At 50.6% G+C, this 57,285-nt stretch carries 55 protein-coding genes, 1 tRNA gene and 1 pseudogene (2 of these 57 cut by a window edge); 30 read left to right on the forward strand and 27 right to left on the reverse strand.

Annotated elements, in window-relative coordinates:
- Positions 1–196: pseudogene (locus tag NA197_RS10920) on the reverse strand (AAA family ATPase); it reaches 990 nt to the left of the window's first position.
- Positions 197–330: 134 nt separating this feature from the next.
- Positions 331–498, reverse strand: a complete 168-nt coding sequence (locus NA197_RS10925) for a TA system toxin CbtA family protein (protein WP_223228506.1) — start codon at positions 496–498, stop codon at positions 331–333.
- A gap of 375 nt (positions 499–873) precedes the next feature.
- On the opposite strand from NA197_RS10925, the gene NA197_RS10930 reads away from it, so the two are divergent.
- Complete coding sequence (locus NA197_RS10930) at positions 874–1,218, forward strand: hypothetical protein (RefSeq protein WP_000120778.1); 345 nt, start codon at positions 874–876, stop codon at positions 1,216–1,218.
- A 317-nt stretch (positions 1,219–1,535) separates the two neighbouring features.
- Here NA197_RS10930 and NA197_RS10935 read toward each other — a convergent pair.
- Positions 1,536–1,630, reverse strand: a tRNA-Sec gene (locus tag NA197_RS10935).
- Positions 1,631–1,917: 287 nt separating this feature from the next.
- Here NA197_RS10935 and NA197_RS10940 point away from each other — a divergent pair.
- Complete coding sequence (locus tag NA197_RS10940) at positions 1,918–3,300, forward strand: glycoside-pentoside-hexuronide family transporter (protein WP_000834259.1); 1,383 nt, start codon at positions 1,918–1,920, stop codon at positions 3,298–3,300.
- 11 nt (positions 3,301–3,311) lie between these two features.
- The gene (yicI, locus tag NA197_RS10945) at positions 3,312–5,630 is read left to right on the forward strand and encodes an alpha-xylosidase (RefSeq protein WP_000703003.1); all 2,319 of its coding nucleotides are present in this window, start codon (positions 3,312–3,314) and stop codon (positions 5,628–5,630) included.
- A gap of 102 nt (positions 5,631–5,732) precedes the next feature.
- Here the strand turns inward: yicI and NA197_RS10950 are convergent, their stop codons facing one another.
- Both NA197_RS10950 and xanP read right to left on the reverse strand, forming a co-directional pair.
- Entirely contained in the window at positions 5,733–7,442 is a 1,710-nt protein-coding gene (locus tag NA197_RS10950) for an AsmA family protein (RefSeq protein WP_023234019.1), read from the reverse strand.
- A 120-nt stretch (positions 7,443–7,562) separates the two neighbouring features.
- Positions 7,563–8,954, reverse strand: coding sequence for a xanthine/proton symporter XanP (gene xanP / locus NA197_RS10955; protein ID WP_000115428.1), 1,392 nt, complete (start codon positions 8,952–8,954; stop codon positions 7,563–7,565).
- 227 nt (positions 8,955–9,181) lie between these two features.
- On the opposite strand from xanP, the gene gltS reads away from it, so the two are divergent.
- Positions 9,182–10,387 carry a sodium/glutamate symporter gene (gltS, locus tag NA197_RS10960; protein WP_000462250.1) on the forward strand — a complete coding sequence of 402 codons (1,206 nt, stop codon included), beginning with the start codon at positions 9,182–9,184 and terminating at the stop codon, positions 10,385–10,387.
- Positions 10,388–10,422: 35 nt separating this feature from the next.
- Here gltS and recG read toward each other — a convergent pair whose 3' ends face one another.
- Genes recG through gmk form a run of 5 tightly spaced genes read right to left on the reverse strand, consistent with a single transcriptional unit; the run spans position 10,423 to position 16,287 of the window.
- Complete coding sequence (recG, locus tag NA197_RS10965; RefSeq protein WP_064043164.1) at positions 10,423–12,504, reverse strand: ATP-dependent DNA helicase RecG; 2,082 nt, start codon at positions 12,502–12,504, stop codon at positions 10,423–10,425.
- 5 nt (positions 12,505–12,509) lie between these two features.
- The gene (gene trmH / locus NA197_RS10970) at positions 12,510–13,199 is read right to left on the reverse strand and encodes a tRNA (guanosine(18)-2'-O)-methyltransferase TrmH (protein ID WP_001068436.1); all 690 of its coding nucleotides are present in this window, start codon (positions 13,197–13,199) and stop codon (positions 12,510–12,512) included.
- 4 nt (positions 13,200–13,203) lie between these two features.
- Positions 13,204–15,315, reverse strand: a complete 2,112-nt coding sequence (gene spoT, locus NA197_RS10975; RefSeq protein WP_000280481.1) for a bifunctional GTP diphosphokinase/guanosine-3',5'-bis pyrophosphate 3'-pyrophosphohydrolase — start codon at positions 15,313–15,315, stop codon at positions 13,204–13,206.
- Positions 15,316–15,333: 18 nt separating this feature from the next.
- Positions 15,334–15,609 (reverse strand): DNA-directed RNA polymerase subunit omega, encoded by a 276-nt coding sequence (gene rpoZ / locus NA197_RS10980; protein WP_000135058.1) that lies wholly within the window; start codon positions 15,607–15,609, stop codon positions 15,334–15,336.
- 54 nt (positions 15,610–15,663) lie between these two features.
- Positions 15,664–16,287, reverse strand: a complete 624-nt coding sequence (gene gmk / locus NA197_RS10985) for a guanylate kinase (RefSeq protein ID WP_000046966.1) — start codon at positions 16,285–16,287, stop codon at positions 15,664–15,666.
- 256 nt (positions 16,288–16,543) lie between these two features.
- Here gmk and ligB point away from each other — a divergent pair, with 256 nt between their 5' ends.
- Complete coding sequence (gene ligB / locus NA197_RS10990; RefSeq protein ID WP_064043163.1) at positions 16,544–18,229, forward strand: NAD-dependent DNA ligase LigB; 1,686 nt, start codon at positions 16,544–16,546, stop codon at positions 18,227–18,229.
- Here the strand turns inward: ligB and NA197_RS10995 are convergent.
- Positions 18,226–18,843, reverse strand: coding sequence for a trimeric intracellular cation channel family protein (locus NA197_RS10995; RefSeq protein WP_000924334.1), 618 nt, complete (start codon positions 18,841–18,843; stop codon positions 18,226–18,228). The genes ligB and NA197_RS10995 overlap by 4 nt on opposite strands.
- A gap of 250 nt (positions 18,844–19,093) precedes the next feature.
- Entirely contained in the window at positions 19,094–19,975 is an 882-nt protein-coding gene (locus tag NA197_RS11000) for an HARLDQ motif MBL-fold protein (RefSeq protein ID WP_064043162.1), read from the reverse strand.
- Between the two features lie 73 nt (positions 19,976–20,048).
- Between NA197_RS11000 and NA197_RS11005 the strand changes: the two genes are divergently transcribed.
- Positions 20,049–20,951: a LysR family transcriptional regulator gene (locus tag NA197_RS11005; protein WP_064043161.1), complete on the forward strand. Its 903-nt coding sequence runs from the start codon at positions 20,049–20,051 to the stop codon at positions 20,949–20,951.
- 49 nt (positions 20,952–21,000) lie between these two features.
- Here the strand turns inward: NA197_RS11005 and NA197_RS11010 are convergent, their stop codons facing one another.
- Complete coding sequence (locus tag NA197_RS11010; protein WP_000621352.1) at positions 21,001–21,864, reverse strand: YicC/YloC family endoribonuclease; 864 nt, start codon at positions 21,862–21,864, stop codon at positions 21,001–21,003.
- Between the two features lie 125 nt (positions 21,865–21,989).
- On the opposite strand from NA197_RS11010, the gene rph reads away from it, so the two are divergent.
- Together rph and pyrE are read left to right on the forward strand one after the other, a co-directional pair.
- Positions 21,990–22,706, forward strand: coding sequence for a ribonuclease PH (gene rph, locus NA197_RS11015; RefSeq protein WP_001247078.1), 717 nt, complete (start codon positions 21,990–21,992; stop codon positions 22,704–22,706).
- A 78-nt stretch (positions 22,707–22,784) separates the two neighbouring features.
- Positions 22,785–23,426, forward strand: coding sequence for an orotate phosphoribosyltransferase (gene pyrE, locus NA197_RS11020; protein ID WP_000806167.1), 642 nt, complete (start codon positions 22,785–22,787; stop codon positions 23,424–23,426).
- Between the two features lie 77 nt (positions 23,427–23,503).
- Here pyrE and slmA read toward each other — a convergent pair whose 3' ends face one another.
- The 3 genes from slmA to coaBC all read right to left on the reverse strand — a co-directional run bounded on the left by slmA (position 23,504) and on the right by coaBC (position 25,864).
- Positions 23,504–24,100: a nucleoid occlusion factor SlmA gene (slmA, locus tag NA197_RS11025; RefSeq protein WP_000818607.1), complete on the reverse strand. Its 597-nt coding sequence runs from the start codon at positions 24,098–24,100 to the stop codon at positions 23,504–23,506.
- Between the two features lie 107 nt (positions 24,101–24,207).
- The gene (gene dut, locus NA197_RS11030; protein WP_000976078.1) at positions 24,208–24,666 is read right to left on the reverse strand and encodes a dUTP diphosphatase; all 459 of its coding nucleotides are present in this window, start codon (positions 24,664–24,666) and stop codon (positions 24,208–24,210) included.
- A complete protein-coding gene (gene coaBC, locus NA197_RS11035; protein WP_000050176.1) occupies positions 24,644–25,864 on the reverse strand; it encodes a bifunctional phosphopantothenoylcysteine decarboxylase/phosphopantothenate--cysteine ligase CoaBC in 1,221 nt (406 codons plus the stop codon). The genes dut and coaBC overlap by 23 nt, the downstream gene beginning before the upstream one ends.
- A 175-nt stretch (positions 25,865–26,039) precedes the next feature.
- Between coaBC and radC the strand changes: the two genes are divergently transcribed.
- The 4 genes from radC (at position 26,040) to mutM (ending at position 28,254) form a co-directional block, all read left to right on the forward strand.
- Complete coding sequence (radC, locus tag NA197_RS11040; RefSeq protein ID WP_000380129.1) at positions 26,040–26,705, forward strand: RadC family protein; 666 nt, start codon at positions 26,040–26,042, stop codon at positions 26,703–26,705.
- A 217-nt stretch (positions 26,706–26,922) separates the two neighbouring features.
- A complete protein-coding gene (gene rpmB, locus NA197_RS11045) occupies positions 26,923–27,159 on the forward strand; it encodes a 50S ribosomal protein L28 (RefSeq protein WP_001519051.1) in 237 nt (78 codons plus the stop codon).
- 20 nt (positions 27,160–27,179) lie between these two features.
- Positions 27,180–27,347: a 50S ribosomal protein L33 gene (gene rpmG / locus NA197_RS11050; protein ID WP_001051798.1), complete on the forward strand. Its 168-nt coding sequence runs from the start codon at positions 27,180–27,182 to the stop codon at positions 27,345–27,347.
- 97 nt (positions 27,348–27,444) lie between these two features.
- Complete coding sequence (gene mutM / locus NA197_RS11055) at positions 27,445–28,254, forward strand: bifunctional DNA-formamidopyrimidine glycosylase/DNA-(apurinic or apyrimidinic site) lyase (RefSeq protein WP_001114508.1); 810 nt, start codon at positions 27,445–27,447, stop codon at positions 28,252–28,254.
- 27 nt (positions 28,255–28,281) lie between these two features.
- Here mutM and coaD read toward each other — a convergent pair whose 3' ends face one another.
- Complete coding sequence (gene coaD, locus NA197_RS11060) at positions 28,282–28,761, reverse strand: pantetheine-phosphate adenylyltransferase (RefSeq protein WP_001171887.1); 480 nt, start codon at positions 28,759–28,761, stop codon at positions 28,282–28,284.
- An 8-nt stretch (positions 28,762–28,769) separates the two neighbouring features.
- Positions 28,770–30,047: a lipid IV(A) 3-deoxy-D-manno-octulosonic acid transferase gene (gene waaA, locus NA197_RS11065; RefSeq protein WP_000891583.1), complete on the reverse strand. Its 1,278-nt coding sequence runs from the start codon at positions 30,045–30,047 to the stop codon at positions 28,770–28,772.
- A gap of 408 nt (positions 30,048–30,455) precedes the next feature.
- On the opposite strand from waaA, the gene rfaQ reads away from it, so the two are divergent.
- The 10 genes from rfaQ (at position 30,456) to NA197_RS11115 (ending at position 40,555) form a co-directional block, all read left to right on the forward strand.
- Positions 30,456–31,526: a lipopolysaccharide core heptosyltransferase RfaQ gene (gene rfaQ, locus NA197_RS11070; protein ID WP_074181599.1), complete on the forward strand. Its 1,071-nt coding sequence runs from the start codon at positions 30,456–30,458 to the stop codon at positions 31,524–31,526.
- A complete protein-coding gene (locus NA197_RS11075; protein ID WP_001261583.1) occupies positions 31,523–32,647 on the forward strand; it encodes a glycosyltransferase family 4 protein in 1,125 nt (374 codons plus the stop codon). The genes rfaQ and NA197_RS11075 overlap by 4 nt, the downstream gene beginning before the upstream one ends.
- A complete protein-coding gene (rfaP, locus tag NA197_RS11080) occupies positions 32,640–33,437 on the forward strand; it encodes a lipopolysaccharide core heptose(I) kinase RfaP (RefSeq protein ID WP_023227678.1) in 798 nt (265 codons plus the stop codon). The genes NA197_RS11075 and rfaP overlap by 8 nt, the downstream gene beginning before the upstream one ends.
- Positions 33,438–33,473: 36 nt before the next feature.
- The gene (locus tag NA197_RS11085; RefSeq protein ID WP_052931558.1) at positions 33,474–34,415 is read left to right on the forward strand and encodes a glycosyltransferase family 52; all 942 of its coding nucleotides are present in this window, start codon (positions 33,474–33,476) and stop codon (positions 34,413–34,415) included.
- Positions 34,416–34,500: 85 nt separating this feature from the next.
- Positions 34,501–35,580 carry a lipopolysaccharide 1,6-galactosyltransferase gene (gene waaB / locus NA197_RS11090; RefSeq protein ID WP_023227676.1) on the forward strand — a complete coding sequence of 360 codons (1,080 nt, stop codon included), beginning with the start codon at positions 34,501–34,503 and terminating at the stop codon, positions 35,578–35,580.
- 5 nt (positions 35,581–35,585) lie between these two features.
- Positions 35,586–36,599 (forward strand): lipopolysaccharide 3-alpha-galactosyltransferase, encoded by a 1,014-nt coding sequence (gene waaO, locus NA197_RS11095; protein WP_000088491.1) that lies wholly within the window; start codon positions 35,586–35,588, stop codon positions 36,597–36,599.
- A gap of 17 nt (positions 36,600–36,616) precedes the next feature.
- The gene (rfaJ, locus tag NA197_RS11100; protein WP_023227675.1) at positions 36,617–37,630 is read left to right on the forward strand and encodes a lipopolysaccharide 1,2-glucosyltransferase RfaJ; all 1,014 of its coding nucleotides are present in this window, start codon (positions 36,617–36,619) and stop codon (positions 37,628–37,630) included.
- A gap of 22 nt (positions 37,631–37,652) precedes the next feature.
- Positions 37,653–38,351 carry a lipopolysaccharide core heptose(II) kinase RfaY gene (gene rfaY, locus NA197_RS11105; protein WP_000582820.1) on the forward strand — a complete coding sequence of 233 codons (699 nt, stop codon included), beginning with the start codon at positions 37,653–37,655 and terminating at the stop codon, positions 38,349–38,351.
- Between the two features lie 149 nt (positions 38,352–38,500).
- On the forward strand, positions 38,501–39,310 hold the full coding sequence (gene waaZ, locus NA197_RS11110) for a 3-deoxy-D-manno-oct-2-ulosonate III transferase WaaZ (protein ID WP_000536017.1): 810 nt from the start codon (positions 38,501–38,503) through the stop codon (positions 39,308–39,310).
- A gap of 99 nt (positions 39,311–39,409) precedes the next feature.
- A complete protein-coding gene (locus tag NA197_RS11115) occupies positions 39,410–40,555 on the forward strand; it encodes a lipopolysaccharide N-acetylglucosaminyltransferase (RefSeq protein ID WP_023227674.1) in 1,146 nt (381 codons plus the stop codon).
- A gap of 55 nt (positions 40,556–40,610) precedes the next feature.
- Here NA197_RS11115 and rfaL read toward each other — a convergent pair whose 3' ends face one another.
- The 4 genes from rfaL to rfaD are packed head-to-tail and all read right to left on the reverse strand — an operon-like array spanning position 40,611 to position 44,799.
- Positions 40,611–41,825 carry an O-antigen ligase RfaL gene (rfaL, locus tag NA197_RS11120; protein WP_023227673.1) on the reverse strand — a complete coding sequence of 405 codons (1,215 nt, stop codon included), beginning with the start codon at positions 41,823–41,825 and terminating at the stop codon, positions 40,611–40,613.
- A 39-nt stretch (positions 41,826–41,864) separates the two neighbouring features.
- Positions 41,865–42,818 (reverse strand): lipopolysaccharide heptosyltransferase RfaC, encoded by a 954-nt coding sequence (gene rfaC / locus NA197_RS11125; RefSeq protein ID WP_064043159.1) that lies wholly within the window; start codon positions 42,816–42,818, stop codon positions 41,865–41,867.
- The gene (rfaF, locus tag NA197_RS11130; RefSeq protein WP_000699208.1) at positions 42,818–43,864 is read right to left on the reverse strand and encodes an ADP-heptose--LPS heptosyltransferase RfaF; all 1,047 of its coding nucleotides are present in this window, start codon (positions 43,862–43,864) and stop codon (positions 42,818–42,820) included. The genes rfaC and rfaF overlap by 1 nt, the downstream gene beginning before the upstream one ends.
- A gap of 2 nt (positions 43,865–43,866) precedes the next feature.
- A complete protein-coding gene (gene rfaD / locus NA197_RS11135) occupies positions 43,867–44,799 on the reverse strand; it encodes an ADP-glyceromanno-heptose 6-epimerase (RefSeq protein ID WP_000587771.1) in 933 nt (310 codons plus the stop codon).
- A gap of 202 nt (positions 44,800–45,001) precedes the next feature.
- Here rfaD and kbl point away from each other — a divergent pair, with 202 nt between their 5' ends.
- From kbl to NA197_RS11150, 3 genes are all read left to right on the forward strand, one after another.
- Positions 45,002–46,198, forward strand: coding sequence for a glycine C-acetyltransferase (kbl, locus tag NA197_RS11140; protein ID WP_001213791.1), 1,197 nt, complete (start codon positions 45,002–45,004; stop codon positions 46,196–46,198).
- A 9-nt stretch (positions 46,199–46,207) separates the two neighbouring features.
- Positions 46,208–47,233, forward strand: coding sequence for an L-threonine 3-dehydrogenase (gene tdh, locus NA197_RS11145; RefSeq protein WP_000645990.1), 1,026 nt, complete (start codon positions 46,208–46,210; stop codon positions 47,231–47,233).
- Positions 47,234–47,525: 292 nt separating this feature from the next.
- Positions 47,526–48,560 (forward strand): glycosyltransferase, encoded by a 1,035-nt coding sequence (locus NA197_RS11150; RefSeq protein WP_023234009.1) that lies wholly within the window; start codon positions 47,526–47,528, stop codon positions 48,558–48,560.
- Here the strand turns inward: NA197_RS11150 and NA197_RS11155 are convergent.
- From NA197_RS11155 to gpmM, 3 genes are read right to left on the reverse strand one after another with little or no spacing between them, the layout of a single operon-like run.
- Positions 48,547–49,509 (reverse strand): divergent polysaccharide deacetylase family protein, encoded by a 963-nt coding sequence (locus NA197_RS11155; protein ID WP_001627139.1) that lies wholly within the window; start codon positions 49,507–49,509, stop codon positions 48,547–48,549. The two genes, NA197_RS11150 and NA197_RS11155, sit on opposite strands and share 14 nt — an antisense overlap.
- A gap of 3 nt (positions 49,510–49,512) precedes the next feature.
- The gene (envC, locus tag NA197_RS11160) at positions 49,513–50,772 is read right to left on the reverse strand and encodes a murein hydrolase activator EnvC (protein ID WP_058814511.1); all 1,260 of its coding nucleotides are present in this window, start codon (positions 50,770–50,772) and stop codon (positions 49,513–49,515) included.
- A gap of 33 nt (positions 50,773–50,805) precedes the next feature.
- Positions 50,806–52,350 carry a 2,3-bisphosphoglycerate-independent phosphoglycerate mutase gene (gene gpmM, locus NA197_RS11165; RefSeq protein ID WP_064043158.1) on the reverse strand — a complete coding sequence of 515 codons (1,545 nt, stop codon included), beginning with the start codon at positions 52,348–52,350 and terminating at the stop codon, positions 50,806–50,808.
- A 247-nt stretch (positions 52,351–52,597) separates the two neighbouring features.
- Between gpmM and NA197_RS11170 the strand changes: the two genes are divergently transcribed.
- From NA197_RS11170 to cysE, 5 genes are all read left to right on the forward strand, one after another.
- The gene (locus NA197_RS11170) at positions 52,598–53,029 is read left to right on the forward strand and encodes a rhodanese-like domain-containing protein (RefSeq protein WP_001156177.1); all 432 of its coding nucleotides are present in this window, start codon (positions 52,598–52,600) and stop codon (positions 53,027–53,029) included.
- Between the two features lie 86 nt (positions 53,030–53,115).
- Positions 53,116–53,367, forward strand: coding sequence for a glutaredoxin 3 (grxC, locus tag NA197_RS11175; protein WP_001273795.1), 252 nt, complete (start codon positions 53,116–53,118; stop codon positions 53,365–53,367).
- 43 nt (positions 53,368–53,410) lie between these two features.
- Positions 53,411–53,878 (forward strand): protein-export chaperone SecB, encoded by a 468-nt coding sequence (secB, locus tag NA197_RS11180; RefSeq protein ID WP_000003370.1) that lies wholly within the window; start codon positions 53,411–53,413, stop codon positions 53,876–53,878.
- Entirely contained in the window at positions 53,878–54,897 is a 1,020-nt protein-coding gene (gene gpsA / locus NA197_RS11185; protein ID WP_001076596.1) for an NAD(P)H-dependent glycerol-3-phosphate dehydrogenase, read from the forward strand. Before secB ends, gpsA begins: the two co-directional genes overlap by 1 nt.
- A gap of 77 nt (positions 54,898–54,974) precedes the next feature.
- The gene (cysE, locus tag NA197_RS11190; RefSeq protein ID WP_001112113.1) at positions 54,975–55,796 is read left to right on the forward strand and encodes a serine O-acetyltransferase; all 822 of its coding nucleotides are present in this window, start codon (positions 54,975–54,977) and stop codon (positions 55,794–55,796) included.
- Positions 55,797–55,878: 82 nt separating this feature from the next.
- Here cysE and NA197_RS11195 read toward each other — a convergent pair whose 3' ends face one another.
- Both NA197_RS11195 and NA197_RS11200 read right to left on the reverse strand, forming a co-directional pair.
- Complete coding sequence (locus tag NA197_RS11195; protein ID WP_001092104.1) at positions 55,879–57,189, reverse strand: MFS transporter; 1,311 nt, start codon at positions 57,187–57,189, stop codon at positions 55,879–55,881.
- 73 nt (positions 57,190–57,262) lie between these two features.
- A protein-coding gene (locus tag NA197_RS11200; RefSeq protein ID WP_001218249.1) for an L-talarate/galactarate dehydratase crosses the window boundary here: on the reverse strand, positions 57,263–57,285 show its end. Its footprint extends 1,174 nt past the window's final position; only the last 23 of its 1,197 coding nucleotides appear in the window; the start codon falls outside the window, past its right edge; the stop codon is at positions 57,263–57,265.

The following is a 57,285-nucleotide window of genomic DNA, read 5'->3' on the forward strand; positions in this document are numbered from 1 at the left end:
ATCACCAGCGATTTATCTTTTACATAGAGGCCGGCAAGCCACGAATAAAGGGGAACAGCGCCAGGCGTACCGCATCCAGTACTGTCGTCTTGCCCGCGCCGTTTGGTGCAACCAGAATCGTAATGTGTTCATCAAAAGTAATATCGAGCTGCCTGAAACAACGAAAGTGAAGCAGTGAAAGTTTGTCGATTCTCATTACACCAGCCTCACCTGTTTTTATGTTTTAGTATAATAACATCTCTTGCCTGCAATCTTGCCCGCTTTAAGCGGGTAAAGGTTACGCCTTTTATCACGTTTTAACTATTTATCCTGTTGATTAACATGGTTTTTCTAAGGAATTAATAAAATCCTTTCCTGTCGTGTCCGTAGAATATCGACAGCCTGGAGACAAGGTGACTGTTGCTGGTAACCATATTCTTTGCGATCGATACCAACTCGTTCATGTTTTTTCTTCAGAAAGTTACGGCATCGACAAACGTAGCGCCTGCGTTGATAAATGTAAGGCTATAGTGCCTTCAAGTAGATGAGTAAGCTGCGACGTTACTGCTCGTATGAACACCATCCACCCTTATGATGTGAGCCTGTATCCCCATGTGGATGTTGACCCTTTGGGCAGGCAAGCGCACTGGATGATGCCGTGACGGTAATAAAAGCGATAATCATCGCTGTAAATAATCTCTTCATATATAACTCACATTAATAAATTAGAACATATTACTACCTACTACAGAATACGCATACTTGATACGGACTTAGGGGATAATATAACTCGTACTTTAGTTTAAATTCTATCCTTCATGTGGCATAGGTTATCAGGATAGGTTTTCGTTATGAATTTTATCCGGGATATTGAAGCAACATATTGGGGGGGATATGAGTTATAAATATGTTGGTAAGCATGGCTGTGATGTTGCATTGCGGATGGGCTATAAAGAATGCCCCGATGAAAATGCTTATGGTGATGCCTATTATATTAAAGATGGATTAAAATGGATATTTAATATAACAGGCTTAAAAAAACGGCTTGGCGTATACAGCGACGACGATCTCCGTAAACAGAACTATGATGTAGATACCTATTATCGAGTTGAAAACCAACAGGAAGAAAGTGCAGATGATGAAATGCAATCGCTATATCATAATTTAGCGGTAGAAGAAGGAGAACCCGTGTATCTGGAGGGAGGCATGTATCTTTATCCGGATGGCTCTATACGTTGATCTCATAATTTTGGCCTGGTAAGCGTTATTTCTTTTGAGAAAGGTTGAATCTGTAAGTATGACCCACAAGTTCGTTTGGTGATTAGTTAAGTCCCGCCCGCATTAGTCCTGGCGTACTTTTATCCCTTCTTTGCGGACGATATCCCACAATAAATGGACGTTCGGTTTTAGCAATCGGTAAATGGTGATTAATAAAATAATACTCCACTTACTCTCTCCACCTTTCCTTTCGTATTATATGCAAGAACTAGTCTTAATAATAAGCAAATACTTTGTCCCGAAATAGAGGACGAATGGTGGGCATGAGAGAAGGATGTTGGCGGAAGATCACAGGAGTCGAACCTGCCCGGGACCGCTGGCGGCCCCAACTGGATTTGAAGTCCAGCCGCCTCACCGGAGACGACGATCTTCCGCGCCTCGATTGCTACATGGAGGCGCGCGCATTATAGCTACTTCCTGGCGTTTCCACATCCCCTCCCGTGCTTTTTTAACTTCCCTTTCCTTCTGCCATGATCGGTTTCATATAAATCCCCATAAAATCCATTAGTTACATTTCATCACACTTTTTGGCGCTACCCTGATCACAGAAAACAAGAATCGTAATTTGATAACCAAATAACGGAATATTCACGCTCGCAGGGAAGGTTTACAAAAACTGTAACCGGTATCAGTGAGCGTTGTGAGCGTTAAGGATGCGTAATGAAAAGTGAGATTCTCTCCGTTAAGGAGAAGATTGGCTATGGTATGGGCGATGCCGCGAGCCACATCATCTTTGATAACGTCATGTTATATATGATGTTCTTCTATACCGATATTTTCGGCATTCCCGCTGGTTTTGTTGGCACCATGTTTTTACTGGCGCGTGCGCTTGATGCCATCTCCGACCCTTGCATGGGCCTGCTGGCCGACCGCACCCGCTCTCGCTGGGGCAAATTCCGACCCTGGGTGCTGTTTGGCGCGTTGCCGTTTGGTATCGTTTGTGTGCTGGCTTATAGCACGCCGGATCTCAGTCTGAACGGTAAAATGATTTATGCCGCCATCACCTACACGTTGCTCACCCTTCTGTACACTGTGGTCAACATCCCTTACTGCGCGTTGGGTGGTGTAATAACCAATGACCCAACGCAGCGTATCTCCCTGCAATCCTGGCGCTTTGTGCTGGCAACGGCGGGCGGAATGCTCTCTACCGTACTGATGATGCCTCTGGTGAAACTGATTGGCGGCGAGAATAAGGCGCTGGGCTTCCAGGGGGGGATCGCGGCGCTCTCGGTGGTGGCGTTCCTGATGCTGGCGTTCTGCTTTTTTACCACCAAAGAACGCGTTGAAGCGCCTGCCACCCATACCTCCATGCGTGAAGACCTGCGTGATATCTGGCACAACGACCAGTGGCGCATAGTCGGCCTGCTCACCATCCTGAATATTCTGGCGGTATGCGTGCGCGGCGGGGCGATGATGTATTACGTCACCTGGATATTGGGCAAGCCGGGCGTGTTTGTCGCCTTCCTCACCACCTATTGCGTCGGCAATCTGATCGGCTCGGCGCTGGCAAAACCGTTGACCGACTGGAAATGCAAAGTGAGCGTTTTCTGGTGGACCAACGCTTTACTCGCAGTAATCAGCGTGGCGATGTTCTTCGTACCGATGCACGCCACGATCGCTATGTTCGTCTTTATCTTCGTGATTGGCGTATTGCACCAGTTAGTCACGCCTATCCAGTGGGTGATGATGTCTGACACCGTCGACTACGGCGAATGGTGTAACGGCAAACGCCTGACGGGGATCAGTTTTGCCGGCACGTTGTTCGTGCTGAAACTGGGTCTTGCCCTCGGCGGGGCGTTGATTGGCTGGATGCTGGCAGGCGGCGGTTACGACGCGGCGGCGAAAACGCAAAACAGCGCCACGATCAGCATCATCATCGCTCTGTTCACTATCGTCCCGGCCATCTGTTATCTGCTGAGCGCCGCGATCGCTAAACGCTACTACACCCTGAAAAGCCCGTTCCTGAAAACCATTCTGGAACAACTGGCGCAGGGCGCACACCGCAACGAACAAGAATTTACCCATAAAGAATTGCAAAACTAAAGGAACAGACTATGAAAATTAGCGACGGAAACTGGCTGATCCAGCCTGGCCTTAATTTGATTCACCCGGTTCAGGTGTTCGACGTTGAACAGCACGGGAATGAGATGGTGGTCTATGCCGCGCCGCGCGATGTCCGTGAACGAACCTGGCAACTGGATACCCCGTTGTTTACCCTGCGCTTTTTCTCGCCGCAGGAAGGAGTGATAGGTGTACGGATGGAACACTTCCAGGGCGCTTTGGATAACGGCCCACATTATCCGCTCAATGTCTTGCAAGATATCAACGTGGAGATGCAGAACAACGCCGAATTTGCCGAACTCAAGAGCGGCAGCCTGAGCGTGCGCGTCACCAAAGGCGAGCTCTGGTCACTGGATTTTCTGCGCAACGGTGTACGTATCACCGGTAGCCAGTTGAAGAATAACGGCTATGTGCAGGATACCAACAGCGGGCGCAACTACATGTTCGAGCGTCTGGATCTCGGCGTGGGCGAAACCGTCTACGGGCTTGGCGAGCGTTTTACCGCACTGGTGCGCAACGGTCAGACGGTGGAGACCTGGAACCGTGACGGCGGCACCAGTACCGAGCAGTCTTACAAGAACATCCCGTTCTATATCACCAACCGTGGCTACGGTGTGCTGGTGAATCATCCGCAGTGCGTGTCGTTTGAAATTGGCTCCGAGAAAGTCTCCAAAGTTCAGTTCAGCGTCGAGAGCGAGTATCTGGAATACTTCGTCATCGACGGCCCGACCCCGAAAGACGTGCTGAACCGCTATACCCAATTTACGGGTCGTCCGGCGCTGCCGCCCGCCTGGTCTTTCGGCCTGTGGCTGACCACCTCATTCACCACCAACTACGACGAAGCGACCGTTAACAGCTTTATCGACGGTATGGCCGAGCGCAATCTGCCGCTGCACGTCTTCCACTTCGACTGTTTCTGGATGAAAGCTTTTCAGTGGTGCGATTTTGAATGGGACCCGGTGACTTTCCCCGATCCGAAAGGGATGATTCGCCGCCTGAAAGCGAAAGGGCTGAAAGTCTGCGTGTGGATTAACCCCTACATCGGCCAGAAATCCCCGGTCTTCCAGGAGCTAAAAGAGAAAGGATATTTGCTTAAACGCCCGGACGGCTCCTTGTGGCAGTGGGATAAATGGCAGCCGGGACTGGCGATTTACGACTTCACCAACCCGCAAGCCTGCGAATGGTATGCCGACAAGCTGAAGGGCCTGGTGGAGATGGGAGTGGACTGCTTCAAAACTGACTTCGGCGAACGCATTCCAACGGATGTGCAGTGGTTTGATGGTTCTGATCCACAGAAAATGCACAACCATTATGCCTACATCTACAACGAACTGGTGTGGAACGTGCTGAAAGAGACCGTGGGCGTTGAAGAGGCGGTGCTGTTCGCCCGTTCCGCCTCGGTGGGTGCACAACAGTTCCCGGTGCACTGGGGCGGCGACTGCTACGCCAACTACGAATCGATGGCGGAAAGCCTGCGCGGCGGGCTGTCCATCGGCCTGTCAGGGTTTGGCTTCTGGAGTCATGATATTGGCGGATTCGAGAATACCGCGCCGGCGCATGTCTACAAGCGTTGGTGCGCATTCGGCTTGCTCTCCAGCCACAGCCGCCTGCACGGTAGCAAATCCTACCGGGTTCCGTGGGCCTATGACGACGAGTCCTGTGACGTGGTGCGCTTCTTCACCGAACAGAAGTGCCGGATGATGCCGTATCTGTATCGGGAAGCGGCGCGTGCCAACGAAGCCGGTACGCCAATGATGCGGGCGATGATGCTGGAGTTCCCGGACGATCCGGCGTGTGATTATCTTGATCGCCAGTACATGCTGGGAGATGCGGTCATGGTAGCGCCGGTATTTAGTGAAGCGGGCGACGTGGAGTTCTACCTGCCAGAAGGCCGCTGGACGCACCTGTGGCGCAACGATGAAGTGCAGGGCAGTCGCTGGCATAAACAGCAGCATGACTTCCTGAGTCTGCCAGTGTACGTGCGTGACAATACACTACTGGCGCTGGGCAACAATAGCCAGAAGCCCGATTACGCCTGGCATGAGGGTACGGCCTTCCAGTTATTCCATCTGGATGACGGCTGCGAAGCGGTCTGCGAAGTCCCTGCTACGGATGGTTCGACAATCTTTACGCTGCAGGCGAAACGCACAGGCAATACTATTACGGTGAGCGGCGAAGGCGAGGCGCGCAACTGGACGCTGTGTCTGCGTAATATTACGCAGATTAGCGGTACCAAATGCGGCTCATATGCGGGAAGTGAACTGGGCGTAGTGGTCACCCCGCAGGGAAATGAAGTGGTGATTACGCTTTAAATCTGAATCGCCGGATGGCGCCGTGAGCTGCGCTTATCCGGCCTACAAATGAGCAAGAACCGTAAGCCCGGTAAGCGCCATCGCCACCGGGCAAGCCCTCAATTACAGCGCTGGCTCCGTTGACGTAACTTCACCGCCGGACACCACACCCGCTTGCATCGTTTGCGTTATCTGCTGCTTTTGTGCGTTGACCGCGTGTAATTGCCCGTTTACCGTCGGTTTCAACGGCGCATCGGCCTGAATATTGCCGCTGGCCGTGAGCTGAATATTGCCATCGCCAGCAATCGGTAATGCCGGCCAGCCCCACGGTTGTAGCACATCCATTGGTACGCCGCGTCCGTTCAGGCTGATTTGCGTCTGACGCTGCGGCAGTTGCGATACGCTGGCAGTGGCTTCCAGTATCCCTTTTCCAGTAAACGCGCTCAGATCGCTGATGTTGACCGTGCTGGCATTAGCCGTCAACGACAGCGACGGGCGGCGCACGTCCACACGGTTAAAGGTTGCCGCTGCGGCGTTGAGGGTCGCATTGCCGCTCCAGACGCCCCATTGATGATGTTGTACCAGCTCCAGGTTTGCGCCGTAGCCGTCCAGAGCGGTGATTTGCCACGGGAAGGCCGGGTCGATATCAATCACCAGATTGCGGCTGGCGCTGAATTTTTTCAGCGTCAGGCTGTTCAACCAGTCGGGCAGCGGCTTCATCCATAACTGCTTCCAGTTTTCCGGCAGCGTATACTCCAGCCCGGCGATAGCGGTATCGTCCAGAATAAGCGCTTTGCCTTCGCGTAACCAGGCGCCGGAAGTTCTGACCATACCGCCTTCCCAGCGGGTAGTGAACTGGCGTAGCGCAACGCCCTGTGGTGAAAATTCGGCGTTCAGGATTGGATCGAGCAAGTGCAGCGAGCCGTAAATAAACTCGCTGGCGTTCATCGATAATTTACCTTCCTGACTTTGCCAGTCTTCTTTGCGCAGAGTCAGGTTGCGCAAACTCAGGTCAAGATCGGTGACTGCCCAGTCTGGTCCTTGCAGGCTGGAGTCCGTCACTTCAAGACGACCAATCTGCAAAGATGGAACCGTAGTAAGCGGCGCGAAAAACTCGCTCAGGGATTTATCGCTTTGTAACCGAATATCATTCAGCCGCAGATTTTCAACGACCCAACTACCGTCAGCGTTACGCCGGGCGACGCCGGTTAACGCTCCGCGCGCCATATCGGCGCCGACGGTGTTTAACATCACCTGATTATGGTCGATACTGCCTTCAATAAGCACATTCGTGGCGGGAACGTCGTTTAACGTCAGCGAACCGGCGCTCAGTTGGATCTGGGCTTTATTGCCCAATACCCGACCGGCTTCGGGGCGCCAGGGCATAACGCCGCCGTTAACGCGCTGGGCGCTCAACCGCCATTCGCTACCGGGACTATTGAGCGCCATATTGCGAAGTTGCAGGCGGTCGGCCTCAAACGGGAAAGGTGCGGTTTGCACTGAAATATTCAGCGTGCCGTCCTGTAACAGAATCGTGTCGACATGCAGCGGCGCGGTTAACTGGCGAATGCTCAGACCGATATCTACGGTTTTCGCGACCAGGGTAGCAGGCTGACCATCACGACCAAAGGTCACATTCTCCAGTAAAAGATGGGATGGGGCGGAAAAACGATGATCCATCACGTCGAATGTGAGGTGATAACCGCTGTTCTCTGATACCCAGTTGCTGACATGATCTGCGCCCCAGCGCGTTTGCAGCAGAAAATAAAAGCCGAAAATCACCACTAAACAGGCGATCAGCACGTAGAGAAGCAACCTCCCAATCAATTTCATGGTCTTCCATCCCGTGAAATGCACATAGGGGATTTATGCACGATTTGCGTGCAATCCTCAAGACAGGAATGGTGAAAGAGCGTTACAGCAGCGGCGAATCGTGTCGCCGCCGCAGGGTTTTTACGGTTTTTCCGGCGGGAGAATCAGGTTCAGCACGATAGCCGTGATGCCGCCAGCGGCAATTCCGGATGAGAGCAGATTTTTCACCCATTCCGGCGCGAACTGCAGGATCTGCGGCTGTTGCGAAACGCCAAGACCCACGGCCAGCGACAGGGCGATAATCAGAATCGCGCGGCGGTTCAGCGGCTCACGCGAGACAATACGCACCCCGGAGGCGGCAATGGTGCCGAACATCACTAACGTGGCGCCGCCGAGCACCGGTTCCGGGATATGCTGCACAAAACCGCTTACCGCCGGGAACAGGCCGAGCACAATCAGCATCAGCGCGACGACAAATCCCACATAGCGACTGGCGACGCCGGTCAACTGAATGACGCCGTTGTTCTGACCGAAACAGGAATTAGGGAACGTATTAAATACCGCTGAAACAAATGAGTTCAGGCCGTTAGCCAGTACGCCGCCCTTTAGCCGTTTCATGTACAAGGGGCCGGATACCGGCTGCTCGGAGACATCAGAGGTGGCGGTGATGTCGCCGATGGTCTCCAGCGACGTAATCATAAAGACCAGCATCAACGGCAGTAACAGGTTCCAGTCAATGCCCAGGCCATAATACAGCGGGGTCGGCACCATCAGGATGTCCTGTGAGACCGGCGCGTTATTCTCAGGCAACATGCCCATAAACCAGGCCAAAAGATAGCCTGCCGCCATGGCAATAACCAAAGAAGCCACGCGCAGGTAGGGATTACGCTGCCGATTCAGCAGGATAATAATGGCCAGGACGACGCCGGCCAGCAGCAGGTTTTTCGGTGCGCCAAAGGTGTTGTCGCTCATGGCGGCATAGCCGCCGCCGATGGAAGTTAGCCCCACCTGAATCAGCGACAGGCCAATAATCATCACCACTACGCCGGAGACTAACGGCGTGATAATCCGGCGCGCCAGATGTAGAATGCGAGAAAGCACCATCTCGGTGCAGCTTGCCAGCATCAGCGTGCCGAACAGCGCCGCCATCATCGTCGGGACATCCGCGCCGCCGGTTTTCAGCGCGGTACCGCCCATAATCAGCGGGGCGACAAAGTTAAAACTGGTTCCCTGGATGGATAACAGCCCCGATCCTACCGGCCCCCACGCTTTGATTTGAATAATAGAGGCTACGCCGGAGGCGAACAGCGACATGCTGATAATGTGCTGCGTATCCTGCGCCGGTAAACCCAACGCCTGGCAGATTAACAGCGCTGGCGTGATTACCGCGACAAACATGGCCAGCAGATGCTGACAAGCGGCAAAAAGGGTTTGAGGGAGCGGCGGGCGATCTTCAAGACGGTAAATTAATTCGCTGTTTTGCGTCTGCGCAACCGGTTGCGCATCTGCCGGCTCGATGGCGTTAACGGACATCAGGGACATTCTCGTGGTGGAAAAGCGGTGATTTTATCTGACCAGATGGTAAAAGCAAACGATTGCGAGCGAATATTCTTAATATTTAAAAAAGATAAATGCACCTTTTTATATAACTTTTTGCCTTTTTCTGCTTAAAATCCATGCCGAAGACTCGCAAAGAGCTAAAAAACTGACTCAGGAAATGATTTGTGCGCACGTGTCACAGCGCACTACAGGAGCTTTAAATGTTTGAACTCGATACCTTATCGACCCTTGTCGCCGCCACGCTGGTGCTGCTACTGGGTCGCAAGCTGGTCCAGTCTGTCTCCTTACTGAAGAAATATACGATTCCGGAGCCGGTGGCGGGGGGGTTACTGGTCGCGGTTGCGCTGCTGGTGCTGAAAAAAAGCGTCGGTTGGGAGGTCAACTTTGATATGACCCTGCGCGATCCGTTGATGCTGGCGTTTTTCGCGACGATCGGCCTTAACGCTAACCTTGCCAGCCTGCGCAAGGGGGGGCGTGTTGTTGGCGTCTTCCTGGTCGTCGTGGTCGGATTACTGCTGATGCAGAATGCCATCGGTATCGGCATGGCGAGTCTGTTGGGGCTGGACCCGTTAATGGGGCTGATTGCAGGGTCAATTACGCTGTCCGGCGGACACGGTACCGGCGCGGCGTGGAGTAAACTGTTTGTCGAACGTTATGGTTTTGCCAATGCCACCGAAGTTGCGATGGCATGTGCAACCTTTGGCCTGGTGCTGGGCGGGTTGATTGGCGGCCCGGTAGCGCGTTATCTGGTGAAACACTCCACCACGCCGGATGGAATGCCTGATGATCAGGCCGTGCCGACAGCCTTTGAAAAGCCGGATGTGGGCCGTATGATCACCTCTCTGGTGCTAATCGAAACTATCGCCCTGATTGCTATCTGTCTGACCGTGGGCAAAATCGTAGCGCAGCTACTGGCGGGAACGGTGCTTGAACTGCCGGTCTTCGTTTGTGTGCTATTTGTTGGGGTGATCCTCAGCAATGGCCTGGCGCTGGTGGGTTTTTATCGCGTATTTGAGCGTGCTGTTTCGGTGCTGGGGAACGTGAGTTTGTCACTGTTCCTGGCAATGGCGCTGATGAGCCTGAAGCTGTGGGAACTGGCGTCGCTGGCGCTGCCGATGCTGGCGATTCTGGTGGTACAGACCATCTTCATGGCGCTGTACGCGATCTTCGTCACCTGGCGCATGATGGGGAAAAACTACGATGCGGCGGTGCTGGCGGCGGGTCACTGTGGTTTTGGCCTTGGCGCAACGCCGACCGCCATTGCTAATATGCAGGCGATTACCGACCGTTTTGGCCCCTCGCATATGGCGTTCCTGGTGGTGCCGATGGTCGGCGCGTTCTTTATCGATATCGTCAATGCGCTGGTGATTAAGCTGTACCTGATGTTACCGATTTTCGCGCAATAAGGGTTTGTACGGCGGCATTAAAGCCGCCGTGCTCACTAGGCGTTGGAATAACGTTCGGTTTCCGGCATCCAGCGCTCAATCAGCGCTTGTGCCTGCTGCGGATAACGTTCGTGAATATGACGGGCAATACGCTGAACTTCGGGGATTATGGCCTGATCGCGCAGTAAATCCGCAACTTTAAATTCGGCGTTACCTGTCTGGCGCGTGCCCAGTAATTCCCCCGGGCCGCGAATCTCTAAATCTTTTTGCGCAATCACAAAGCCGTCGTTGCTATCGCGCAATACCTGTAAACGCTTCTGCGCCGTTTTCGACAACGGCGATTTATAGAGCAGCACGCAGTGCGACGCGACCGCGCCACGGCCAACGCGCCCTCTGAGCTGGTGTAATTGCGCCAGGCCCAGTCGCTCCGGGTTTTCAATAATCATCAGGCTGGCGTTAGGAACATCGACCCCCACCTCAATCACCGTAGTGGCGACCAGTAGATGCAGTTCACCCTGCTTAAAGGCCTGCATCACCGCCTGTTTTTCGGCGGGCTTCATGCGGCCGTGTACCAGGCCGATATTCAACTCCGGTAACGCCAGCTTGAGCTCCTCCCAGGTGGCTTCCGCTGCCTGCGCTTCCAGCAGGTCTGACTCTTCAATCAGCGTACAGACCCAGTAGGCCTGACGGCCTTCGGTTGTGCAGGCGTTGCGCACACGATCAATGATTTCATGGCGACGGGTATCCGGAATAGCAACGGTAGTGACAGGGGTACGGCCCGGCGGGAGCTCGTCAATCACCGAGGTATCGAGATCGGCGTAGGCAGTCATCGCCAGGGTGCGCGGAATGGGCGTTGCGGTCATAATCAACTGATGCGGATGAAAGCCCTGCTGCTGGCCTTTTTCCCACAATGCCAGCCGCTGGTGGACGCCAAAGCGGTGCTGCTCATCGATAATGACCAGCGCCAGCCCGTTAAACTGCACCTGTTCCTGGAAGATAGCGTGAGTGCCGACAATCATCTGCACCTGACCGCTGGCAATAGCCTCTTGCTGCGCCTGGCGCGCTTTACCTTTTTGCTTACCGGCCAGCCAACCCACTTCAACGCCCAACGGTTCGAACCAGTTGCGGAAATTATTTGCGTGCTGTTCAGCCAGCAGTTCGGTCGGCGCCATCAGCGCCACCTGCTTACCATGAGCGATGGCGCGTAGCGCCGCCAGGGCGGCAACCAGCGTTTTCCCTGAACCGACGTCGCCCTGAACCAGACGCATCATCGGCACATCCAGCGCCATATCACGTTCGATCTCTGCCACCACCCGCGCCTGCGCGCTGGTGGGTTTAAACGGCAACGACGCCAGCAGCTCGTCTTTCAATATGTTGTTGGTACTTAGCGGCTGAGCGTGATAACGCTGCGCGCCTGCGCGAAGCGCCAGCATACTGAGATTATGCGCCAGTAGCTCTTCAAGAATAAGCCGCCGCTGCGCCGGGTGTTTGCCGGTTTCTAAATCGGCGAGCTGGAGCGTCGGCGGCGGGCGATGCAAGGTACGTAGCGCCTCCGGCAGGCTCATCATACCCTGCGCCAGTTCCGGCGGCAGTAGTTCGGCAATGGCGCAGGTGTCGAGCAACTCCAGCGCCTGATCGGTAAGCTTGCGCAGTGTCGCTTGCTTCACGCCCTCGGTGGTCGGATAGACGGGGGTGAGCGTTTCCTGAAGTTCCGGCGTGCTGAGATCGCCCTGCAGGCGATATTCCGGATGGATCATCTCTGCGCCATACTTGCCGCGCTTCGCTTCCCCGTAGGCCAGCACACGTCGTCCCGTCGCCAGGCTGTTTTTCATCGCCGCGTTAAAATTGAAAAAGCGCATGGTAAGAATGCCGGAACCGTCGCTAATCTGGCAGGTCATCATCCGACGACCGCCGAAAGTGATATTGCAGTTCAGCACTTCACCTTCAACGGTGGCGTAGATGCCAGGCAGCAGTTCGCCAATAGGGTAGAGATGGGTACGGTCTTCGTAACGCAGAGGGAGGTGGAGCAGGAGGTCCTGCACGGTATGCAGGCCAATTTTCGCCAGTTTACTGCTTTGCGCTGCGCCGACGCCTGTCAGGGAATTGAGCGGAACAGCGTCTAACAAGCGGCCTGACATGGTGATTACCCTGCCGCCTGCATCGTCGCCCACCAGTCAGCATCGGCGTCGATTTCGCCCTGCTGATTGACGCGAGGATAAGGCAGACCTTTACGTTTAGCGACTTTCGCCAGCACCGGATAACCACCCTCAAACAGCAGGCGCTGCTGTTCATCTTCCGGCAACATGCTATTTTCACGCAGATACATGCCCGCGTTCTGTCGCTGGCGCTGGGCTTCATAAAGAATGAGCGCGGAGGCGACGGAAACATTCAGCGACTGTACCATGCCGATCATCGGAATGATGATATCCCGATCCGCCAGGTCTAATGCTTCCTGAGTAATACCGGTTTTCTCCTGACCCATCAGAATACAGGTCGGGCGCGTGTAATCAATCTCGCGAAAGTCTACGGCCTTATCAGAAAGATGGGTTGCCAGAATCTGCATTCCCCGTCCTTTCAAATGGGCTACCGCATCGCCAATGGTACGGTGAGTTTTCACCTGTACCCAACTGTTGCTGCCCGCCGCCGCAGAAGCCATGGTGCGCATCCGGCTACCTGGCCAGATGGCATGGACTTCATGGACGCCAACGGCATCTGCGGTACGAATGATTGCAGAAACGTTATGAGGTTTGTGGACTTGCTCCATGCAGACCGTGAGATCAGGCTGACGCCTGGCGAGCATTTCGCATATACGCGCATAACGTTTTGGATTCATAGCGCTAGTTTCGGTTACGGGTGACTTTAATGACGTCTGGCATCACGCGGATTTTGCGCATGATATTCGCCAGATGTACGCGATCGCGTGCGGTAAGGCGAATAAAGGTACTATAGACGCGACCATCTTTCTCTTCAGTATTCAGGCTTTGAATATTGGAGGTGGTGGTATTAATCGCCGCCGTCAGGTTAGCCAGCGCGCCCTGATGGTTAAACATTTCCACCTTGATTTCGGTAATGAATTCCTGCTCCGTCTCTTTGTCCCATTCGACCGCCATAAATTTCTCTGGCTCTTTCTGGTATCCACGGATATTACGGCAGGATTCATGGTGGATCACCAGTCCTTTACCTGGGCTGACGTGAGCGATGATCGGGTCGCCTGGGATCGGACGACAACACTTCGCAAAGGTGATAAGCACGCCATCCGCGCCTTTAATCGGCAGGTGGCCGTGATTCGATTGCGCAACGGTCGGCACCACGGCTTCGCCTTGCTGCAGATTTTTCGCGACCACTACGCTCATCGCGTTGCCGAGACCGATTTCCGCCAGCAGATCGTCAAGCGTTGCCAGCTTCATACGATCCAATTCGCGCTGAATATTTTCCTGCGGAATTTCCGCCAGCTTACGACTACCGCCTAAAGCATGGTTAAGCAGACGACGGCCCAGGCTTACGGAGTCATCACGTTTGAGGTTTTTCAGCAACTGACGAATTTTAGCGCGCGCTTTAGAGCTGACGACAAAGTTCAGCCAGGCGGCGTTGGGACGCGCGCCCGGCGCGGTAATAATTTCGACGGTCTGACCGCTGCTAAGCGGCTGCGACAGCGGATAAGGCTGCCGGTCGACACGCGCGCCGACGCAGGCGTGGCCGATGTCGGTATGCACTGCATAGGCAAAATCCACCGGCGTAGCGCCAGCGGGCAGTTCGACAATGCGCCCTTCCGGGGTGAAAACGTAAATCTCATCCGGGAAGAGATCGGATTTTACGCTTTCGATAAATTCAAACGAACTACCGGCGCTCTGTTGTAGCTCCAGCAGGCTCTGCATCCAGCGCTGGGCGCGGATCTGCGCCGTGGTGCTGGTCTCACCGTGTTCTTTATACGCCCAGTGCGCCGCGACCCCCATTTCCGCCATCTGATCCATATCTTCGGTACGGATCTGGACTTCAACAGGAACGCCGTGCGGGCCGATCATCGAGGTGTGCAAAGACTGATAGCCGTTCGCTTTGGGAATGGCTATATAGTCTTTCACGCGTCCCGGACGCGGCTTATAGAGACTGTGCATCTGGCCGAGTACGCGATAGCAGGTATCGGAGTCATGAACGATCACGCGAAACGCGTAAATGTCCATGATCGAGTGAAAACGCTGCTCTTTGAGCACCATTTTGCAGTAGATCGAGTAAAGATGTTTTTCGCGACCGCTAACGCGACACGGAATTCCCGCCTCTTGCAAACGTCCTTCGATTTCAGAGAGGATTTTTTGGATCATCTCTTTACGGTTGCCGCGCGCCGCTTTTACCACTTCTTTGATGACGCGGTAACGATTGGGATACAGCGCTTCAAAGCCCAGCTCTTCCAGCTCGGTTTTGATGTGATGAATACCTAAACGGTGCGCCAGAGGACTGTAGATTTCCAGCGTTTCACGGGCAATACGACGACGTTTATCCGGGCGTAACGAGCCCAGCGTGCGCATGTTATGGGTACGGTCAGCAAGCTTAATGAGAATGACGCGGATATCCTGCACCATCGCCATAATCATTTTGCGAAAGTTTTCGGCCTGCGCCTCTTTCTTATCGCGGAACTTGAGCTTATCAAGTTTCGACACCCCCTCTACCAGCTCGGCAACGCTTTTACCGAAAAGCTGTTCCATGTCCTGATAGGTGGCGGGGGTATCTTCAATCACGTCATGCAGCAGAGCGGCCATCAGCGTTTCGTAGTCGAGTTTCATCTCGGCCAGAATACAGGCCACCGCTACCGGGTGCGTGATATAGGGTTCACCGCTTGAACGTGTCTGGCCCTCGTGAGCGTCACGTGCAACGAGATACGCCTGCCGAAGACGCTTAATCTGGTCTTCCGGCAGGTAGGTTTGAATCAGTTGATTCAGGCTTTCAAACAGATACAAGGGCGACCCGCTTTGTGATTAACGACGACCTTCAGCAATAGCGGTAACGGCTTGTAATTCAGCGGCTTCCTGCTCTTGCTGTTCCTGGCGCTCGCGGACGTCGAGGATCTGGTTGTTAATCAGACCTTCTTCGATTTCGCGCAGCGCGATAACGGTAGTTTTATCGTTTTCTTCCGGTACCAGCGGATCCTTTCCGCCTACCTGCATCTGACGAGCGCGACGCGCGGCGACCAGTACCAGGTCAAAACGGTTACCAATTTTCTCTACAGCGTCCTGAACAGTTACGCGTGCCATACTTAAAATGCTCCACAGGTGAAGAAATGACTGGGCATGATACTGAAAGTGGGTTCAGTCTGCCAACAATTTGCTGATTAAAGCGTCATGACGCTGCTTTTGGCGGCTCATACGCAGACGTTCAGCGCGAATGATGGTTTTCAAGTCGCTTAACGCGGTATCAAAGTCGTCATTCACAATAAGATAATCATATTCGGCGTAATGGCTCATTTCTGCAACCGCTTGCGCCATTCGTTTGGCAATGACTTCTTCGCTATCTTGCCCGCGGCCGCGTAAACGGCGATCCAATTCGATCTTTGATGGCGGCAAAATAAAAATGCTGCGTGCTTGCGGCATCTTTTCGCGAATTTGCTGGGCGCCCTGCCAGTCGATATCCAGAAAAACATCAACGCCGGTTGCCAGCACTTGCTCAATGGTTTCGCGCGAAGTGCCGTAGTAATTGCCAAACACTTCCGCGTGCTCCAGAAACGCCTCCCTGCCAATCATGGTTTTAAACTCATCATGATTTACAAAGAAATAGTGCTCACCGTGCACTTCACCCGGACGCGGCGCGCGCGTGGTATGTGAAACGGAAACCTGAGTGTCATACAACGGTTGGGTTTTTAATAAAGCCTGAATCAGGCTGGATTTACCCGCGCCACTGGGGGCAGAAACAATATAAAGCGTACCTTGAGCCATGAGTATCTTACGTCTGTGATTATCGAAATAGAGCCTTGATACGGGCTTATTATACACATCGCCGTTATGCGACGTAGTCTTTGTCACACTTTTTGCGCCAGATTATTGCATTTTGCGTCCCTTTTTCCGCTTTTATCGCGTCGTTGCAGCAACCCACCAAAAAATCTGGAAAGCGGCTCGGATGATTCATTTTTACCTGTCGGTTTTTATTCACTAAAGCGCTATACCTGCCGGGCAATGTGCGCAGGAGGTTGTGATGAGATTATGGAAAAGTATGGCGTGGGGAGTTTTATTGTGGCATTCGCAGAGTGGGGCGCTTTGCCCGGCCTGGCCGCCGGCGAGGGCCGCTGAAGAAATCGCCCGTTTACAGCAACAGCTCGCTGACTGGAATGACATCTACTGGAAACAAGGTGTTAGCGCGGTTGACGATAGTGTGTACGACCAACTCAGCGCAAGGCTGGTTCAGTGGCAACGCTGTGTTGGTCAGGATGTTTCATCTACTCCGGTTTCACCGCCGTTAAACGGTACTACAATGCATCCTGTTGCACATACGGGCGTACGCAAACTCGCGGACCGGCAGGCGGTAGAACAGTGGATGCGCGGGCGCAGCGAGCTTTGGGTACAACCAAAAGTGGATGGCGTAGCGGTAACGCTGGTTTATCAAAACGGTAAACTGGCCAGGGCTATCAGCCGGGGTAACGGACTACAAGGCGAGGACTGGACGCCAAAAATTCGCCTGATCCCCTCTATACCGCAGACAACACAAGGCGCGCTAGCTAACGCGGTGTTGCAGGGCGAAATCTTTCTACAGCGCGAGGGGCATATCCAGCAACGGATGGGCGGGATGAATGCGCGCTCGAAAGTCGCAGGAATGTTAATGCGCCAGGATAACGCCTCCGCGCTAAATTCGTTGGGTATTTTTATTTGGGCGTGGCCGGACGGTCCGGCAAATATGCCCGAAAGGTTAAGCCAACTTGCTAAGGCTGGATTCAGTCTGACGAAGAAATATTCCCTGGTGGTAAAAGATGCCAGCGAGGTCGAGCGGGCGCGCCAGTCATGGCTGACGTCAGCGTTGCCCTTTGTGACGGATGGCGTAGTGATACGCATGGCTAAAGAGCCCGCGGCACAATACTGGCGACCCGGGCAGGGCGACTGGCTGGCAGCATGGAAATATCCGCCAGTAGCGCAGGTCGCGCAAGTGAGCGCTATTCAGTTCTCGGTGGGGAAAAGCGGCAAAATTACCGTAGTAGCGTCGCTTGTCCCCGTTATATTGGATGATAAGCGGGTTCAGCGGGTCAATATCGGTTCTGTGAAACGTTGGGAAGCGTGGGATATCGCGCCGGGCGATCAGATCCTGGTGAGTCTGGCGGGGCAAGGCATTCCCCGGCTTGATGAGGTCGTCTGGCGGAGTCGTGAACGGAGTAAGCCTGTGCCGCCTGATAGCCATTTCAACTCGCTGACCTGCTTTTACGCGTCGGCAACGTGTCAGGAACAGTTTATCTCCAGACTGGTATGGCTGGGGTCACGGTCGGCGTTGGGTCTGGACGGAATGGGTGAAGCCAGCTGGCGGGCCTTGCATCAGACGCATCGCTTTGAGCATATCTTCTCCTGGCTTACCCTGACGTCAGCGCAAATAGCCAACACGCCAGGCTTTGCTAAAGGAAAAAGCGAGCAGATATGGCGGCAATTTAACCTGGCGCGCCGGCAGCCGTTTACCCGCTGGATCATGGCGATGGATATCCCCTTAACGCAGGCTGCATTACAGGCCAGCGGCGATCGTTCATGGGAGCAGTTATTAATGCGAACAGAGCAACACTGGCGGCAGTTGCCAGCGACGGGCGAGCGTCGTGCCGGGAGAGTCATCGACTGGCGGAATAATCCGCAGATCAAAACGCTGAGCAGATGGCTGGCTGCTCAGCATATTCCCGGATTTGGGTCTTAGTGCCCTTCATGGCGGTAATAAAATACCGGCAGGCCAAGTTTAAGACGTAGCGCTAATAACCTTGCTGTAAAGCCAAACAGTAGTGTAGAGATAACGACGACATCCGGATTCATGACGTAATGTTGCAGCGCAATATAGAGCACCGCCGAGGCGAACGAAATGCCGGCATATAGCTCTTTTTGAAACACCAGTGGAATGCGTTTGCAGAACATATCGCGGAGCACGCCGCCAAAGACGCCGGTAGTGACGGCGGCTACCACGGCGATAATTGGCCCTTCGCCCATATCAAGGGCTATCTGAGCGCCAATAATAGAGAAAACCACCAACCCCAGCGCGTCAAGTACCAGGAAAAGCTTGCGTAAATAGGGCATGACGGGGGCAACAATGGTGGTCAATACAGCGGCAGTCGCCACAATAATGACATATTCGGGATGCTTCACCCAACCCAGCGGATAGTGACCGAGCAGAATGTCGCGAACCGAGCCTCCACCAATGGCGGTGGCGGTAGCAATAATAATTACGCCGAATGTATCCATGCGACGACGACCCGCAGCGAGTGCGCCCGTCATGGCCTCGGCAGTGATGCCAATTAAATAAAGAACGTGCAACAGCATGATTTCCCCCTAATTTACTGGGGGCGAAGATTAACGATTTGTGCGCTGTATCACGATTGAGATTTTCTAAGGCATTACACGATTAATAAATTTTAGTAATGATTTTAAATTTATGATTAATAATTATTTATTATAAATATCAATAAATTGAACATCATTTTTGTGGTTTATTGTATGCGAGGTTTTTCTGTTTTGACTTAGATAATTTAAAAGAACGGCGCCCTGGACGCGCCGCCGGTGAATCATTTCATTATGGCTGCTGTGCGGTAAGTTGTGTGATGAAGCGCTGGCGCGAGCGTTCCACATACTGTTGCAAGCCATTGGAATCAAAGAAGGCCTGTGTATCGCCGTTGCGAAGTTGCTGTCGTTTCTCCAGTAGCCCGAAGCGGTCACCTTTGTTGGCAATAAAGATATCAACATGCTGGGCGGCCAGTGTCTTAAAGCTGCTCTGAATATCAGTAACCAGGTCAGGGTAATTTTTGTTGTTAATCAGCAGATAGTCAGGTGTGGCGAGACTATCTGCGTAAATTAGCGTCTTGCCGTTGCGGAGCGTTACGCGCCAGGAAGTTGAGCCGGGCAGATGTCCAGGCGTGAATAGTGCTGTCACGGTTATCCCTCCGAGGCTGATGCTTTCCTGGTTGTGGATAATTTTATCGGTGGTGACGGGCGGGAAGGGGAGCGCATCGCCAAGCGCAAAATCCTGTCGTCCACCCCTCGCCATCTGATCGGCGTTGGGTTGGCTGGCGACCAATTGTGCGCCGCTCCACGCTTTCAAACGTGCCATGCCCCCCGCTTGATCCAGCCGCGCATGGCTGTTCAACAGATAGCGCACGTCTGTGAGGCGGAATCCTGCCGCTTCAATATTCGCTTTAATTTGCGGTGCGCTTTCATCCAGCCCCGCATCAATAAGAATATGCCCTGCCGGAGTGGTCAGCAGAATAGAAGAGAGATTTTTCGTACCGACATACCACACGCCTTCTGTGATTTGAAACGGCTTTATAGGCTTAGCCCACGCTTTAAACAGTGATAACGGAGGCGCGGGTGATAACGGTTGTGAAGGATCTAATGCCGCCATGGCAGGAAGTGCTGATGTTGAAAATATACATACAAGGAATAATGCATAGCGATTCATAATGTTCTCCTGATTGAAGCGCCCGCAGTATACCTGGCAGTAATTTAGCCAGGTTCAATAAGAGAGACGTTTAATGAACTTGCTGCAAATGGATATGAACCTGTTAAAAGTACTGTATGTGCTGCTGGAGACGAGCTCTACGGGGAAAACGGCGCAAAAGCTGGCTTTATCGCCTTCTGCGGTAAGTCATGCGCTAATGAGATTGCGCGATGCGCTAAACGATCCGTTGTTTCGACGGGAAGGGAACCGCCAGATTGCTACGCCTTATGCGCAGGCACTGCGTGACAAATTGGCGCCTGTGTTTGTTTCGCTTAATGAGGAGCTGTTTGGCGATAAAGAGAACGGCTCCCGTTGTTTTCGGGTGGTACTTCCTCCCGCATTGAACGCGCTGCTTACGCCCGTTCTCGCAGAGAAAGGTCATCTTCATCAGGCGATGATCGAGTGCCTTCCTTTTGCCCGCCGACCCTGGCGTGATGAACTGTTGGATAGCTCGGTTGATTTGGTGCTGGCAATTGGCGACCATCAAAAGCAGGTCAGCGCTCTGCATTACGAGCGGGTGGGGACGACGCGTTTGATCGCGGTTTATGGCGCGCCATTGCGTTCACGCCTGGAGAATGCCACAGCGTTGAATTTTGCTGATCTACAGCATTATCAACACATTTACTGTTTGCCGTGGACAAAAGAGAACAACGAACTGGACAGGCAGCAGGCTCGTGCCGGGTTTGAACGTCCGCTGGCGTTTGTTTGTCATGATTACAGTCAACTGGCGCCTGCTGTCCAGTCGGCGCCGCTAATGGCGATTGTACCGCGCCCCTGGTATGAAAATTTATCCGATAAGCGCGGTCTTTTTGTCCTGCCGCTTGCCGGGGAGCAGGCGGAAGGCGCTATTTTTATGCAGTATCGGGCTTCAACGGTAGAGTGGAAGCGGCGCCTTATCGACGCTATTCGCCGGAAATTAAAAACGTACTACCGATAAACGCGAGAGCCCGCATAAGGCGGGCTCTGTGACATATTGAGCGCCAGAATTATTCAATATTCTGGATCTGCTCGCGCATTTGCTCGATCAACACTTTTAATTCAATAGCGGAGTTAGTTACATCAGCGTTGATGGATTTGGAGGCCAGGGTGTTCGACTCACGGTTAAATTCTTGCATCATGAAGTCCAGACGGCGACCTACCGCCTCTTTTTTCTTCAGAATGTTGTAAGTCTCTTTGACGTGTGCTTCGAGACGATCCAGCTCTTCCGCCACATCAATGCGTTGCGCCATCATCACCAGCTCTTGCTCCAGACGGTTGTTTTCCAACTGAACCTGAGCATCTTCCAGCTTCGCGACCAGGCGTTCACGCTGCCATTGCAGGATTTCTGGCATATGCGCGCGGACTTTCGCAACTTCGGCGCTGACGCCTTCCAGACGTTGTTCAATCAGCGCTTTCAGCGCCTGGCCTTCCGTTTCACGCGCCACGATAAAGTCATCCAGCGTACCGTCCAGGGCGGCTAAAATTTCTGCGGCAATCGCGTCCAGATCCTGCTCTTGCGCCGCCATGACACCTGGCCAGCGCAAAATATCAACCGGATTGATTTCCCCTTCGTCGCTCTGCATTTTGACCCAGTTTGCGGCGCTAACTAATTGTTTCGCGAGCTTTTCATTCAGAATAAGCTCGCCTTGCGCGCTGGCATCGGGTTCAAAACGCAGCATACATTCGACTTTGCCGCGCGTCAGGCGTGTACGAATGCGTTCGCGCACGACGGGTTCAAGACTACGGAACTGTTCCGGCAGACGAAAGTAAGTTTCCAGATAACGCTGGTTTACCGAGCGCATTTCCCAGGTCGCGCTACCCCATTCACCCTTGATTTCACGCCGGGCGTAGGCGGTCATACTGCGGATCATAGATGTTCCCGTTTTTAAAGGAGAGATGAGGGGATTATAGCTATCCATGCCTTGTCAGGATAGGAATAACCATCGGAAGTCCGTATAATGCGCAGCCACATTCGTTTTAAGCCGGAGATCTCAATATGCGTCCAGCAGGCCGTAGCGCTAATCAGGTGCGTCCCGTAACCCTGACCCGTAACTATACAAAACACGCTGAAGGCTCGGTACTGGTCGAATTTGGAGATACCAAAGTGTTGTGCACCGCCTCCATTGAAGAAGGCGTCCCACGTTTTCTGAAAGGACAAGGCCAGGGGTGGATCACCGCAGAGTATGGCATGTTGCCTCGCGCTACCCATACCCGTAATGCGCGTGAAGCAGCAAAGGGTAAGCAGGGCGGCCGTACTATGGAAATTCAGCGTTTGATCGCGCGTGCGCTGCGTGCGGCGGTCGATCTGAAAACGCTCGGCGAATTTACCATTACGCTGGACTGCGATGTAATCCAGGCCGATGGCGGTACGCGTACAGCGTCTATTACCGGCGCCTGCGTGGCGTTGGCGGATGCGCTGAATAAATTGGTTGCCAACGGTAAGCTGAAAACCAACCCGATGAAAGGCATGGTGGCGGCGGTTTCCGTAGGCATCGTTAACGGCGAAGCGATCTGCGATCTGGAATATGTTGAAGATTCCGCCGCAGAAACCGACATGAACGTCGTGATGACTGAAGACGGCCGCATTATTGAAGTACAGGGTACCGCGGAAGGCGAGCCGTTCAGCCATGAAGAACTTCTCACTTTGTTGGCGCTGGCCCGAGGGGGAATTGAATCCATTGTGGCGACGCAGAAGGCGGCGTTAGAAAATTGATTTTAAGGCGACTGAAAAGTCGCCTTTTTTTTGTCCGTAAATTTCGTAAATGATGAAAGTAAGAAAAGGAGCGAATCCATGAAACCGTATCAGCGCCAGTTTATTGAGTTTGCGCTTAACAAGCAGGTACTAAAGTTTGGCGAGTTTACGCTGAAATCCGGGCGCAAAAGCCCCTATTTCTTCAACGCCGGGCTGTTTAATACCGGGCGCGACCTGGCGTTGTTAGGCCGTTTTTATGCCGAAGCGCTGGTGGATTCCGGTATTGAATTTGATCTGCTGTTTGGCCCCGCGTACAAAGGTATTCCGATCGCGACGACGACGGCGGTTGCGCTGGCGGAACATCACGATAAAGACCTGCCGTACTGCTTTAACCGCAAAGAGGCAAAAGATCATGGTGAAGGCGGGAGTCTGGTGGGCAGCGCGCTACAGGGCCGCGTGATGCTGGTGGATGACGTGATTACCGCAGGTACGGCGATTCGCGAGTCGATGGAGATTATTCAGGCGCACGGGGCTACGCTGGCTGGCGTACTGATTTCGTTGGATCGTCAGGAACGTGGCCGCGGCGAGATTTCCGCGATTCAGGAAGTGGAGCGCGACTATGGCTGTAAGGTTATCTCCATCATTACGCTGAAAGACCTGATTGCCTATCTGGAAGAAAAACCTGATATGGCTGAGCATCTGGCGGCTGTGCGAGCATACCGGGAAGAATTTGGCGTGTAAGCGAATTGCCCGGTGGCGCTTTACCGGGCCTATGTTTCTGTCGCCTGGATAAGGCGTGAGCCACTATCCAGTCAGCGTTACTGTAGCTGAGCGGCAATGAGCGGCCAGCGGGCGTCGAAATCGTCCGTTGGGCGGTATTTAAATTCGCTACGCACGAACCGTGAAAGCATACCTTCACAGAAGGCTAACAGCTGGCTTGCCAGCAGATTTTCATCCGTCGTGTAGCCTTCGCCTTCACGCATTCTTTTTTCTCGTAGCACCTGGCGGAGCTGCGCTTCGATGCGTTCAAAAAGCTGATTAATGCGCCCCTGCAGGCGATCCTGTTCAAACATCAGCGCGTGCCCGGTAAGAATGCGCGTCAGGCCAGGGTTGCGTTCGCCAAAACCCAGAATCAGCAACACAATCAGGCGCAAACGCGTGCTGGTGTTTTTTTCATCTTTTAAAATCAGATTGATACGGGTAATCAGACTATCTTCGATAAACTCAATCAGGCTATCGAACATGCGGGTCTTGCTGGGAAAATGGCGGTATAGCGCCGCTTCGGAAACGCCGACCGAGGCCGCCAGTTTTGCCGTCGTGATGCGTTGGCTTCCATCGCTGGATTCAAGCATCAGCGCCAGTGACTGAAGTATTTCTTCGCGACGATTCCTTTTCGCAGTTTGTTTTTCTGCCATGTTACAAAATACCCCTGAAAATAAGCACTTGCCAGGCGAGCACCCACGCTATAACCGCAAACTCAGCGCTTGCGGCAGTATTATGACGTTATGGGGATGCGTAAAATTTACTTACGGCCAGAATGACCGAAGCCGCCCTCGCCACGTTCGGTGGCGTCAAATGCTTCCACCAGATTAAATTCGGCCTGAACGACCGGAACAAACACCATTTGCGCGATACGTTCGCCCGGTTCAATGGTAAAACTGTCCTGACCACGGTTCCAGATCGAAACCATCAGTTGCCCCTGATAATCGGAATCAATCAGCCCGACCAGGTTGCCCAGCACGATACCATGTTTATGGCCCAGGCCCGAACGCGGCAACATGACTGCCGCCAGTGATGGATCGGCGATATGAATGGCCAGTCCGGTAGGTACCAACGTCGTTGCGCCAGGCGCCAGTTCTACGGCGTCGTCGAGACAGGCGCGCAGGTCAAGCCCGGCAGAACCAGAAGTAGCATAAGTCGGCAGCGGAAACTGCTGACCAACACGCGGGTCCAGAATCTTAACGTCGATTTTTTTCATCATAACGGGTCACGATCTCGTCGAGTAATAATTGGCCCAGGAGTTCTTTCCGCTCAAGCGGTAAGACTTTATCTCCATCCTGCCAGAAAAGGTGTAAAGCGTTTTTATCGCTATTAAATCCCTGATTTGAAAGAGAAACATCATTTGCACAAATCAGGTCAAGGTTCTTACGGATACGTTTTTGCCGGGCGTATTCTTCCACATTATTCGTTTCCGCGGCAAACCCAACAACGTAGGGTCGATTGTCACTGAGTGCGGCCACCCCGGCGACAATGTCCGGGTTTTTGACCATTTTTATTAGTAATTCATCACCTTGCGCCGCCTGTTTTTTGATTTTTTCACTGGCGATAGTCTCTGCGCGATAGTCAGCCACGGCGGCGCAGCTAATGAAAATGTGCTGCTGTTGAACGGCGGCCTGAACAGCGGCTTCCATGTCCAGCGCGGTTATGACATCAACCCGTTTTACAAAAGGCGGCGTTGGTAACGAAACGGGACCGGAGACCAGCGTGACATTTGCGCCGCGACGCGCGGCGGCCGCCGCAATAGCGAAGCCCATTTTACCGGAGCTGTGGTTGGAAATATAACGCACCGGGTCGAGCGGTTCGCGCGTCGGGCCTGCCGTAATCATGATATTAAGATGTCGCAGATCGTTGACGGCGGCGAAATGCGCGGCGGCCTTATCAACGATAACTAATGGGTCCAGCATTCGGCCTGGGCCTACGTCGCCGCACGCCTGACTGCCGCTATCCGGCCCCCAAATGAACAGGCCGCGAGAGGCGAGCACCTCCAGATTATGTTGCGTGGCGGCAGCGCGGTACATCTGTTGGTTCATGGCCGGAAGAACGGCCACCGGGGCTGGCGTCGCCAGGCAGATGGTGGAGACTAAATCATTAGCCATACCCGATGCTACACGGGCGATCAGATCGGCGGTCGCGGGGGCAAGAATCACCAGGTCGGCCCATTTCCCCAACTCGATATGCCCCATCGCAGCTTCGGCGGCAGGGTCAAGCAGACTGTCGGATACGGGATAGCCCGACACGGCCTGTAAGCTCAGGGGGGTAATAAAGGCTTTTGCCGCCTCGGTCATTGCCACGCGCACGTCAGCGCCGCGCTCACGTAAACGGCGCACCAGCTCCGGCGTTTTATACGCAGCGATACCGCCGCTAACGCCGAGAACAATTTTTTTACCGGCCAGGCTCATCATGTCTTTCCTGTTGGGTGACTTTGAAAGGCGGCTATTTTATCACAATCTCTACGGCGTCGTGTCTTTGCCTGCGCTCCACTTTGCGAGGCGCTACGCAAGAACAAAATCGGGGCGTCGATCTCTCCCAAAGGCTGTGCCACTATGCCGCTTCCTTAAAAAAGGAGGTGCGCGTATGGATACGTTGGACGAATTATTGCCGCGTGAAAAAATGCTCAGATCCGGCATTGCTTCCCTCAGCGACGTGGAACTGCTGGCGCTTTTTTTACGTACCGGCACGCCGGGAAAAGATGTTATGACGTTGGCAAAAGAGATATTGCAGCACTTTGGGTCGCTGTATGGCCTGCTGTCGGCGGACTTTGCGCAGTTTCGCGGCGTAAACGGCATCGGCCTGGCGAAATTCGCGCAGTTGAAAGGCATTGCTGAGCTGGCAAGGCGCTATTACAGCGTGCGCATGAATGAGGAAAGTGCGTTGCTGAGTCCGGAAATGACGCGGGAATTTCTGCAAAGCCAACTGACGGGCGAAGAGCGTGAGATCTTTCTGGTGATCTTCCTTGATGCCCAGCACCGGGTGCTTCAGCACAGCCGCCTGTTTTCCGGCACGCTTAACCACGTAGAGGTGCATCCGCGTGAGATTGTTCGGGAAGCGATTAAACTCAATGCTTCAGCGGTCATTCTGGCGCATAACCACCCTTCAGGCTGCGCAGAGCCAAGTAAAGCAGATAAACTTATCACTGAGCGCGTGATAAAGTGTTGCCAGTTTATGGATATCCGGGTGCTCGATCACCTGATAATTGGGCGCGGAGAGTACGTTTCTTTTGCCGAACGCGGCTGGATTTAAGATTCTTTGCGCGATCCATCGGGATCTTTGTCTGTTCGGGACTTGAGCATATCGCCGGGTCAGCGTATACTACGCCACCTTTGAGAATCTCGGGTTTGGCATTTGGGCCTGGCAATCGAGAGTTCAATAGAACTGCGCGATGACCAGGCTGTAAAGCCTGACGAGGCGCCGATACCCCATACGAAGCTCGAGCTAATTTGATTTTTGGAGAATAGACATGTCCCGAGTCTGCCAAGTTACTGGCAAGCGTCCGGTGACCGGTAACAACCGTTCCCACGCACTGAACGCGACTAAACGCCGTTTCCTGCCTAACCTGCACTCTCACCGTTTCTGGGTTGAGAGCGAGAAGCGTTTTGTCACCCTGCGTGTATCTGCTAAAGGTATGCGTATCATCGATAAAAAAGGCATCGAAACAGTTCTGTCTGAACTGCGTGCCCGTGGCGAAAAGTACTAAGTACTAAGAGGAAATAAATCATGGCTAAAGGTATTCGTGAGAAAATCAAGCTGGTTTCTTCTGCTGGTACTGGTCACTTCTATACCACGACGAAGAACAAACGTACTAAGCCGGAAAAACTGGAACTGAAAAAATTCGATCCAGTTGTCCGTCAGCACGTGATCTACAAAGAAGCGAAAATCAAATAATTCTCGCTTTGATGTAACAAAAACCTCGCTTCGGCGGGGTTTTTTGTTTTCTGGCCGTCCCCATATTAATGAGACCTGCCACACAGCCGGAGACGTTATGCCTGAATTACCCGAAGTTGAAACCAGCCGCCGGGGTATTGAACCTCATTTAGTTGGCGCTACTATCCTGCACGCCCATATCCGTAACGGTCGTCTGCGCTGGCCGGTTTCAGATGAAATTTATCGTCTGAGCGATACACCCGTCCTTAGCGTTCAGCGTCGTGCTAAATATCTACTGCTGGAGCTGCCTGACGGCTGGATAATTATTCACCTGGGGATGTCGGGAAGCTTGCGGATACTGCCGGAAGCGCTGCCGGCGGAAAAGCACGACCATGTCGATTTGGTGATGAGCAACGGCAAAATTCTACGTTATACCGATCCTCGCCGCTTTGGCGCCTGGTTATGGACCAAAGAGCTGGAAGGGCATAACGTACTGGCGCATCTGGGACCGGAGCCGCTAAGCGATGAGTTTAATGGCGAATATTTGCAGCAGAAATGCGCGAAGAAGAAGACGGCGATTAAACCCTGGCTGATGGATAACAAGCTGGTGGTCGGCGTGGGGAATATCTACGCCAGCGAGTCGCTGTTTGCCGCTGGTATTCACCCTGACCGCCTGGCGTCGTCACTCTCGACAGAGGAGTGCGACCTGCTGGCGCGGGTGATTAAAGCCGTTTTGCTGCGCTCTATTGAACAAGGCGGGACAACGCTGAAGGATTTTCTGCAAAGCGATGGGAAACCGGGCTATTTTGCGCAGGAGTTGCAGGTGTACGGGCGCAAAGGCGAGCCGTGTCGGGTATGCGGTACGCCGATAGTCGCAACGAAACACGCACAGCGTGCGACGTTCTATTGCCGTCACTGTCAGAAGTAAAATGCCAGGCCCGGCAAGGAAGGAAACTTATTTCAACTTATCCATTAGCGCCTGATGCACATTGTCCGGCAGAAAGTGGGTCACATCGCCCTGATGGCGCGCCACTTCTTTGACCAGCGACGATGAAATAAACGACCACTCTTTGGACGGCATCAGGAAAACGCTTTCCAGTTGCGGCATCAGATGGCGATTCATATGCGCCAACTGCATTTCATATTCAAAATCCGCCACCGCGCGCAGACCACGAATCAGGATATTCGCCTGTCTGTCGCGGGCGAAATTGGCCATCAGGTCGCTAAAGCCCACCACCTCTACGTTACCCAGGTGTGCGGTCGCTTTTTGCGCCAGCGCCACACGCTCCTCCAGGGTGAACATGGGTTTCTTGCCGGGGCTGGCGGCGATGGCCAGAATGACATGGTCGAACATCTGCGTTGCGCGCGTCACAATATCGAGATGACCGTTAGTAATCGGATCAAACGTACCTGGATAAATCGCCCGTTTTTGCATGACAGTCCTCAATGCGTTTTCGGTGGCAGATAAGGTTCCAGCAGTTGCAGCAGACGCTGGAGCGCGCCCTGATTTTGATACAGCACTTCAACTGCGTGACGTCCGTAGAAATTACGATAATCAGCGTCGGTCAGTAAAGAGGAAACTTCTTTTGCCAGCGTAGCCGCATCGGTAATCGTGATAAGTCCGCTCGCCTGATCCAGACGGGCGCAAATATCTTTAAAGTTAAAGGTATGCGGACCCATCAGTACCGGAATCGCATGAGCGGCGGCCTCCAGCGGGTTGTGACCGCCGCGTTCAACCAGCGAACCACCAACAAAGGCGAGATCGGCAATGCCATAGAGCAACATTAATTCGCCCATGGTATCGCCTACCACGACCTGGGTGCTGGCGGACGGTACTTCGCCCGAAGAGCGAGTGATGTAGCTTAACCCTGCCTGACGCACAAGATTGATAGCATCCGGGAAACGCTCCGGATGGCGGGGCACCAGAATCAGTAATAAATTCGGGAATTGATGTAATAACGCCTGGTGAGCGGCGATAACGATACTCTCTTCGCCATCGTGGGTGCTGGTGGCAATCCAGACCGGACGGTGCGGCGCCCACTGGCTACGTAGCGTAACGGCTTTAGCCGCCAGTTGCGGCGTAACTGAAATATCAAATTTCAGACTGCCGGTGACCGTGACCTGATTGTTCTTCGCGCCCAATGCCACAAAGCGTTCGCCATCTTCTTCGTTTTGCGCGGCAATAAGGGTGATACGGCGCAGGAGCGTACGGACAAACTTGCCAAGCTTCGCATAACCCGCGGCGGAGCGGGCGGAAAGCCGCGCATTAGCGATAACCAGCGGAATATGACGTTTGTGCAGCGCAGCAATCAGATTTGGCCAGAGCTCAGTCTCCATGATCAATACCAGCTTAGGATCAATCTTATTGAGGAAACGATTGAGCGCATCGGGCAAATCATAAGGCAAGTAAACGTGCTGAACATCGTTGCCAAAGGCGGACTGGACGCGCTCCGAGCCGGTCGGCGTCATGGTCGTTACGGTAATAGGCAGATCGGGATAGCGATGACGTAGAGCGCGGACCAATGGGATGGCCGCCAGAGTTTCGCCCACCGAGACGGAATGCAGCATGATTCCGCCCGGTTTCAACGGACGGCGGTAGAATCCGTAGCGTTCACCCCAGCGTTTACGATAGGCCGGCGCTTTACGTCCACGCACCCAAAGCCGTATCCAGATCAGAGGCTGAATAAGGTAGAGAAGAGCGGTGTAAAGCAATTCGAGCATAGTAAATAGCTGACTTATGGATGTGCTGGGGATTCTATGTATTTAGCCTGGGCTTTACCATTACTTTTCCCATTTTTGCGCCAAATTGGCTCAGAAGCGAGGATTCCAGGCGCTGAACCCCATTATTTTTGCATTTTTACGCAATCCATTGAAATTTGCCGCCCTTGTCGCCCCAGACAATGGGAATGACCATTCACAAGAGAGGGATAAATTAATATCTCTTTGAATTTATGATTAAAAAAATGATTGTGTATAAAAATTATTCGTATCGGATTGCTGCGAAAGAAGTGTTACACTAGCGCATCTAAAATGAGTGCGGTATTAGCCATCGGGTTGCTGTGAAGCCTGGGGCGGTAGCGTGCTTTTTTCTGCTTATTTATCCGGACAATTTCAACCAAAGAGTCGCTTGTGGAAAAGCCATTTCGAAGAATTCTGATTATAAAAATGCGTTTTCATGGAGACATGTTACTTACCACTCCTGTCATCAGCACGCTGAAGCAGAATTATCCCGATGCAAAAATCGATGTGCTTCTTTACCAGAACACCATACCGATATTGTCGGAAAATCCGGAGATTAATGCACTCTACGGCATCAGTAACAAAGGCGCAGGAACAAAAGAGAAGATCAAAAACGCGCTATCGTTAATCAAAAAATTGCGTGCTAACTCGTATGATCTGGTCGTCAATCTCACCGATCAGTGGAGCGTGGCGCTTATTGTGCGTTTTTTAAACGCAAAAATAAAAATCTCGCAAGATTTCGGTAATCGTCAGTCTGCTTTATGGAAAAAAAGCTTTACGCATTTAGTACCTTATGCGGGAGAACATGCTGTTGAGCGCACATTATCCGCGCTAAAGCCGTTAGCGCTAAAACAGTATGTCACAGAAACCACCATGAGCTATCGCCCGGAACATTGGGAAAACATGCGACAACAGCTCAAACAACTTGGTGTGACCCGACAATATATTGTTATTCAGCCTACGGCACGGCAGCTATTTAAGTGCTGGGATAATGATAAATTCTCGCAGGTTATTGATGCCGTGCAGCGCCGCGGTTATCAGGTTGTACTGACGTCAGGCCCGGCCGCAGACGAGATGGCCTGCGTGGATGCTATTGCATGCGGCTGTGAAACAAAACCGGTTACTGGTCTGGCGGGTAAAACTCGCTTTCCTGAATTGGGCGCGTTGATTGACCATGCGGATCTCTTTATCGGCGTTGATTCGGCCCCTGGTCATATTGCCGCAGCAGTCAAAACGCCGGTCATTTGCCTTTTCGGCGCGACGGATCATGTGTTCTGGCGTCCCTGGACCGACGACATCATTCAGTTTTGGGCAGGAAATTATCAGCCGATGCCTGAACGGCATGAGCTTGATCGTAATAAAAAATACCTTTCCGTGATTCCGGCTGAAGATGTTATCGCCGCGACGGAAAAAATGCTGCCGCATGAGGCACGCCCCATAGATTTGGACAGCCTGCTATGAGAGTTGCCTTTTGCTTATATAAATATTTTCCTTTTGGCGGTCTGCAGCGTGATTTTATGCGTATTGCTCAAACCGTGGCGGCGCGAGGTCATCAGGTTCGTGTTTATACTCAGTCATGGGAAGGGGAATGCCCGGATAACTTTGAATTAATCCGCGTGCCGGTTAAATCCCGGACGAACCACGGTCGTAACGCAGAATATTATGCCTGGGTGCAACACCATTTGCGCGACCATCCTGTCGATCGGGTGGTTGGGTTCAATAAGATGCCAGGCCTTGATGTGTATTACGCCGCAGACGTGTGTTACGCCGAAAAAGTTGCACAGGAAAAAGGATTTTTCTATCGCCTGACATCACGCTATCGGCATTATGCTGCTTTTGAACGCGCCACGTTTGAACACGGCAAGCAGACGCAACTATTAATGCTGACGAATAAGCAGATTGCTGACTTCCAAAAACATTATCAGACTGAGGCGGAGCGTTTTCATATTCTTCCTCCGGGGATTTACCCGGATAGAAAATATAGCCAACAGATCCCGAACAGTCGTCAAATTTATCGTCAGAAAAATGGTATCTCAGAACAGCAAAAATTACTGTTGCAAGTAGGGTCTGACTTTACCCGTAAAGGTGTGGATCGCTCTATTGAAGCGCTGGCATCGCTACCCGAATCTTTACGGCAAAATACGGTGCTCTATGTTGTCGGGCAGGATAAGCCGAAGAAGTTTGCAGCACTGGCTGAAAGAAGCGGCGTCGGCACGAATGTGCATTTTTTCTCCGGACGTAATGATATTGCGGAGTTAATGGCGGCAGCCGACCTTTTACTGCATCCAGCCTATCAGGAAGCTGCTGGTATTGTTTTGCTGGAAGCCATTACTGCTGGTTTGCCGGTGCTGACAACCGCGGTATGCGGTTATGCACATTATATTGTGGATGCAAACTGTGGCGAAGCGATGACGGAACCTTTCCGCCAGGATGCGCTAAATGAGGTTTTACTCAGAGCGCTGACACAGCCTTCCTTACGCAGCGCCTGGGCTGAAAATGCGCGGTATTATGCTGATACCCAGGATTTATACAGCTTACCGGAGAAGGCCGCAGATATTATCACAGGTGATTTAGATGGTTGAGCTGAAAGCGCCGTTAACCACACTATGGCGCGGTAAAGATGCTTTTGAGGAAGTGAAAACGTTACAGGGCGAAGTGTTCAGAGAACTGGAGACGCGTCGAACATTGCGGTTTGAGCTGGACGGCAAAAGCTACTTCCTGAAGTGGCATAAAGGCACTTCGCTGAAAGAAATTGTGAAGAACCTGATTTCGTTACGTATGCCTGTTCTGGGCGCTGACAGAGAATGGCACGCCATTCATCGTCTACATGAGCTGGGCGTTGATACGATGCACGGCGTTGGTTTTGGTGAAAAAGGCGTAAACCCGCTAACCAGAACATCATTTATTATCACCGAAGATTTAACGCCTACCATTAGCCTTGAAGACTACTGTGTTGACTGGGCTGTTAATCCACCGGACGCGCAGGTGAAGTGGATGATTATTAAGCGTGTTGCGACTATGGTACGTAAAATGCACGCCGGGGGAATTAACCATCGCGACTGTTATATTTGCCACTTTCTTCTGCATTTACCTTTCACTGGTCGCGAAGAGGATTTAAAAATCTCCGTAATCGACCTGCATCGCGCGCAGATACGTCAGCACGTTCCCCTTCGCTGGCGTGACAAAGATTTAATTGGGCTTTATTTTTCTTCAATGAATATTGGCCTGACTCAGCGAGATATATTCCGGTTTATGCGTGAGTATTTCTCTCTCCCCCTGCGAGAGATTTTGCAAAAAGAATCGGGGTTGATTCATCAGGCGGATGTTAAAGCCGCTCGAATTAAAGAAAGAACAATAAGAAAAAATCTTTAATATAAATTTTGTATTTATAAATAGCATAGAGGCTGTATGTTCCTTTTCATATGCATGACTAACTTACAATTGCTCATTGCGCGGTCAATTATAGAAAAAGAGCAGTTGAAGAGTGTTGATGTTTTATTTATTGGCGATGTGCATAACGTAAAAAATCAGTACTATTTAAAAAAAATCCAACCGTTATGTCGGCACTCAAGCATAGTCTCTCAGGTTTCAAAATTTTCGGCATTTAAAACAATTCATAGAACACGGTATGCTAAAAAAATCATGGAATCATATGCCAGAGAATATCATACCGTTTTCTTTGCGAATTTTCATGTCCCGCTTATACACCATATTTTATCGTGTATCTCTTTTTCTGAAATAAAAACCTTTGATGACGGTACAAATAATATTAATCAGCAAAGTATAATGTATAAAAATAAGAATATAAGCGCAATATCAAAGTTAATACGAAAGCTGATGGGGCGTAAATATCATAAAGATGAAATATTAAAGTTAGACGCAAAGCATTACACTCTATTCCCTAATAGAACTAACATAATTAAAAACACCGAGGGAATTATATTGGTACACCACAACGCTCTTCCTGATACGAATAATGGCTTTAAAAAAATATTATTGGGCACTGTATATACTGATGCGTTAAAAAATAAAGAGGATGAGAGTGTTTTTCTTCAGCATCTTCAGATGTTTATCAAGAAAGAAGCGGTTGATATATATATACCACACCCTCGATATGACTCTCATCAGTTTAATGATGTATTGAATGTTAAGTCTGAGTTGATAGCTGAGGACATTATTTTAGAATATCTTGATAAAGGGATGTTATTAGAGATATATGGATTTAATAGCACGGTTCAGTATAACCTAAATAATATCTCAGCTATCAAAAACTATAAAATAACCAGTCCTTTTCTAAAAGATAGCTTTAATCATGGGCTGGGCTTCGATTTTAATCAGGTCTCAGTATAAATATAGTGTTGATCGGGTTTGTTCTTACAGTATTTTAAAAGTGAAGGAAACCGAATAACATGAGTGACAGTAAATGGTGACTTCATTGAAAATAGCGTTTATTGGCGAAGCGGTATCTGGCTTCGGAGGGATGGAAACCGTTATTAGCAACGTTATCCATACGTTTGAAAATAGCTCTCCGAAAATCAACTGTGAAATGTTTTTCTTTTGTCGTAATGACAAAATGGATAAAGCATGGCTAAAAGAGATTAAATATGCGCAATCATTCTCAAATATAAAATTAAGTTTTCTTCGTCGAGCTAAGCATGTTTATAATTTTAGTCAGTGGCTGAAAGAAACGTCACCGGATATTGTGATATGTATTGATGTTATCTCATGTCTTTATGCCAATAAAGCACGTAAGAAAAGTGGTAAACAATTTACTATTTTCTCGTGGCCGCATTTTTCGCTCGACCATAAAAAACATGCAGAATGTATAACGTACGCGGATTATCATCTGGCCATCAGTAGTGGTATTAAAGAACAGATGATGGCACGGGGGATCTCAGAGCAAGATATTAGCGTCGTTTACAATCCTGTCTCTATTAAAACAATCATTGTGCCGCCGCCTGAGCGCGATAAACCCGCTGTATTTCTCTATGTAGGGCGTCTTAAATTTGAAGGGCAGAAAAGAGTTAAAGATTTATTTGATGGCTTAGCTCGTACGACAGGGGAATGGCAGCTACATATTATTGGTGATGGCTCAGATTTTGAAAAGTGCCAGGCCTATAGCCGGGAGCTTGGTATTGAGCAGCGTGTGATCTGGTATGGTTGGCAAAGCGCGCCGTGGCAAGTCGTACAGCAAAAAATAAAAAATGTTACCGCGTTACTACTTACCTCTGCATTTGAGGGATTTCCTATGACTCTGCTGGAAGCAATGTCATATGGAATTCCATGTATTAGTTCTGATTGTATGTCTGGTCCGCGCGATATGATTAAACCCGGTTTGAATGGTGAGCTTTACACTCCGGGTGCTATAGATGATTTTGTAGGACACCTTAATCGAGTCATTTCCGGTGAAGTAAAATATCAGCATGATATTATTCCCGGCACGATTGAGCGATTTTACGATGTGCTATATTTTAAAAATTTTAATAATGCGATATTCTCGAAATTACAAAAGTGATCACTATGAGCAGAAAATATTTTGAAGAAGAAGTCATTCAACAGACTTTAGATTATAACTATGCACAACATAGTGATGCTAATAAATTTAATATAGCTTATGGGATTGATAAAAACTTTCTTTTTGGCTGTGGTGTCTCTATTGCATCGGTTCTCATTGCTAACCGTGAGAAGGCGTTAGCTTTCCATGTTTTTACCGATTTCTTTGGCCCTGAAGATCAGCAGCGATTTGATGCATTAGCAAAACAGTACGCTACGCAGATTGTTGTTTATCTCATTGACTGTGAGCGATTAAAATCGCTACCCAGTACCAAAAACTGGACCTATGCAACATACTTTAGATTCATTATTGCCGACTATTTTTCAGATAAAACAGATAGAGTGCTTTATCTGGATGCAGATATTGCATGTAAGGGAAGTATTCAGGAACTTATTGATCTTAATTTTGCTGAAAATGAGATTGCGGCGGTTGTTGCTGAAGGCGAGTTGGAGTGGTGGACTAAGCGCTCGGTTAGCCTGGCAACGCCTGGGCTGGTTTCTGGCTATTTTAATGCCGGTTTTATTTTAATTAACATACCTCTTTGGACCGCAGAAAATATCTCTAAGAAAGCGATTGAAATGCTAAAAGATCCGGAGGTAGTACAGCGCATAACGCACCTTGATCAGGATGTATTAAATATATTGTTAGTGAATAAAGCGCGTTTTGTTGATAAAAAATTTAATACGCAATTTAGTCTTAACTATGAATTAAAAGATTCAGTTATTAATCCAGTTGATGCTGAGACTGTATTTGTTCATTATATCGGACCAACGAAGCCCTGGCATAGTTGGGGGGCTTACCCCGTGTCACAATATTTTTTACGGGCTAAGAGCAACTCACCATGGTCTCATTGTGCACTTTTAAATCCAGTCACTAGCCATCAGTTACGTTATGCGGCAAAGCATATGTTTAATCAGAAGCATTATACTTCGGGTATAAATTATTATATAGCCTACTTTAAACGTAAACTTCTTGAATAAAACCCATAGGTGATGTAATGGATTCATTTCCTGAGATAGAAATAGCTGAATATAAAGTTTTTGATGAAAGTAATAATAATAATGATGATAACGTATTAAACATTTCTTATGGCGTTGATGAAAACTATCTTGATGGTGTGGGGGTGTCAATTGCTTCAGTTGTACTAAACAATAATATCCCGCTCGCTTTTCACATTATTTGTGATTCATACTCTCCGTGTTTTGTAAAATATATAGAGCGTTTAGCCGTACAGCATCACGTAAAAATTTCTCTTTATCTTATTAAAGTAGAAAGCCTTGAGGTATTGCCTCAAACTAAAGTATGGTCGAGAGCAATGTATTTTCGTTTATTTGCTTTCGATTATCTCAGCAAGAAGGTAAACACCTTACTTTATTTGGATGCCGATGTTGTATGCAAAGGATCTTTGCAAGATCTTCTACAGCTTGATTTGACAGAGAAGATTGCTGCGGTCGTAAAAGATGTTGATTCCATCCAGAATAAGGTAAATGAGAGATTAAGCGCTTTTAATTTACAAGGTGGTTATTTTAACTCCGGCGTGGTTTTTGTTAACCTGAAATTATGGAAAGAGAATGCCTTAACCAAAAAGGCATTTTTACTTTTGGCAGGTAAAGAGGCTGACTCTTTTAAATATCCCGATCAGGATGTTTTGAATATTCTCCTACAGGATAAAGTCATTTTTCTACCGCGACCGTATAATACCATTTATACTATTAAAAGTGAGTTGAAAGATAAGTCACATAAAAAATATAGCAATATAATTAATGATAATACTATTTTAATTCATTATACGGGCGCTACAAAACCATGGCATGCCTGGGCAAATTATCCTTCAGTTATCTATTATAAAAATGCACGACTGAACTCGCCCTGGAAAGATTTTCCCGCAAAAGATGCGCGTACCATAGTTGAATTTAAGAAGCGATATAAACATCTTCTCGTGCAAGGTCATTACTTTAAAGGCCTTCTGGCTGGAAGCGCATATCTTTATCGTAAACTTTTCCACAAATAATTCTCTTCCCTAAATCTCCATTATGATTATTGAAAAAAAGGTTAAAAACTATACCGTCTTTGTCAAAAAAGACGGTGAAAAATACATTGAGATATTCAAAGATTTTCTATCTTATAATCATCAGGTTATTAAAGTTTTCCGTAATATAGAAGATACAAAAGTTGTATTGATTAATACAGACTACGGAAAATATATTCTCAAAGTATTTAGTCCAAAAGTAAAAAATACTGAACGATTTTTCAAATCGTTAGTAAAAGGAGATTACTACGAAAAGCTTTTTCATCAGACAGATCGTGTGCGGCGTGAAGGGTTTGCGGCGCTTAATGATTTTTACCTGCTGGCGGAAATTAAAACATTACGCTATGTAAAAACATACGTGATGATAATTGAGTATATTGAAGGTATTGAACTTGTTGATATGCCAGAAATTTCTGACGAGGTGAGAGGAAAAATCAAACAGTCGATATATTCTCTGCATCAGCATGGTATGGTTTCGGGCGATCCCCATAAAGGTAACTTTATCCTGCAAGGCAATGAGATCAGAATTATCGATTTGTCCGGAAAAAGACCTTCCAGACAACGAAAAGCAAAGGATCGTATTGATTTAGAAAGACATTATGGTATCAAAAATAATGTGAGAGATATCGGATTTTACTTATTGATTTATAAGAAAAAACTCCGAAATTTCCTTCGTCGTATTAAGGGTAAGGAAAAGCGCTGATCAATGTAGCACGTTTGGTTTAATTTAAGGGGCTGACTGACTTTTATTTGCTGCAGCGTTATGACATACTTGAGAGAATTTGAGATGTAATATTAGTTATTGAATATAACATTTATTTATAGGTTGCATGATAAACATACGAGTTTTTTATGGGCAGCGTTAACTTCATAACTCACGCCGATGTTCTGCAACTTATTGCGAAAAGAACGGCTGAAGATTGTATTATTTTTCTTTCTGGTCCTACGTCCAGAAAGACGCCGCTGTCCTTGTTACGAATGAAAGATGTCATTGCAGTCAATGGTTCTGTTCAATATTTGCTAAACAATAACGTCAAGCCATTTTTGTACCTTCTGACGGATGTTCGCTTCCTCCATCGCCGGCGCGAAGATTTTTATAACTTTAGCCGTAACAGTCAGTTTACTATCGTCAATCTTGATGTGTACGAACAGGCTTCAGTGGATGATCAAAAATATATTGAAGAAAACTGTTTAATTATTCGCTCCTTTTATCGCCGAGAAAAAGGGGGCTTTTTAAAGAAAATTAAATTTAATATCCTCAAGCGGGTTCATAAAGCATTACTTATTTCAGTTCCTCTTTCGAAAAGAGGGCGACTGGCTGGATTTTGCAAGGATATCAGCATCGGGTATTGCTCTTGCCATACTATTGCTTATACCGCTATTCAGGTTGCCTATTCCCTCAAGTATGGTCGTATTATATGTTCTGGGCTTGACTTAACAGGAAGTTGCCCACGTTTCTATGACGAATCTACCAGCCCTATGCCATCTGAACTTAGTAAAGACCTGTTTAAAATACTGCCATTTTTTACTTTTATGAGAAAAAATGTGAGTGATTTAAATATCTTTAATTTATCAGATGATACTGCAATTCATTACGATATTATTCCATATATTACAGCCTCGGAACTTGAGGATGAAATATATTACGATAAAATTGTCTAGATACTAGATAAATCATTATTTTGCGTTGCTTCGGCACGCATTTCTTTTTGTATAACATTTCTTTTTCTATAAAGTTAACTATTCTGGATTATAGCTATTATGATTAAAAAAATCATATTTACTGTTACTCCTATATTTTCAATTCCTCCTCGTGGCGCGGCTGCGGTAGAAACCTGGATTTACCAGGTTGCAAAACGATTATCAATACCGAATGCTATTGCTTGTATAAAGAATGCCGGCTATCCTGAATATAATAAAATAAACGATAACTGTGATATTCATTACATTGGGTTTAGTAAAGTTTATAAGCGTCTTTTTCAGAAATGGACTCGTCTCGACCCACTACCCTATTCCCAGCGCATCCTTAATATTAGAGATAAAGTGACTACCCAGGAAGATAGCGTCATTGTTATTCATAATAGTATGAAACTGTATCGGCAGATCAGAGAGCGCAATCCGAAAGCAAAACTGGTTATGCACATGCATAACGCATTTGAACCAGAACTTCCTGATAAGGATGCAAAAATTATCGTGCCCAGTCAGTTTCTTAAAGCGTTTTATGAAGAAAGATTGCCCGCCGCTGCTGTTAGTATTGTGCCTAATGGTTTTTGTGCTGAGACTTATAAAAGAAACCCACAAGATAATCTTCGTCAGCAATTAAATATTGCAGAAGATGCCACTGTTCTCTTATATGCCGGGAGAATTTCGCCTGATAAAGGCATCCTGTTGCTTTTGCAGGCGTTCAAACAATTACGTACCTTAAGAAGTAATATTAAACTTGTCGTTGTTGGCGACCCTTATGCAAGCCGCAAGGGTGAAAAAGCAGAGTATCAAAAGAAAGTACTGGACGCTGCAAAAGAGATTGGAACTGATTGTATTATGGCTGGGGGGCAATCTCCTGACCAGATGCATAACTTCTATCATATAGCCGATCTGGTTATCGTGCCATCTCAGGTTGAAGAAGCATTTTGCATGGTGGCTGTAGAAGCGATGGCAGCAGGAAAAGCGGTTCTTGCCAGCAAAAAAGGGGGGATTAGCGAATTTGTGTTAGATGGCATAACGGGCTATCACCTCGCAGAACCTATGTCGAGCGACAGTATAATTAATGATATTAACCGTGCGCTTGCTGATAAGGAACGCCACCAGATTGCCGAAAAAGCAAAATCCCTGGTGTTTTCAAAATACAGTTGGGAAAATGTAGCGCAGCGTTTCGAGGAACAAATGAAAAACTGGTTTGATAAGTGATTGAGTCCTGATGATGGAAAACGCGCTGATACCGTAATAAGTATCAGCGCGTTTTTTATCTATTTCTTAGCGCCAGCAGAAAACCGGTAATGATACCAATTTGAGCAATATCGACCTGTTCAAAATTGCCACGAACGATATAAAAACCGACGAAAGATAAAAATAGCAAGAGATGAGCATTGTAGGGGCTTATCTCTACTTTCCTGAAGGTAGAGCTGGCTGTTTCCCTGATGATAGCGCCATATAAATAGACCAGGCTCGCCAGACCCAATATGCCTGCACTAAACCAGATGTACAGAATGGTATTATGCGGACCGATAGATTCTTTAAAGGTCCACGTTGGATAATCGACAACGCGTTTATTATAAACACCATCATACACATCATTACCATAGCCGTAGCCCTTGATCGGGTTTTCCTGAATCAGTATCCACGCGGTGCCCTGGGTTCCGTTAGTATAACGATATGAGCTATCTGTCTGCTGTAATTTATACAGTAAATGTTCTGGGTCTGGTTTGTTATTATGTTGAGTGATAACCAAAGCGCCGATAATGGCTAATAAAATGGCACCAACTCCTATTAACTTCCATTGGCGGTTCAGTATTGCCCACAGAACACCTACTATAAGCACCGCCAACCATGCCCCTCGCGATAGGGTTCCCAGGATAAAGAAAAGGTAGATGGCGCTAAGCACCAAAAAAACCAACTTAATTGAATTTTTTCTAAACAACCAAATATTCAATAATGCTGGAAATAAGAAAACCATGGAATCGGACATATGTCGATGCGCATAGCTTATGAATGGCATAATCCCTTTATTATAGTCCTCGATATACAGAATACTCTCTGCAAGGCAGCGAAGTCCTAAACTTGTTAAAAAGGAGAAAAGTACTATTTTCGCAACCGTTTCTTTTGTTTCATCTTTTAATAGTACGGGAATTAATAAAGTATATAATAAGAAACCCTCCAGTACCGTATTTTCAAATTCCTTGAAACTTTCTTTCATATCTGGCGATATGAGTATGGAATAAACAAGGATTAATGATAATACTGCTACGCTATAAAATACGCTATTTTTGAAAAGAGGGGGGAAACTTTTCGGTGAGCGTGAGACCTGATAAATCGCGGTGATAACCATAAGTATGATTATCAAATGTTTATAACGCGTAATACCATCCAGAAAATACGTGGCAACAAAAAGAAAAACCAGCGCTTTATTCCAGATCGGCTTCCATTTCTCTTTATTTAACGTTAATGATGTGGTTAGCATCTTTTCTCCACAATAGGTTTGGGATGAGACAGAGTCTCTTTAATGAATCTTTCCAAATACGCTTGTGGCATCTAAATTCGCCAGGTTTTGTTCTGGTGAGCAGCATGCCATTTGGTTCTTCCCATAACCTCCAATTAACCCAGGGTCCGTTGGGCCATATAGCGTAATATTCGGTCTGTCGAGCGCGGCGGTGAGATGGCTCAGGCCGGTATCAACCGATACGACAAATTTTGCGCCAGCCAGCACTCTGGCGACCTCCTCCAGGCTCATGCGCGGTAACACATCCACATAGTCAAAGCCTTCGGCCAGTCGTTTAGCCCGGGCCTCCTCATGAGGCGCGCCCCAGGGAAGTTTTATCCGTAATCCGGTGTTGCCCACCATACCGATAAGCTCGCGCCAGTTTGCTTCCGGCCAGTGTTTATCATCGCGGGTCGTGGCATGTAAAAATACCGCATATGGATCGCTGACCGCCTGCTGGCAATGCAGAAAATGTTTTGCGATGGCATAATCGCCCTGCGACTGCGGTTTATCGTATCCCAGGCTTTTGGCGAACAGCTCGCGCGTCCGTTCAACCGCATGTTGTTGCTTTGCGATATGGTGTTTACGGTTATAGAACAGGCTGGCCAGCGGTTCGCGGGCGGTACTCCAGTCCATACCGTGCTTTATCCCATGCGCCAGACGCGTCACCAGCGCCGCGCTTTTCACCAGCCCCTGCGCATCAATCACAGCGTCGTATTGGTATGTGCATACCGCCCGATGAAAGGCTGTGCGTTCCGCTTTGATGGGCGCGGAAAACCAGGCCTTGCGCCAACGGCGAATAGCGACGGGAATCACGCGATCGACAGCACTGTGCCAGGACGGAATTTGCGCAAACCCTTCTTCGACAACCCAATCAAATTGAATCCCTGGAATAGCCTGTTGCGCGTCGGTAAGCGCAGGCAGGGTATGTAATACGTCGCCCATCGATGATGTTTTAACGATCAAAACCCGCATTAAACGCCCTCTTCCGACAACAGCGAATGAAGCTCTTCCAGAACCCGCTGCGGCGTGATATCGATCAGGCTCTGGTGATAGCCTTGCGCCGTATCACCTTTACGCACTTTGTGATAACCCGTAATGAGACGAATCACCCGGGCCTTATGAGACAGCGGTGGCGTGAAATCCGGGCTACTTGGGCCATACAAGGCGACCAGCGGGCGGTCGAGCGCCGCCGCGACGTGCATCAGCCCGGAATCGTTAGTGACGATGGCTTTACAGGCGGCTATCAGAATGACGGCCTGTTCCAGCTGGGTTTCCCCCGCCAGGTTGCGACACCATGCCTGCTGCTCGCTATTCAGCGCCGCCAGGATCTCATTTCCGGCTTCATGGTCTTTTGCCGAGCCAAACAGTACGACCTGATACCCTTCGTTAATGAGCTGTTTTGCCAGTTCGGCGTAGTGATAGTGCGGCCAACGTTTTGCCGGGCCAAATTCCGCGCCGGGGCAAAAGCCGATCAGAGGACGTTCAGAAGATAGCGAAAAGTCGCTGCACATCAGCGACTTTTCACCCTCGCTAACCTGGAGCTGTGGCCAGAGCAGCGGCTGCGGCAGATCTTTCGCCGTGCGCATCACGCCCTTGTCATAGGCCAGCGCCACGTAGCGCTCCACCATCAGCGGCCAGGCGTCTTTATCAAGGACGCGGGCATCGTTCAGCAGGCCATAGCGCATTTCGCCACGCCAGCCGGTACGGTGCGGGATATTGGCAAAGAAAGGAATCAGCGCCGATTTAAACGAATTTGGCAGCACCCAGGCGCGATCGTAGCGCCTCTCTCGCAGGCTATGGCCCAATCTGCGGCGCTCGCCGATTTCCAGCGCGCCGTGGCCCAGCGGCATGGGTATCGCCTCGTTAACTTCCGGCATACGCGATAACAACGGACGGCACCAGGCTGGCGCCATCACGTCGATTATCGCCTGGGGATAGCGCGCTTTAAGCGTGCGATAGAGACTTTGCGACATCATCATGTCGCCCACCCAGGACGGGCCAATGACCAAAATTTTCATACTTACGCGTCGCGGTTCAGCCAGGCCATATACTCCGTGACGCCTTCGGCGACGGTCTTAAAGGGTTTGTCATAGCCCGCGTTGCGTAGATTGGTTAAATCCGCCTGCGTAAACGCCTGATAGCGACCTTTCAGCTTATCCGGGAACGGAATGTATTCAATGCTGCCTTTTTTATGGTATGCCAGCGTCGCGTCGGCGACGGCCTGGAAAGATTCCGCACGGCCTGTGCCCAGGTTAAAGATGCCGGACTTGCCGCTTTCCAGGAACCACAGGTTAACGGCGGCCACATCGCCCACGTAAACGAAGTCGCGCTTGAAGTTTTCGCTGCCTTCAAACAGTTTCGGGCTTTCGCCGTTGTTTAACTGTGTATTCAGATGAAATGCCACGCTTGCCATGCTGCCTTTATGGCCTTCACGTGGTCCATAGACGTTGAAATAGCGGAAACCGACAATCTGCGAGTTCGCTTCTGGCAGGATCTGGCGCACATATTCATCAAACAGGAACTTAGAATAGCCGTAAACGTTAAGCGGTTTTTCGTATTCGCGCGATTCGATGAAATCAGACGTGCGACCGCCATAGGTGGCGGCAGAAGAGGCATAGAGGAACGGGATTTCGCGCTCAAGACAATAGTGCAGCAGCTCTTTGGAGTATTGATAGTTATTATCCATCATATACTTGCCGTCCCACTCGGTGGTGGAAGAGCAGGCGCCTTCATGGAAAATAGCTTCGATATCGCCGAGCTCTTCTCCGGACATAATCTGGATCAGGAAATCTTCCTTATCCATATAGTCAGCAATGTTCAGATCCACCAGGTTTACAAACTTGGTGCCGTCTTTCAGGTTATCCACCACCAGAATATCGGTGATACCTTTATCATTCAGGGCCTTAACGATATTGCTGCCGATAAAGCCCGCGCCGCCGGTAACGATGATCATAACTGTAACCTTTGAATTATGGTGTCAGAGACTGTCTCAGACATGAATGCTCTTATCATAACACTATTCATCCATTCACTGATAACCCGTGAGGATACGCGTGATTTATGCTGCATTTTAAAGAAGTGATGACGCGTCATCTCGTATCAACGTATCGCTTTGGGTAATATGTGCTGAAATTTGCCCAGTCTGGAGAATCGCAATGCGTGGGGATTTTTACAAACAGTTAACCAACGATCTGGAAACCGCTCGGGCGGAAGGATTGTTTAAAGAAGAGCGCATTATTACGTCTGCGCAGCAGGCGGATATCACCGTGGCGGATGGAAGCCACGTTATTAACTTTTGCGCCAATAACTATCTCGGGCTGGCGAATCACCCTGAGCTGATTAATGCCGCAAAAGCGGGCATGGACAGCCACGGTTTCGGTATGGCGTCCGTGCGTTTTATCTGCGGCACCCAGGACAGCCACAAAGCGCTGGAGCAAAAGCTGGCAAGCTTCCTCGGCATGGAAGATGCGATTCTGTATTCCTCCTGTTTCGACGCTAACGGCGGCTTGTTTGAGACGTTGCTGGGCGCGGAAGACGCTATTATTTCCGACGCGCTGAACCACGCGTCTATCATTGACGGCGTGCGTTTGTGTAAAGCGAAGCGCTATCGCTATGCCAACAACGATATGGCTGAGCTGGAAGCACGGCTGAAAGAGGCGCGTGAGGCCGGCGCGCGTCATGTCCTGATCGCCACCGACGGGGTGTTCTCAATGGATGGCGTCATCGCCAATCTGAAAGGCGTCTGTGATCTGGCCGATAAATACGATGCGCTGGTGATGGTTGATGATTCTCACGCGGTAGGCTTTGTCGGCGAAAACGGTCGCGGTTCCCATGAATACTGCGACGTAATGGGCCGCGTAGATATTATTACCGGTACGCTGGGCAAAGCGTTAGGCGGCGCATCCGGCGGCTATACCGCGGCGCGTAAAGAGGTCGTTGAGTGGTTGCGTCAGCGTTCCCGCCCATATCTGTTCTCCAACTCCCTGGCGCCGGCGATCGTGGCGGCTTCTATTAAAGTGTTAGAGATGGTGGAAGCGGGCGCAGAACTGCGCGAGCGCTTGTGGGCGAACGCCCGGCAGTTCCGTGAGCAGATGTCTGCCGCGGGATTTACGCTGGCAGGCGCGGATCACGCCATCATTCCGGTAATGCTGGGAGATGCGGTTGTCGCGCAGAAATTTGCCCGCGAACTGCAAAAAGAGGGCATTTACGTTACCGGTTTCTTCTATCCGGTCGTACCAAAAGGTCAGGCGCGTATTCGTACCCAGATGTCTGCGGCGCATACGCCTGAGCAAATTACGCGTGCGGTAGACGCGTTCACGCGTATTGGTAAACAACTGGGCGTGATTGCCTGAGGATGTAAGATGAAAGCGTTATCCAAACTGAAAGCGGAAGAGGGCATCTGGATGACCGACGTTCCGGAACCGGAAGTCGGCCATAACGATTTGCTGATTAAAATCCGTAAAACAGCCATCTGCGGTACTGACGTTCACATCTATAACTGGGATGACTGGTCGCAAAAAACCATCCCGGTTCCGATGGTCGTGGGGCATGAATATGTCGGCGAAGTGGTCGGCATCGGTCAGGAAGTGAAAGGCTTTAAAATCGGCGATCGCGTCTCCGGCGAAGGTCATATCACCTGCGGTCATTGCCGCAACTGCCGTGGCGGTCGTACTCACCTGTGTCGCAACACCACCGGCGTAGGCGTTAATCGTCCCGGCTGCTTCGCGGAATACCTGGTCATCCCGGCGTTCAATGCGTTTAAAATCCCGGATAACATTTCTGATGATTTAGCCTCTATTTTCGACCCGTTTGGTAATGCGGTGCATACGGCGCTGTCTTTCGATCTGGTCGGCGAAGATGTACTGGTATCGGGGGCGGGGCCAATCGGCGTAATGGCCGCCGCGGTGGCGAAACATGTCGGCGCGCGTCATGTGGTGATTACTGACGTCAATGAATACCGTCTGGAGCTGGCGCGCAAAATGGGCGTCACCCGCGCGGTCAACGTCGCGAAAGAGAGCCTGAACGACGTCATGGCGGAGCTGGGAATGACCGAAGGGTTCGATGTGGGTCTGGAGATGTCCGGCGCGCCGCCGGCGTTTCGTACCATGCTGGACACCATGAATCACGGCGGTCGTATTGCGATGCTGGGGATTCCGCCATCAGATATGTCTATCGACTGGACAAAAGTCATCTTTAAAGGCTTGTTCATTAAAGGTATTTATGGTCGTGAGATGTTCGAAACGTGGTACAAAATGGCGGCGCTGATCCAGTCCGGTCTGGATCTGTCACCGATTATCACCCATCGTTTCTCTATTGATGATTTCCAGAAAGGTTTTGATGCCATGCGTTCAGGCCAGTCAGGAAAAGTTATTCTGAGCTGGGATTAATATGTATGGAGACCCGATAATTTTATCGGGTCTGATATACGTTTCATCGTAAAAGGTTGGTGTCATTCGCCAACCTTTTTTGTTAGGGAAAATCTGGAAAGCCGTAAAGAATTGTCATAGACATCAAGCATTCGTAATTGCGCTTTACTCTTATTTTACTCGCTAACGTCACGCTCTACTCTGAGTTTTGTGCTTGCTTTTTACTGTAAAAATTAATTATGGCGGCTTAATAGTTTCTTAATAGAGCCACAGTATAAAGGCAGGGTAAATTAAGGTTTTTCTGGTAATCGTTATGAAAAATAGTAAAACCAAAGTGAGTATCATTATCCCGTTATATAATGCGGGAGCGGATTTTAATGCTTGCATGGCGTCGTTAATCGCGCAAACGTGGTCGGCGCTGGAAATTATTATTGTGAATGATGGATCGACGGATCATTCCGTTGAGATAGCAAAACATTACGCGGAACATTACCCACATGTTCGACTGCTTCATCAGGCCAATGCTGGCGCATCTGTCGCCCGTAATCTTGGCCTGCAAGCAGCGACCGGCGATTACGTCGCCTTTGTCGATGCGGATGACCTGGTCTACCCGAAGATGTATGAAACGCTGATGACTATGGCGCTTAACGATGATCTGGACGTTGCGCAGTGTAATGCGGACTGGTGCGTCCGAAAAACCGGGCACGCCTGGCAATCTATTCCGACCGATCGTCTGCGCTCCACCGGAGTATTAAGTGGACCGGATTGGTTGCGTATGGCGCTGGCCTCTCGGCGCTGGACGCATGTTGTCTGGATGGGCGTTTATCGACGTGCGTTAATTACCGATAACAATATTACTTTCGTTCCCGGACTACATCATCAGGACATATTATGGTCGACGGAAGTTATGTTTAATGCCACGCGCGTACGTTATACCGAACAATCATTATATAAATATTTCCTGCATGATAATTCGGTAAGCCGTTTGCAAAGACAAGGCAATAAAAATCTTAATTATCAGCGGCATTATATTAAAATTACGCGATTATTAGAAAAGCTCAATCGTGATTATGCCCGTCGTATTCCGATTTACCCGGAATTTCGCCAGCAAATTACCTGGGAAGCGTTACGCGTTTGTCATGCGGTACGTAAAGAGCCTGATATTTTGACCCGCCAGCGTATGATTGCCGAAATTTTTACTTCTGGCATGTATAGACGGATGATGGCTAACGTCCGCAGCGCGAAAGCGGCTTATCAGACGCTGATCTGGTCCTTCCGGCTGTGGCAATGGCGCGACAAAACCTTGTCGCACCGTCGTATGGCCCGTAAGGCGCTCAATCTGTCTTAGCGCTCATGTTTTTAGGCGCGGCGATTTTCCCCCAGCCTTGCCACTGGTGCTGAAACCAGACAATCACGGAACTTTGCGTAATGCTCTCGCCGATGACGCTGAAAAAGCGCGTAGCGTAGACCGGTTGCAGCGGTTTTTTCGGCTTGCACATCTTCACGCCGCGGAAGGGATTGCGCGGCGCGTCAATTTTCTGCGGCGTCACACCAGGTCGGGACGTATCTACCTGCGGTTCGTTGAGCAGGCTGCCTGGACGTACCAGGGTGATATCCGCCGGCAGGCGATAAACCATCTGTTGCAGCACGCGAACCGTTGCGGGATGTGGATGACCAATCGCGATAGCGGAACCGTTGCGACGGGCCAGTTCGATAGCGCGATTAAACTGACGACGGATATCCGCCTCGTTTTGCGTATCGTCGAGGAACACTTTGCGCTTGATCACTTTCACACCCGTACCGGATGCCGCGCGCATCGCCTGGCTATTGCCAATCGTCATGCTGTCGAGAAAATAGAGATTGTAATGTTCCAGCGCCTGCATAACTTTTTGCATACCGAACAGGCTGGAAGTCATTGCGCTGCCCATGTGGTTATTAAGCCCGACGGCATACGGCACGTTGTTTACCGCCTCGCGGATAATGCGCTCGATCTCATCGCTGCTCATATCTGGTCGCAGCGTATCCTTCTCCAGCGGCTGTTTGCTTAGCGGCGCCATCGGCAGGTGGATTAACACCTCATGCCCGCTATTGTGCGCTTTAGTCGCCATTTCGCGCGCGTGCGGCGCGTTGGGCAGTACAGCGACGGAGATGTTTGGCGGCAGCGCCAGAACCTGGTTTTCCGTGTGCGGGCGATAGCCAAAATCATCAATCACGATGGCGAGCTTGCCAGCGAAAACGGGATGTGCAAACGCCAGCAAAGTAGCCAGCGTGAGAATGGAGCGACGAAACTGAGGCAAAACTTATCTTCCCAACCACGGCTGTGGATTGACGGCCTGACCCTGGCGACGAATTTCGAAATAAAGCGAGGGTCTGCCCTGACCGCCGCTACTGCCCACAAGGGCGATAGGTTGTCCGGCGCGCACCTGCGCGCCTACGCTGACCAGCGCGCTCTGATTATAGCCGTAAAGGCTCATATCGCCTTTACCATGCTCCACGACCACCACCAGGCCATAGCCTTGCAGCCAGTCCGCCAGAATCACCCTGCCGTCGGCGATGGCTTTGACCTCGGTGCCTTCCGACGCGCCGATCACCATCCCCTTCCAACGTAGCTCACCCTGCAGCCGTTCGCCATAGCGATGCAATATCGGGCCGCGTACCGGCCAGTATGCCTGACCGCGAGGCGCGCCCAGACCGCCGGTGCGGGACATTAGCGAACGCTCGCTTTCCGTCGGCTTATAGGTGCTGCCTTTACGCGAGGCTTCCTGCTGCTTATCGCGTACCGCCTGCGCTTCGCGGGCTTCACGCTCCGCTCGCGCTTTGGCCGCCGCTTCCGCCCGCGCGATACTGTTGCGTAGGCGTGATTCGTTGGCGCGTAGTTCGCTTAACTGTTGCTGGCCTTGCTGAATAGACGACTCCAGTCCGGCAAGCGTTTTCTTACGTTCATTACGCGCCTGTTCCAGCTTCGCCTGTTGGGCGCGCTGCTCATACAGCAATGTTTGTTGTTGGCTTTGCTTCTCTTCCAGCTCGGCTTTTTGCGTGGCGACCTGTTCGCGAGTCTGTTTCAGTTCGGCGATAGTCTCCTGGCGCGCCTGGTTCAGATAGCCGAAGTAGGCCTGCAGGCGTTGCCCACGCTGGCTCTCTTCTCCGCTAAGAATAAGCTGAATGCCGGTGTGTTCGCCCTGGCGGAAAGCGGCGTCCAACTGCGCGGCAAGATTACGCTCCTGGCTGGCTTTTTGCTGCTCCAGTTTGGCAATTGAGGCGTTCATCTCATCAATTTGCGCGTTTAACTGATCCAGAGTGCTTTGCGTTTCGCGCAGCTTACGCGCTGCGGCCGAGATGGCCTCTTCCTGGGCTTTCAGTTGTGCCAGGAGGCTGGCGCGCTGTTGCTGCTGCTGGCGTACGTCGCGTTCTTTCGCGGCGATATCGGCCTGAATAGATTTGAGTTGATCACGGTCATCCGCGTGGGCGGAAAAGGCGCACAACAATACGCCAGCGCTAAGTACGCTGGCGTAGAACAAAGGCCTGACTGAAAACGTTCTTGGTTTCACGGCCTGTTGAATGGTGTTAATCGCCTTTCCCCTCATGGGGAGGGATTATTCCACGATGAACAGCGGCTTACCAGTCATCTCTTGCGGGATTTCCATCCCCATCAGCGACAGCATGGTAGGCGCAATGTCTGAAAGTTTGCCGCCTTCGACCGCCTTCATGTTTTTCTCGCCGACATAAATCAGCGGCACCGGCAGGTTGGTGTGGGCGGTATGCGCCTGACCGGTCGCCGGATCGCGCATCTGCTCCGCGTTGCCGTGGTCCGCGGTAATCAACAGTTGTCCACCAACGGACTCAACCGCTTTTGTTACCTGTTCAATGCAGTTATCCAACGCTTCCACCGCTTTGATGGCGGCTTCCATCACGCCGGTATGACCGACCATATCGCCGTTTGGATAGTTACAAATGATGGTGTCGTACTTACCGCTTTCGATCGCCGCGACCAATTTTTCAGTCAATTCTGCAGAGCTCATTTCCGGTTGCAGGTCATAAGTGGCCACTTTCGGTGAGTTGATCAGAATGCGCTCTTCGCCAGCAAACGGTTCTTCTACGCCGCCGTTAAAGAAAAAGGTTACGTGCGCATATTTTTCCGTTTCGGAAATACGCAGCTGAGTTTTGTCGTTTTTCGCCATCCATTCGCCAAAGGTATTCGCCAGCGACGCTGGTGGGTAGGCAACGGCAGTTTTGATGTCGGCGGCGTATTCGGTCAGCATCACGAAGTTCAGATTAACCACTTTCTTACGCGCAAAGCCGTCGAAATCAGCATTAACGAAAGCGCGGGTAATTTCGCGCGCGCGGTCAGCGCGGAAGTTCATGAAAATCAGCGTGTCGCCGTCTTCCATCGCCGCATCAGCCTGGCCCTCGGCGCGGATAACGGTCGCTTTGACAAACTCATCGTTTTCATCACGAGCGTAAGCGGCCTGCAGGCCAGCCACAGCGGTATCCGCCTGGAATTCGCCCTGGGCCAGGGTCATCAGATCATACGCTTTTTCCACGCGATCCCAACGGTTGTCGCGGTCCATGGCGTAGTAACGACCGACGATAGACGCCACGCGGCCTTTGCCCAGCGCGGCGAATTTGTCTTCGAATTTTTTCAGCGAGGCTTCAGCGCTGCGCGGCGGCGTGTCGCGACCGTCGAGGAAGGCGTGCAGATAGATTTTTTCTGCGCCGCGCTCTGCGGCCAGCTCCACCATCGCCATAATGTGATCTTCGTGGCTGTGGACGCCGCCCGCGGACAGCAGACCCATAATATGAACCGCTTTACCGGCGTTTTTCGCCTGGTCTACCGCATTGGTCAGGACTGAGTTAGCAAAGAAAGTACGTTCTTTAATTTCAACGTCCAGACGCGTCAGGTCCTGATAAACGATGCGACCTGCGCCCAGGTTAACGTGGCCCACTTCGGAGTTGCCCATCTGGCGGTCAGGCAGACCCACTTCCAGACCGGATGCGTCGATCAGGGTATGCGGACGTTTTGCCCACAGAGCATCCATCACCGGGGTTTTGGCGTTTAAGATAGCGTTATCCTGCTGTTCTTCACGGTAGCCGTAGCCATCCAGAATCACCAGTACCATAGGTTTTTTAGAAACCGACATTGCGACAACCTCATACTCAATAGACAAAATAATTGCGTAATTTTACTACAGCTGAATCGATAAAATAGCCTCAGAAGATCAAAGAAAGGGATCGCGCTGGCGTGAGAAGGCAAGTAATAGCGTGATTTTTTTTCGTAGCGCCCCGCAAAAATGCATTCCAGTGCACGCTCTGGCTGTATTTGCGCCACTGCACAGGTATACTCCTTTCCTGGTTTTTTAATCACTACGTCGGGAGTTGTTACCCCCCATGCAAGAAATTATGCAATTTGTTGGCCGTCATCCCATACTGAGTATCGCCTGGATTGCGTTACTGGTGGCGGTTTTATTTACCACGTTCAAAGGTCTGACTTCAAAAGTTAAGGTGATTACACGCGGCGAAGCCACGCGCCTTATCAACAAAGAGGACGCCGTTGTTGTGGATTTACGTCAACGTGACGATTTCCGTAAAGGCCATATCGCTGGCGCGACCAATTTGCTGCCGAGCGACATCAAAGCCAACAATGTTGGCGAACTGGAAAAGCACAAAGACAAGCCGATTATCGTGGTCGACGGTTCTGGTATGCAGTGCCAGGAATCCGCTAACGCGCTGACAAAAGCCGGCTTTGAAAAGGTCTTTGTGTTGAAAGAAGGCGTAGCAGGCTGGAGCGGCGAGAATCTGCCTCTGGTGCGCGGTAAGTGATTACCCGTCGTTTTCATGGCGCAAGGGGAATGACTTGCCTTTGCGTCGACATGAAATCCATCGGGTAAAAAAACAGGAGCGAAGTCATGGCCAATATTGAAATCTACACCAAAGCAACCTGCCCGTTTTGCCATCGTGCAAAGGCGCTGTTAAACAGCAAGGGCGTGAGTTTCCAGGAAATTGCGATTGACGGCGACGCCGTGAAGCGTGAAGAGATGATCAAACGTAGTGGCCGAACGACGGTTCCGCAAATTTTTATTGATGCACAGCACATTGGCGGTTGTGACGACTTGTATGCGCTGGATGCGCGTGGTGGACTGGATCCGCTGTTGCGTTAAGGCGTACTCAAGTATTTAAGGACAACACTAAAGGGTTTTACACATGTCAGAACAAAATAACACTGAAATGGCTTTCCAGATCCAACGTATCTATACCAAGGATGTTTCTTTCGAAGCGCCAAACGCACCGCATGTTTTCCAGAAAGATTGGCAGCCAGAGGTTAAACTGGATCTTGATACGGCATCTTCCCAACTGGCGGATGACGTTTATGAAGTTGTGCTGCGTGTTACCGTAACGGCTTCCCTGGGGGAAGAAACCGCGTTCCTGTGCGAAGTTCAGCAGGCCGGTATTTTCTCCATCAGCGGTATTGAAGGTACTCAGATGGCGCATTGCCTGGGCGCATACTGCCCGAACATTCTGTTCCCGTATGCTCGCGAGTGCATCACCAGCCTGGTTTCACGCGGTACGTTCCCGCAACTGAACCTTGCGCCGGTCAACTTTGATGCGCTGTTCATGAACTATTTGCAGCAGCAGGCTGGCGAAGGTACTGAAGAACATCAGGATGCCTGATGAACCAAAGTAATGCGTCAATGACAGTCATCGGTGCCGGCTCGTACGGCACCGCTCTCGCCATCACTCTGGCGAGAAACGGCCACCAGGTTGTCCTGTGGGGCCACGACCCAAAACATATCGCGACCCTGGAGCACGATCGCTGCAACGTCGCGTTCCTTCCCGATGTGCCTTTTCCCGATACGTTACACCTGGAAAGCGACTTAGCAACCGCGCTGGCGGCCAGTCGTAACATTCTGGTGGTGGTGCCAAGCCATGTTTTCAGCGACGTGCTGCGGCAGATTAAACCGCTGATGCGTCCGGATGCGCGTCTGGTATGGGCGACCAAAGGCCTGGAAGCGGAAACGGGGCGCCTGTTGCAGGATGTCGCTCGCGAGGCGTTAGGCGATCAAATCCCGCTGGCGGTGATTTCCGGTCCGACGTTCGCTAAAGAGCTGGCGGCGGGTTTGCCGACGGCAATCTCGCTGGCCTCAACCGATGAGACCTTTGCCGACGATCTCCAGCAACTGTTGCACTGCGGAAAAAGTTTTCGCGTCTATATCAATGCGGATTTTATCGGCGTGCAGCTTGGCGGCGCGGTGAAAAACGTGATTGCGATTGGCGCGGGGATGTCTGACGGCATCGGCTTCGGCGCGAACGCCCGCACGGCGCTAATCACGCGTGGACTGACCGAAATGTCGCGGCTTGGCGCAGCGCTTGGCGCCGATCCCGCCACCTTTATGGGGATGGCGGGTTTAGGCGATCTGGTGCTGACCTGTACCGACAACCAGTCGCGCAACCGTCGTTTTGGCATGATGCTTGGCCAGGGCATGGACGTTAAAGGCGCGCAGGATAAGATTGGCCAGGTGGTCGAAGGCTATCGCAATACGAAAGAAGTTCGTGAATTGGCGCACCGTTTTGGTGTTGAAATGCCAATAACCGAGGAAATTTATCAAGTATTGTATTGCGGAAAAAACGCGCGCGAGGCAGCATTAACGTTATTAGGTCGCGCCCGCAAGGAAGAGCTGAGTCGCCACTAGCCGTAAGGAACTGTTTGCATAAACGACCCAACCCGCACAGAACGGGTTGGTCGTTTTCTGCCCGTCTGGAGTAAGCCATGCCGTGTGAAGAACTGGAAATCGTCTGGAAGAATATTAAAGCTGAAGCCCGCGCTTTAGCTGACTGTGAGCCTATGTTGGCCAGTTTTTATCACGCCACGCTACTCAAGCATGAAAATCTGGGCAGTGCGCTGAGCTATATGCTGGCAAATAAACTGGCTTCGCCCATCATGCCCGCTATCGCTATCCGTGAAGTAGTTGAAGAAGCCTATGCCGCCGACCCGGAAATGATCGCGTCGGCAGCCTGCGATATTCAGGCCGTGCGCACTCGCGATCCGGCGGTGGATAAATACTCCACGCCGCTGTTATATCTGAAAGGCTTTCATGCGCTACAGGCCTACCGCATTGGTCACTGGTTGTGGAATAAAGGTCGCCGCGCGCTGGCTATCTTCCTGCAAAATCAGGTTTCGGTCTCGTTTCAGGTGGATATTCACCCGGCAGCGAAAATTGGCCGCGGGATTATGCTCGACCATGCCACCGGTATTGTGGTGGGGGAGACGGCGGTTATTGAAGATGATGTGTCGATCCTGCAATCCGTCACCCTGGGCGGTACCGGGAAAACGAGCGGCGATCGTCATCCTAAAATCCGCGAAGGCGTGATGATTGGCGCGGGCGCGAAAATTCTCGGCAATATCGAGGTGGGGCGCGGCGCGAAAATTGGCGCAGGTTCCGTCGTTTTACAGCCTGTCCCGCCGCACACTACCGCCGCAGGCGTTCCGGCGCGTATTGTCGGCAAGCCGGGCAGCGATAAGCCGTCGATGGATATGGACCAGCATTTCAACGGGATACACCATACGTTTGAGTATGGCGACGGCATCTGAATTGCGCGGTACAACTAAAAAACGCTGTTCCGATGGAGTGCAATCCCGGAACAGCGGAGCGAAGAATTCGCAATGTGGACAATCAGGCTGCGGATGATGTCAGCGTGATGCGATCCAGCGGGCCGACGATAAACAGATATGAAATGAGACCAATAAGTCCCATCGAGCCAACGTATAAAATGGCAAAGTCGAACGACTGAGTATTGGCAAGAATCACGCCGATGACCAGTGGCGTAACGATGCTTGCCATATTGCCGCACATGTTAAATACGCCGCCGGCAATACCCAGAACTTCCTTCGGCGAGGTGTCGCTGAGTACGCACCAGCCCAGGTTACCAAACCCTTTGGCAAAAAAGGCCAGACTCATCGCCGCAATGACCACAAATTCTGAAGAGGTGTAGTTGGCGATCACAATTACGCAAGAGAGCAACATACCGCAGATAACAGGCAGTTTCCGCGCGACGGTAAGGCTATAGCCGCGTTTGAGTAGCCAGTCGGAGAACACGCCGCCGAGCAGGCCGCCAATAAAACCGGCAATGGCTGGAATACTGGCCACAAAACCGACTTTCAGAATCGACATGCCTTTCGCCTGGTACAGGTAGGTCGGGAACCAGGTCAGGAAGAACCAGGTGATAGAGGTGACGCAGAATTGCCCGATGTAAACACCGATCATCATCCGGTTAACACAGACGGTTTTAATCTGCGCGAACGTTATTTTCTGCGGCTCCTTTTTACAGCCCAGAGAGGGCTCGCCACCACCGCTACGAATATAGTCAATTTCCGCTTGATTAACTTTTGGGTGGTGCATCGGATCTTTGACTTTCATTAACCAGAATATACCGAGCATCACGCCAATAGCGCCAATATAATAGAAGACAAAATGCCAGCTTAAATTATGCAGAATGATCGTCATTAGCGGGGTGATAATGCCCAGCGAGATATATTGCGCAGCCTGATAAACTGAAGTAACGAAACCTCGTTCATTATTGGGAAACCATTGTACGCTTAAACGACTGTTCGCCGGAAAGGCAGGCGCTTCAATCGCGCCCATCAGCAGACGTAGAATAACCAGTACAATTAATGGGCTGCCATACAGATAGATCGTTCCCTGAAACATGGTTACTAACGACCAGCCAATCAATGCGCAACCGTAAACCAGTCGTGAACCGTAGCGGTCTAATAGCCAACCGCCGGGTAGTTGCATAATGACATAGGCAATACCAAATGAGGAGAAGGCCAGGCCCATCGCTTCCGGATCAAAACCTAATTCTTTACTCATTATTGGGGCAACTACGGATAGAGTTGCGCGATCCGCATAATTAAATACGGTAGCAAGAAATAAAAATATAAGAATGGTATGACGCACTTTTGTGCGCTTTATTATTGTGTTCATTATCTACTCCTCAGATAAGGGCAGAATGCATCCTGTAAGGTAAGAGAGGCGGGACGGATTCCCGCCAGTCGGGTTAAGGGCGTTTGCCAAATTCAC

Origin of the sequence: Salmonella sp. NW884, assembly GCF_051700745.1 — a bacterium.
Taxonomy (GTDB): Bacteria; Pseudomonadota; Gammaproteobacteria; order Enterobacterales; family Enterobacteriaceae; genus Salmonella; species Salmonella enterica.

What these genes read in the sequence shown, in the direction of transcription:
- secB (WP_000003370.1), top strand. Translation starts at nt 53,411, where the DNA reads ATGTCAGAACAAAATAACACTGAAATGGCTTTCCAGATCCAACGTATC.
- rfaC (WP_064043159.1), bottom strand. Translation starts at nt 42,818, where the DNA reads ATGCGGGTTTTGATCGTTAAAACATCATCGATGGGCGACGTATTACAT.
- NA197_RS11075 (WP_001261583.1), top strand. Translation starts at nt 31,523, where the DNA reads ATGAGAGTTGCCTTTTGCTTATATAAATATTTTCCTTTTGGCGGTCTG.
- waaZ (WP_000536017.1), top strand. Translation starts at nt 38,501, where the DNA reads ATGGGCAGCGTTAACTTCATAACTCACGCCGATGTTCTGCAACTTATT.
- gltS (WP_000462250.1), top strand. Translation starts at nt 9,182, where the DNA reads ATGTTTGAACTCGATACCTTATCGACCCTTGTCGCCGCCACGCTGGTG.
- NA197_RS10950 (WP_023234019.1), bottom strand. Translation starts at nt 7,442, where the DNA reads ATGAAATTGATTGGGAGGTTGCTTCTCTACGTGCTGATCGCCTGTTTA.
- rfaY (WP_000582820.1), top strand. Translation starts at nt 37,653, where the DNA reads ATGATTATTGAAAAAAAGGTTAAAAACTATACCGTCTTTGTCAAAAAA.
- NA197_RS10940 (WP_000834259.1), top strand. Translation starts at nt 1,918, where the DNA reads ATGAAAAGTGAGATTCTCTCCGTTAAGGAGAAGATTGGCTATGGTATG.
- NA197_RS11195 (WP_001092104.1), bottom strand. Translation starts at nt 57,189, where the DNA reads ATGAACACAATAATAAAGCGCACAAAAGTGCGTCATACCATTCTTATA.
- rfaD (WP_000587771.1), bottom strand. Translation starts at nt 44,799, where the DNA reads ATGATCATCGTTACCGGCGGCGCGGGCTTTATCGGCAGCAATATCGTT.
- NA197_RS11085 (WP_052931558.1), top strand. Translation starts at nt 33,474, where the DNA reads ATGTTCCTTTTCATATGCATGACTAACTTACAATTGCTCATTGCGCGG.
- NA197_RS11170 (WP_001156177.1), top strand. Translation starts at nt 52,598, where the DNA reads ATGCAAGAAATTATGCAATTTGTTGGCCGTCATCCCATACTGAGTATC.
- coaBC (WP_000050176.1), bottom strand. Translation starts at nt 25,864, where the DNA reads ATGAGCCTGGCCGGTAAAAAAATTGTTCTCGGCGTTAGCGGCGGTATC.
- trmH (WP_001068436.1), bottom strand. Translation starts at nt 13,199, where the DNA reads ATGAATCCAAAACGTTATGCGCGTATATGCGAAATGCTCGCCAGGCGT.
- yicI (WP_000703003.1), top strand. Translation starts at nt 3,312, where the DNA reads ATGAAAATTAGCGACGGAAACTGGCTGATCCAGCCTGGCCTTAATTTG.
- NA197_RS11115 (WP_023227674.1), top strand. Translation starts at nt 39,410, where the DNA reads ATGATTAAAAAAATCATATTTACTGTTACTCCTATATTTTCAATTCCT.
- NA197_RS10930 (WP_000120778.1), top strand. Translation starts at nt 874, where the DNA reads ATGAGTTATAAATATGTTGGTAAGCATGGCTGTGATGTTGCATTGCGG.
- cysE (WP_001112113.1), top strand. Translation starts at nt 54,975, where the DNA reads ATGCCGTGTGAAGAACTGGAAATCGTCTGGAAGAATATTAAAGCTGAA.
- NA197_RS11010 (WP_000621352.1), bottom strand. Translation starts at nt 21,864, where the DNA reads ATGATCCGCAGTATGACCGCCTACGCCCGGCGTGAAATCAAGGGTGAA.
- NA197_RS11000 (WP_064043162.1), bottom strand. Translation starts at nt 19,975, where the DNA reads ATGAATCGCTATGCATTATTCCTTGTATGTATATTTTCAACATCAGCA.
- gmk (WP_000046966.1), bottom strand. Translation starts at nt 16,287, where the DNA reads ATGGCTCAAGGTACGCTTTATATTGTTTCTGCCCCCAGTGGCGCGGGT.
- grxC (WP_001273795.1), top strand. Translation starts at nt 53,116, where the DNA reads ATGGCCAATATTGAAATCTACACCAAAGCAACCTGCCCGTTTTGCCAT.
- rpmB (WP_001519051.1), top strand. Translation starts at nt 26,923, where the DNA reads ATGTCCCGAGTCTGCCAAGTTACTGGCAAGCGTCCGGTGACCGGTAAC.
- radC (WP_000380129.1), top strand. Translation starts at nt 26,040, where the DNA reads ATGGATACGTTGGACGAATTATTGCCGCGTGAAAAAATGCTCAGATCC.
- coaD (WP_001171887.1), bottom strand. Translation starts at nt 28,761, where the DNA reads ATGCAAAAACGGGCGATTTATCCAGGTACGTTTGATCCGATTACTAAC.
- rfaP (WP_023227678.1), top strand. Translation starts at nt 32,640, where the DNA reads ATGGTTGAGCTGAAAGCGCCGTTAACCACACTATGGCGCGGTAAAGAT.
- NA197_RS11150 (WP_023234009.1), top strand. Translation starts at nt 47,526, where the DNA reads ATGAAAAATAGTAAAACCAAAGTGAGTATCATTATCCCGTTATATAAT.
- dut (WP_000976078.1), bottom strand. Translation starts at nt 24,666, where the DNA reads ATGATGAAAAAAATCGACGTTAAGATTCTGGACCCGCGTGTTGGTCAG.
- gpmM (WP_064043158.1), bottom strand. Translation starts at nt 52,350, where the DNA reads ATGTCGGTTTCTAAAAAACCTATGGTACTGGTGATTCTGGATGGCTAC.
- rph (WP_001247078.1), top strand. Translation starts at nt 21,990, where the DNA reads ATGCGTCCAGCAGGCCGTAGCGCTAATCAGGTGCGTCCCGTAACCCTG.
- rfaJ (WP_023227675.1), top strand. Translation starts at nt 36,617, where the DNA reads ATGGATTCATTTCCTGAGATAGAAATAGCTGAATATAAAGTTTTTGAT.
- tdh (WP_000645990.1), top strand. Translation starts at nt 46,208, where the DNA reads ATGAAAGCGTTATCCAAACTGAAAGCGGAAGAGGGCATCTGGATGACC.
- mutM (WP_001114508.1), top strand. Translation starts at nt 27,445, where the DNA reads ATGCCTGAATTACCCGAAGTTGAAACCAGCCGCCGGGGTATTGAACCT.
- slmA (WP_000818607.1), bottom strand. Translation starts at nt 24,100, where the DNA reads ATGGCAGAAAAACAAACTGCGAAAAGGAATCGTCGCGAAGAAATACTT.
- waaO (WP_000088491.1), top strand. Translation starts at nt 35,586, where the DNA reads ATGAGCAGAAAATATTTTGAAGAAGAAGTCATTCAACAGACTTTAGAT.
- NA197_RS11005 (WP_064043161.1), top strand. Translation starts at nt 20,049, where the DNA reads ATGAACTTGCTGCAAATGGATATGAACCTGTTAAAAGTACTGTATGTG.
- xanP (WP_000115428.1), bottom strand. Translation starts at nt 8,954, where the DNA reads ATGTCCGTTAACGCCATCGAGCCGGCAGATGCGCAACCGGTTGCGCAG.
- gpsA (WP_001076596.1), top strand. Translation starts at nt 53,878, where the DNA reads ATGAACCAAAGTAATGCGTCAATGACAGTCATCGGTGCCGGCTCGTAC.
- rfaL (WP_023227673.1), bottom strand. Translation starts at nt 41,825, where the DNA reads ATGCTAACCACATCATTAACGTTAAATAAAGAGAAATGGAAGCCGATC.
- ligB (WP_064043163.1), top strand. Translation starts at nt 16,544, where the DNA reads ATGAGATTATGGAAAAGTATGGCGTGGGGAGTTTTATTGTGGCATTCG.
- waaA (WP_000891583.1), bottom strand. Translation starts at nt 30,047, where the DNA reads ATGCTCGAATTGCTTTACACCGCTCTTCTCTACCTTATTCAGCCTCTG.
- rpoZ (WP_000135058.1), bottom strand. Translation starts at nt 15,609, where the DNA reads ATGGCACGCGTAACTGTTCAGGACGCTGTAGAGAAAATTGGTAACCGT.
- NA197_RS10995 (WP_000924334.1), bottom strand. Translation starts at nt 18,843, where the DNA reads ATGCTGTTGCACGTTCTTTATTTAATTGGCATCACTGCCGAGGCCATG.
- rfaF (WP_000699208.1), bottom strand. Translation starts at nt 43,864, where the DNA reads ATGAAAATTTTGGTCATTGGCCCGTCCTGGGTGGGCGACATGATGATG.
- rpmG (WP_001051798.1), top strand. Translation starts at nt 27,180, where the DNA reads ATGGCTAAAGGTATTCGTGAGAAAATCAAGCTGGTTTCTTCTGCTGGT.
- pyrE (WP_000806167.1), top strand. Translation starts at nt 22,785, where the DNA reads ATGAAACCGTATCAGCGCCAGTTTATTGAGTTTGCGCTTAACAAGCAG.
- recG (WP_064043164.1), bottom strand. Translation starts at nt 12,504, where the DNA reads ATGTCAGGCCGCTTGTTAGACGCTGTTCCGCTCAATTCCCTGACAGGC.
- kbl (WP_001213791.1), top strand. Translation starts at nt 45,002, where the DNA reads ATGCGTGGGGATTTTTACAAACAGTTAACCAACGATCTGGAAACCGCT.